The organism is Pseudomonas sp. CM25, from assembly GCF_013179705.1.
In the GTDB taxonomy this organism is placed as follows: Bacteria; Pseudomonadota; Gammaproteobacteria; order Pseudomonadales; family Pseudomonadaceae; genus Aquipseudomonas.
In genome coordinates, this window is the sequence record NZ_JABMCW010000007.1 from 1 (window position 1) to 46,602 (window position 46,602).

Sequence of the window (46,602 nt, forward strand, 5' to 3'; positions counted from 1 at the left end):
CAACGCCCAGGCGGCTGAACAGGCACTGGATGAGTTTGAAAGCGGGCCTTGGGGCACGCAATATCCAACAGTGGTGACTGCCTGGCGACGGGCGTGGGATCGAGTGATTCCGTTCTTTGCTTTCCCACCGGCCATCCGGAAGGTGATCTACACCACCAATGCCATCGAGAGTATCAACGCTCAGCTACGCAAGATCATCAAAACCCGCGGTCACTTCCCGAACGACGACGCGGCGACCAAACTGATCTGGCTGGGGCTGCGCAACATCACAGCGAACTGGGGGTCAGCGGCGCATGACTGGAAAAGTGCGATGAATCAATTTGCGATTCTGTACGGAGATCGGTTCATCAGGCCAACCTGGTGAAATCAAGGCCTGCCGGGCGGCAGGCCATTACCGGCCCGCACACAAAAAACCTGACACTCCCTGCACTAAAGCAGGGCCGGTCCTTTCGCAGCACAAGGCTGCTCCTACAGGTTACGCGCTGCATCTGTAGGAGCAGCCTAGTGCTGCGAAAGGGCCAACTACATCTATTACAGATCAGTACACATCCCGCCGATATCGCCCATCCTCGACCAGCTGCTGCACAACCGCCTCGCCAAGCAAACCGTTGAGCGCCGCATCCACTCCCGCAGCCATCCCCTGCAGGCTGCCGCAGACATACACACAGGCGCCATCTGCCACCCAGCGTTTGAATTCCTCGGCCTGCTGCAGCAGCACATCCTGCACATACACTTTCTCGGCCTGATCCCGCGAAAACGCCAAGTCCAGGCGTGCCAGGTCGCCGCTGGCCAACCAGCCTTGCAGCTCATCAGCGCACAGCAGGTCATGGGCGCGATTGCGCTCGCCGAACAGCAGCCAGTTGCGCTGCTCGCCCGCATTCACCCGCGCCCGCATCAGGCTGCGCAGGCCGGCCAGGCCAGTGCCATTGCCGATCAATATCATCGGTGCGGCACTTTCCGGCAGGTGGAAGCCGCTGTTGCGCCGCAGGCGCAGGCTTAGCGTGCCGTTCAGCGGCAGGTACTCGGTCAGCCAGCCGGAACCCAGGCCCAGGTTGCCATCGGCGTGGCGCTCCTGGCGCACGATCAGTTCCAGCACACCATCGCTGGCAATCGAGGCGATCGAATATTCGCGGCTGCCGATCGGTACCAGTGCGTCCACCAGCGCTTGCGGCTGCAAGCCGATCAGGTGATCACGTCGCGTCGGCAACTGTCGCCCGACCAAGGCCTGGGCCAGCGTTTCGCCCAGGCCATTAACCTGCACCCGGGCAGTGGCGTCCAGCGCCATGCCGTTGAGGAAAGCGTCGATCCGTGGCTGCCCATTGAGCGGCAGGATCTCCACCAGGTCTCCGGCTTCCCAGCTGGCGGGTTGCTCCGGTTGCAGGCCCAGCAGGTACACCGGCTGGCCTTGGCTACCCGGGTTGAGCAGTTCGCGGCGCACCAGCGACCAGTTGCCAAAGCTTGGCGGCTGCCAGGCGGCCACTGGCTGGGCGCCGGTCAATTGCGCCAGCTCCTGCTGCCATTGCTGCAGGGCTGCCTGGTCGGCATTGTCCACTTCCACCGGGCTGAACGCGCTGCTGGCACCGCGCTCACCCAGCCACGCTTGCAGACGGCGGGCAAAACCGCAGAAGTGCGGGTACTGGCGGTCACCCAGGGCGAGCAGGGCGTAGTTGAGGTTGTTCAGCGCCCACGGCTGGCCCAGCACCTTGCGTTCGAAGGCGCGGGCGCTGTCGGGCGCTTCGCCGTCGCCGAAGGTACTGACCACGAACAGCGCGCGGCGCGCCTGGCGCAAGTCGCTTTCCGCCAGATCGGCCAAGGCGCGTACCTGCACCGGCAGGCCGGCCGCCTGCAACTGCCCGGCGCTCTGCCAGGCGAGCTGCTCGGCAAAGCCGCTCTGGCTGGCAAAACCGATCAGCCAGCTGTCGCTGCTGCCAGTGTTGCTTGTGACATTGCCACGGGCTGCGCGGACCTGGCGCTTCTTGCGGCGGCGGTCGAGGTACAGCAGCCAACCGGTGACGAAGAACAGCGGCATGGTCAGGCTGGCGATGGTGACGATAATGCGTCCCGGCAGGCCGAAGTATTCACCGACGTGCAGGGCGTAGACGCTTTGCAGCAGCTGGGCCTTGAAGGACTTGTCGGTGTAGCGGTCGTGTTTTTTCACCTGGCCGGTGGCCGGGTCCAGTACCAGGGTGTTGAAGGCGCGTGGGTGATCGGAACTGTCCAGCAGGTAGAACAGGTTGGCCGGCTGGCCGCCAACCGGAGGCAGGCGCAGGTTGTAGGCGGCCAGGCCTGGGCCGGCGGCGTCCTTGAGGTTGGCCCAGATGGCATCGTAGTCGACGACCAGCGGCGGCGCGTTCTTGTCGACCTTTTGCGGCCCGTGGCGGCCACGGCCTTCGCCGCGCTTTTGCTGCTGGCCGGCGGCCGGCGCGTCGGCCAGCAGCTTGTTCAGGCCTTCGCGGTACCACTCGTAGGACCAGAACAGGCCGGTCAGGGCGAACAACAGGTAGAACAGCAGGCACCAGGTACCGGCTACGGCGTGCAGGTCCCAGTTGAAGGCGCGGCCTTTCTTCGCCCAGTCGAAGGTCAGCCAGGTGCGCCAGTCCAGCGCCTTGCGCGGCCAGCGCAGGTACAAGCCGGACAGGCAGAAGAACACCAGCATCAGGGTACAGGCGCCGGTGATCTGCCGGCCTGTGTCGCCGATGGCCAGGAAACGGTGCAGCTTGAGCATGAGGTTGAAGAAGCCTTGCCCGGCCACTTCACCCTTGAGTTCGCCGGTGTAGGGGTCGGCGTAGCGCAGCTCGCCGCGACGTTCGCCCGGGGCCGGCATGAAGAAGATGCGTGCGGCGTTGCCTTCGCGTACGTCCACCCACAGCATCGACACCTTGTCGTGTTGCTGGGCTTCGACGCGCTGCACCAGTTCGGCCGGTGGCAGTACGCCTTCGGCGCGGACTTCTACCTTGAGTACGTCGGCATTGAATGCGCGCAGCAGTTCTTCCTGAAACGAGTACAGGGCGCCGGTGATGCCCATCACGGCCAGCACCAGGCCAGCGGTGATGCCAAAGAACCAGTGCAATTGGAACAGCGTCTTCTTCACGACATGATCACCTTGTGTTTCTGCCGCTGCCTGCGCGGCGTGCATTATGCCTTGATACGCAAAAGCCCCGCTCACTGGAATGAACGGGGCTCGGGGTGACTTCCTTAGAAGTGGAAGTTAGCGCTCATGAGCGCAGTTCGGCCGGGCGCTACGTGCGCGTAATGCGGAGCGAACACCTGATCGAAGTAACGCTTGTCAGTCAAATTTTGCACATTCAACTGCAGGTCTACATTCTTAGTCAGACGATAGGTCGCCATGGCGTCGTAGCGCCAGTAGGAAGGCACTTCGACTGAGTTGGCTTCGTCGCCAAATCGCGAGTCAACGAAGGTGGCACCGGCACCAATAGTCAGCTGAGGAATGATGTCGTAAGTCGACCAGAAGGTGAAATTGTTTCGCGGCGTACTAGGCATGTGGTTGCCCTCGTTCGCTGCGGTCGAGGTTTTCACGATCTCGCTTTCCATATACGTGTAGCCACCGTAGACCTTCCATTTGCTTGTCAGGTTACCCGCATACGTAAGCTCCACACCCTGTACACGTTGTTCGCCATCCAGTACTTGATAGGTCGCATTGTCAGGATCGGTGACCCGTGCATTGGTTTTGTCGGTGCGGAACAAGGCAGCGGTCAGCGACAGGTTGTCGTCGAAGAAATCCCACTTCGTACCGATCTCGTAGTTGCGGTTGCGCTCCGGATCGAGGTTGCTGTTGTTGACTGCCAGTTCCAGCCCACCGTTACCGCTGGTTTCCCCCGACGGGTTGCTGGAAGTCGACCATGCAGCGTAAATGCTGCCGTTAGGCAGCGGCTTGTAGACTACGCCGACCTGATAATTCCACAAATGCGCATTGTTTTCCCGAGAGAAGTCGCCTGGGAGTGAGCCACGACCACCCGTGCTGTAGCCGCTCGATTTTGTCTGGTAATCGTCGTAACGCAAGCCAAGGTTCAGCGACCATTGATCATTGAAGGTGAGTGTGTCGAATACATAAGCAGCGCTGGTCTTGGTGTCGGTGTCAGTGAATGCAGCGCTATCAGCGATGGTTCCAGACCAGCCGTCATCGGGAGAAGGGTCATAGAGGCTCGTGCAATCGCCCGAAGCCAGCAGCGCCGGGCTGCAAACGGTACCCGTGCCAGCTGCCGAAGTAATGACATAACCGCGGTTATGGGTGTCGCTGTAACTGAACTCAAGGCCCGTTACAAGGCTATGCTGAATGAAACCAGTATCGAACTTGGCACTCAGGTCGGTTTGGTTCACCCAGCCTTTGGACGTCGAGTTGCGGTTCTTCGTAGAGCGGTAGACCGTACCATTGGCCACGTTCCCTTTGCTGTCATCCGGGTTGGTTACGATGTAGTCGAGTGTCGAACGTGACATCCGGAAGCTGTTGGACAGCGTCAGATTGTCGTTCAGGTCATGTTCTATACGGATCGTGCCGCTGTCGTTGCTGGTCTTGCGATAATCGCGACCATTCAAACCGTAGAAATTATCGCGATCAACATGTGCCGGGCCATCTACATCGTATTTGCTACGCGTGGCGCTCCGATCAAGCGGGATACCATAGTCCGGCATGTCGTCGGTTTTCAGGTGGTAGTAACCCACTGTTACCCGGGTATCGGTGCCCAAACCGAAAGCGAAGGAGGGAGCCACGCCCCAGCGGCTCACATCTACATCGTCACGACCGGCGACGTTGGCCTCGTGCTTCATCAGGTTCAGGCGGAAGGCGGAGGTGTCGGTCAGCTGTTTGTTCAGATCCAGTGTGGTGCGTTTGGTTTGGTCTGAGCCCCAGGTGAACCCACCGTTGTAGCTGTCACCCAGTTTTGCGTTCTTGGTAACGAGGTTCAGGCTACCGCCCGTTGAGCCGGCACCGGTGAATGCAGAACCAGGGCCTTTGGCCACTTCGATGGATTCAACGTTGAAGATTTCCCGGCTTTGGGAAGCAACATCGCGCATGCCATCGATAAAGACGTCGCTCTCTGCGTTGAAACCGCGAATGATTGGGCGGTCTCCAGCCGGATTGCCGCCCTCGCCGGCGCCGAAGGTGATGCCAGGTGTAGTACGCAGGGCATCTACCAAGGAGGTCGCACCTGTGTCACGGATGACTTGTTGTGGGATCACCGTAACGCTTTTAGGTGTTTCACGCAGTGGCGCGGTGTATTTCTTGGAGCTGGCGGTGTCAGCCTTGTAGCTGGTGGCATCCTGCGCCGCGTTGACACTGGTCGCATCCAGCGAAATGACGGAATCACCCAGCTGATCATCTGCGTGAGCAAACTGAGCAGTCGATACAGCAGATACCGCTACACCGATAGCGGTGACGATCAGGCGTGGCGAACTCACTGCAGATGGTACGTACTGGCGCATTGCTAAGGACCTTCCCCAAGGTGTTGTGGCGGCGGATACTAATGTAAGCAATTGTGACTAACAATTGAGATTCGTTACCATTCGTGAAGAATTTACAATCTTTACAATTTGCCTTTACGGTTTCATCAAGCTGAAACGTCTTAAGCGGCGAATGGGGCTTGTGAAGTGCAAAAGGGAATCAATATCATTGACTCCTTTGGATTTCCTGACGGTACTTCGACATGCTGCTGCACATCCCCGGCCTGTTCGAGGCTGATGAACTGGCCCGTATCCGCGAGGCGCTGGAGCAGACCGACTGGGCCGACGGCAAGATCACGGCTGGCTATCAGTCGGCCAAGGCCAAGCACAACCTGCAGTTGCCGGAGGGCCACCCGCTGGCCAAGGAGATAGGCACTGCGCTGATCGACCGTCTGTGGAAAACCCCGCGCTTCATGTCGGCGGCTTTGCCGCACAAGGTGTTCCCGCCGTTGATCAACTGCTACCGCGAAGGCGGCAACTTCGGTTTCCACATCGACAACGCCTTGCGCCAGCCCAAGGGCAGCGCCGAACGGGTGCGCACCGACCTGTCTTCCACGCTGTTCCTCAGTGACCCGGACAGCTATGACGGCGGCGAGCTGGTTATCCAGGACACCTATGGCGTGCAGCAGATCAAGCTGGCTGCCGGAGACCTGGTGCTGTACCCCGGCACCAGCCTGCACAAGGTCAACCCGGTGACCCGCGGGCAACGCTATGCTGCGTTCTTCTGGACCCAGAGCCTGGTGCGCGAGGACAGCCAGCGGGCGCTGCTGTTCGAGATGGACAACGCCATCCAGCAACTGACCGCCGATGTGCCGGATCACCCTTCGCTGCTGCAATTGACCGGCACCTACCACAACCTGCTGCGCCGCTGGGCCGAGGTCTGAACCGTGTCCTACCTGTTACGACGTGAAGAAGTGGTGGATGTGGCTGGCTTGCAGGCCATGCTCGAAGAAAGCCCCGGCAAGGCTGCCCAGGCGATCCTCGCCGCAGCCGGGCAGGGCGTGATCGAGGCGCAGTCGCTGCTGGGTCAGATCCTGCTCGACGGGCGCGGTATCGAGGCGGATGCCGGGGTCGCCCGCCGCTGGTTCGGCATTGCTGCACAGGGCGGCAGTGCCATGGCGCACAACATGCTCGGGCGTTGCCTGGAGCATGGCTGGGGCGGTGAGGTGAACCTGTCCCAGGCCGCCATTCACTATGCCCGGGCGGCAGATGCCGGCCTGGACTGGGGCCTGTACAACCTTGCCAACCTGCTGGCAACCGGGCGTGGCGTACCGGCCAACCAGGCGCAGGCGCTGATGTGTTACGAGAAGGCTGCCCAGCAGGGCCATGCCAAGTCGATGAACCTGTACGGGCGCTACCTTGAGCAAGGCATCGCCACGGCACCCAGCCCGGCGCGGGCGGTGCGCTGGTACCGGCGTTCGGCCGAGGCGGGGGATTTTCGCGGCATGTTCAGCCTGGCGCTGGTGCTGGTCGAGCGGGGTGAGCTGGCGGAAGCAGGGCAGTGGTTGGAGCGGGCGCGGGTCGAGGGGAACATGAACTTCCTGCGCGCGGCGCTGGTGACCTTGCAGGGCGCGGGGCCGGTGTTGATGGCGTTTGCCGGGCGCTATGCCGAGGAGATCGAACGGCGCGGGGAGTGAGGGTGCCTGTGCCGGCCTCTTCGCGGGTAAACCCGCTCCCACAGGTACTGCGCTGGGCCTGAAGGGAGCACCGTACCTGTGGGAGCGGGTTTACCCGCGAAAGGGCCGTAACTGAACAGCACACAAATGAAAACGGGGCGTTTCGGCCCCGTTATGCATTACAGGTAGAACGACTTCAGCGGCGGGAAGCCGTTGAATTCCACTGCGCTGTAGCTGGTGGTGTAGGCACCGGTCGACAGCCAGTACAGGCGGTCACCGATGGCCAGGTTCAGCGGCAGGCCGTACTTGTAGTTTTCGTACATGATGTCGGCGCTGTCGCAGGTCGGGCCGGCGATGACCACTTCTTCGGTTTCGCCTTTCTTCTCGGTCCAGATCGGGAACTTGATGGCTTCATCCATGGTTTCGATCAGGCCGGAGAACTTGCCCACGTCGGTGTAGATCCAGCGCTCGACGGCGGTGCGCGACTTGCGTGCAACCAACACTACTTCGCTGACCAGAATGCCGGCGTTGGCAATCAGCGAGCGGCCTGGCTCCAGAATGATTTCCGGCAGGTCGTCACCGAAATCTTCCTTCAGGAAGCGGATGATCTCTTCGGCGTAGGTTTCCAGGCTGTTGGTGCGGGTGATGTAGTTGGCCGGGAAGCCGCCACCCATGTTGATCAGCTTCAGCTCGATGCCGTCTTCTTCCTTCAGGCGCTCGAAAATCACTTTGACCTTGGCGATGGCTGCGTCCCATACGCTGATGTCGCGCTGCTGCGAACCCACATGGAAGGAAATGCCGTAAGGCACCAGGCCCAGGTCGCGGGCGAGGATCAGCAGGTCCATGGCCATGTCGGTCTGGCAGCCGAATTTACGGGACAGCGGCCAGTCGGCAGTGGTGGAACCTTCGGTCAGGATACGCACGTACACTTTCGAGCCCGGCGCGGCCTTGGCGATGTTGCGCAGGTCGGCTTCCGAGTCGGTGGAGAACAGGCGCACGCCCTTCTCGTAGAAGTAGCGGATGTCCTTGGACTTCTTGATGGTGTTGCCGTAGCTGATGCGGTCGGCGCTGACGCCGCGGTCCAGCACCTTGTCCAGCTCGTAGATCGAGGCGATGTCGAAGCTCGAACCTTTCTCTTTGAGCAGGTCGATGATTTCAACGGCCGGGTTGGCCTTGACCGCGTAGTAGACCTTGGCGAATTCGAAACCGGCGCGCAGGTCGTCGTAGGCCTGGCTGATCATCTGGGTGTCGATGACCACGAACGGGGTTTCCTGCTTGTCGGCGAACGCCTTCATTTTCTGGAAGGTGTCACGCGCGAAATAGTCTTCAACCTGGATCGACATGCTCAGGGACTCCATGGGCAAACGGTAAATTTAAGTGGCTGCAAACTGAACGTCCTCCGTATCCCCACTTTGGTTCGCCTACTCAGTACTTGAGCCGGATGGATCGTTTCCAGCATGGACGTTCGGCGCGCACTTTAGGGCGTGAAGAATGCAGAATCAACAGGCAATCCGGGCGCGATCGGCGTGGATCGACGACCCGCCATTTGAATAACCGACTCGTGTGACCGGCTGATGTTCCCCGGGATGTTTCAAGCGTAAATAATTGTGGAATGGACCGCGTTGACCCCTGCGCGGGTAAACCCGCCCCCGCAGGGTTTTCGCTATTGAAGTGGCAGCAGGTTCACCCGCCAAATGGCCACAGGTGTTCATATTTATGGCCACATTTTTTTGTACGACCGTGCATGAAATCCGTCATAAATTTTTTGTTACCGACTGGCGGAATTGCCGGTTTTTATGAGAACCATTACTATTCGCACCCTTATCTGCCTCCCTGACGGCCCTGATCGTGTCCGGACACAAAGGCTTCTTCGACCATTACCATGAGCTGATCGGCACCTGGACGCGCAAGTTGCGCAATCGCCAGCAGGCCGAAGACCTCACCCATGACGCCTTTGTCCGGGTGCTGGAAAACCCGCGTGAGCAGGTTGAGCAGCCGCGTGCCTACCTGCACCAGACGGCCCGCAACATTGCGGTGGACGGCTTTCGCCGCGAAGACCGGCGCCAGGCAGTTGAGCTGGACGCGTTCGACGCCGGCGCTGTCGGCAGTAGCGACCCGGAGGCTTACGTGCATGCACTGGAACTGGCCGACAGCGTCGAGCGGGCGCTGGCCGAGCTGCCGCTCAACTGCCGGCAGGTGTTCATCTGGCAGAAGCTCGAAGGCCTGACCCAGGCCGAGATTGCCCAGCGCATGGGGTTGAGCAAGAACATGGTCGAAAAGTATATGATCCGCACGCTCCGGCATCTGCGTGAGCACCTGGATGTGTCGGCATGATGAGTCAGGAGGCCTTTTCGATGAAACAGCCCGGTACCGGTACCGATACCGTCCGCGAGCAGGCGGCCGCATGGTTCGTTCGCGTGCAGGACGCGCCCGGTGATACCGCGCTGCAGAAGCAGTTACGTGCCTGGTTGGAGAGCGACGCGCGCCACCGCGAAGAATTCGACCATCTCAGCCGCGTCTGGCAGGCCGCCGACCTCATACCTCGTCAGCGCCTCGAGGCCCTATGCCAGCCGGACCCGGTGCAGCAGCTGCCGCGCCGGCGTTTATTGCGCCAGGCGTTGGCCGCTAGTGTGGCGGTATTGGCATTGGGGCTGGGCTGGAGCGCCTGGCACTACCAGCAACTGAATCACCAAGACACCCTGCAGACTGCCTTCAATGAGCGCCGCCAGGTCGAATTGCCGGACGGCTCGCACCTCGAACTCAACGGCAGCACGCAGTTGCAGGTCGATTTCAGCGCCGGCCAGCGGCATGTCCGGCTGAGTGCCGGCGAGGTGATGTTCACCGTCGCCCACGACAGCAGCCGGCCATTCGTGGTGGACACTGCCCAGGGCAGCGTGACCGTCACCGGTACCCGCTTTGATGTACGCCTCGACCCGGCCGCTACCCGCGTGGCAGTGGAGCAGGGCTCGGTGCGGGTGCAGGGCCAGGGCGCTTCGCTGGCGCGACTGACTGCTGGCCTGGGCTCATATATAGATGCAAAAGGCGTGGTGGCCGCACCCTATACGGTCAACACCAATGCCGTGACCGCCTGGCGCCAGGGCAAGCTGGTGTTCGACAACGCCACCCTCGCCGAGGTGGTGGCCGAAGCATCGCGCTATCGCAGCCAGCCGATATGGATCGCCCCCGGCAAAGTCGCCCAGTTGCGGCTTTCCAGCACCTTCAGCACCGACGATACCGACGCCTTGCTGCGGGCCTTGCCGAGCATCCTGCCGGTGGCCATCAAGGCCCATGAAGACGGGTCGCGAGAAATAATCGCGAAATAGATTCAGGTTTTTTTCCGCTCGTTCGTCTTCCCCGCTAGCTGCAACTGCCAAGCATTTACATTTGCATGCGGTTGGCGTTTATCCCGCATTCCAGGAAGTTTCGACGACGTGAACAATAACAAGCCCTTCCCACGCTTCCGTGCCTTGGCGCTGGCCTTGGCAGTCAGTGCCGTGGCCGTCCACAGCCAGTCCGCAGCGGCGGCCGGCACCATCCAGATCCAGGCCCAGCCATTGGCTTCGGCGCTGAACCAGCTTGGCCAGCAGACCAACCTGCAGCTGTTCTTCAGCCCCGACCTGGTTGCCGGCAAGCAGGCCCCGGCCGTGTCTGGCCGGCTGGCCCCCGAGCAGGCGCTGCAGCAGTTGCTGCAAGGCAGCGGCCTGACCTACGAGATGTCCCAGGGCACGGTGGTGGTCAAGCCGGCCCAGGCCGCTGACGCCCTCGGCGGCGGCAGCCTGGAGCTGGCGCCCACCGACATCAAGGTGGTGGGTGACTGGCTGGGTGAGGCCCAGCAGAGCGTGGTGCAGAACCACCCCGGCGCACGCACCGTGGTGCGCCGCGAGGCGATGGTGGAGAAGGGCGCGATGAATGTGCGCGACGTGTTGCGCGGCATCCCTGGCGTGCAGGTACAGGATTCCAACGGCACCGGCGGCAGCGACCTGTCGTTGAACGTCGGTGTGCGTGGCCTGACCTCGCGGTTGTCGCCGCGCTCCACGGTACTGATCGATGGCATTCCGGCGGCCTTTGCGCCTTACGGCCAGCCGCAGTTGTCGATGGCGCCGATTTCATCCGGCAACCTCGACAGCATTGATGTGGTTCGCGGCGCAGGCTCGGTGCGCTATGGCCCGCAGAACGTCGGCGGGGTGATCAACTTCGTCACCCGGGCGATCCCGGAGAAAGCCTCAGCCGAACTGTCCACCACCCTGGAAACCTCCCAACACGGCGGCTGGAAGCACACCGAGTCAGCGTTCGTCGGCGGCACTGCAGACAACGGCATGGGCGTTGCGCTGCTCTACACCGGGGTGAATGGCAACGGCTACCGCGAGAGCAACAACGGCAACGACATCGACGACGTCATCCTCAAGACCCACTGGGCGCCCACCGATGTCGACGAGTTCTGGCTCAACTTTCATTATTACGATGGCCGCGCCGACATGCCCGGCGGGCTGACCCAGGCCCAGTACGACAGCAACCCGTACCAGTCGCTGCGCGACTACGACTACTTCGCCGGCCGGCGCAAGGACGTATCGTTCAAGTGGCAGCGCCAGCTCGACGACGCTACCCAGTTCGAGGTGCTGACGTACTACACCGACAGCTTTCGCGGCAGCACCATCGCCGCGCGCGACATGAAAACCCTGTCGTCATACCCGCGCAACTACCACACCTTCGCCATCGAGCCACGCCTGTCGCGCATCTTCTTCGCCGGGCCGACCACCCAGGAAGTCAGCGTGGGCTACCGCTACCTCAAGGAAGCCATGCGCGAGCAGTCGACCCGCCTTGCGCTGATCGACAATGTGCCGACCCCCACCCCGACGTCCGATGGTCACGTGTTCCAGGACCGCAGCGGCGGCACCGAGGCCAGCGCCTACTACATCGACGACAAGATCGACGTGGGCAACTGGACGATCACCCCGGGCATCCGCTTCGAGCACATCAACACCGACTGGCGCGACCGCTCGGTGCTGGACGCCAACAACCGCCCGGTGCCGGAGAAAAACCGCAGCATCACCAGCAACGAGCCGTTGCCGGCGCTCAGCGTGATGTACCACATCTCCGATGCGTGGAAGGTGTTCGCCAACTACGAGACCTCGTTTGGCAGCCTGCAGTACTTCCAGCTGGGGCAGGGTGGTGCGGGCGACAGCACGGCCAATGGCCTGGAGCCGGAAAAAGCCAAGACGTATGAAGTGGGTACGCGCTATGACGATGGCGGGTTTGCCGGTGAACTGACAGCGTTCTACATCGACTTTGATGACGAGTTGCAATACATCAGCAATGACGTGGGCTGGACCAACCTTGGCGCCACCAGGCACCAGGGTATCGAGGCGTCAGTGCGCTATGACCTGGCCGGGCTGGACCCGCGCCTTGACGGGCTGTCGGTGAGCGGCGGTTATACCTTCACCCGCGCCACCTATGAAGGGGAGATCCCGGGCTTCAAGGGCCGTGACTTGCCGTTCTATTCACGCCAGGTGGCTACTGCCGGAGTGCGTTACGCGGTCAACCGCTGGACCTGGAACCTGGATGCCTACGCCCAGTCGAAGCAGCGCGCGCCAGGTACCGGGATCAACGCCGACGGCAGCTTCAACGGCGACTACATCACCGAGCCTGGTGCCGATGGGCAGTATGGCGATATTCCGGGGTACGTGACCTGGCATGCCCGGGGCGGGTATGAGTTCGGGCCGCAGATGTCCAACCTGAAGCTGGCGGCGGGGGTGAAGAACCTGTTCGACAAACAGTACTTCACTCGCTCCAGCGACAACAATGCCGGCATCTATGTGGGTGAGCCGCGGACCTTCTATGTGCAGGCCAGTGTAGGGTTCTGATACCGCGTCGCCTGCTTCGCGGGTGAGCCCGCTCCCACAGGTCCGGTGCAAGTCTTGGCTTCTGCACCTACCCTGTGGGAGCGGGTTTACCCGCGAAGAGGCTCTCGGATCAGGACGCGACCGCCTCGGCTGGCGAAACAATGCTGGTCTTGGCCCCACGCGAGCGCCCCGAGCTCAGGTAAGCCGCAATCGACTCCTGGGTCACTTCACCCAGGAACACCTGCTCGGCATCCAGCACCGGCAACCAGGCCCGGTTGAACTCGTACATGCGCGACAGCAGGATGCGCAGATGCTCATCATGCGAGGCCGTGGCATTGAACTGGCGCAGGAAGTCGCCACACGTACCTTGCTGGCGATGCATGTCACGCCGGCGCACGTAGCCCAGCGCCTTGTTCTGCCCATCGGTCACTACCACATAGCGGCGGTCGTGCTCGTCCAGCAGTTCCACCGCATCGCTCACCGGCGTCCCCGGGCTTACCGACGGCGCGTTGTCCGCTGCATCTTCGGCACGCACCAGCAACAGGCGCTTGAGGGTGCTGTCCTGGCCGACAAAATTGCTGACAAAGTCGTCCACCGGGTGCGCCAGCAAGGTGTCCGGGTGGTCCAGCTGCAACAGCTTGCCCGCGCGGAAGATGGCAATCTTGTCACCCAGCTTGATCGCCTCGTCGATATCGTGGCTGACCATGATCACGGTCTTGTTCAATGCCCGTTGCATCTCGAAGAACTCGTTCTGGATCATCTCGCGGTTGATCGGGTCGACCGCGCCGAACGGTTCGTCCATCAGCAGCACCGGCGCGTCCGCTGCCAGGGCGCGGATCACGCCGATACGCTGCTGCTGGCCGCCGGAAAGCTCGCGCGGGTAGCGCTGCAGGTACTGTTTGGGTTCGAGCTTGATCATGTGCATCAGCTCGCGGGCGCGGTCGTGGCACTTCTGCTTGTCCCAGCCGAGCAGGCGCGGTACCACGGTGATGTTCTCCTCGATGGTCATGTTGGGGAACAGGCCGATCTGCTGGATCACATAGCCGATATGGCGGCGCAGGGTGACCTCATCCAGCCCGGTGGTGTCCTCGCCGTTGATGAACACCTGGCCGGAGGTAGGTTTGATCAGGCGGTTGATCATTTTCAACGTGGTGCTTTTACCGCAGCCCGACGGGCCGAGAAACACACAGATTTCGCCTTCGTTGACGGTGAGGTTCACCGAGTCGACGGCTTTGACGTCCTTGCCGTTGGCGTTGAAGGTCTTGCTGAGGTTTTTCAGTTCGATCATGAGCGCAGTCCTTCTGGAGTCAGGGCACGTTGCAGGGTTTGCAGCAGCAGGTCGGCGATGATCGCCAGCAGGCTGACCAGTACGGCGCCGACCAGCAGCATCGACATGTCGCTGCGGCTGATGGAGGTGAGGATGAGCACGCCCAGGCCGCCGGCGCCGATGGTGGCGGCAATGGTCATGACGCCGATGTTCATGACCACGGCAGTGCGCACACCGGCAAGAATCACCGGCACTGCGATGGGCAGTTCGACCATGCGCAGGCGCTGGCCGAAGGTCATGCCGATGCCGCGCGCCGCTTCACGGATGCCGGGTTCGACGTTGGTCAGGGCCAGGTAGGTGTTGCGCATGATCGGCAGCAGCGAGTACAGGAACACCGCAGTGATCGCCGGCAGTGGGCCAAGGCCCTGGCCGAACTTTGAATAGAACGGCAGCAGCAGGCCGAACAGGGCGATGGACGGAATGGTCAGCAGCACCGTGGCGCTGGCCTGCAGCGGGCCGGCGACGGCCGGGAAGCGTGTCATCAGGATGCCCAGCGGCACGCCGACCAGAATCGCCAGGCTGACGGCGACGCCGACCAGCATGATGTGCTGCCAGGTCAGCTGCAGCACCTGCGCCCAGTCCAGGTGGTTGAAAGTGTCGATCAGGTTCATGGCTGGCCCTCGCTGTGCAGTGGGTGCTCTCGCAGGAAGGCGGCAGCCACGGCGGTGGGGTTCTGGTGCTCGACGTCGACCTGGGCGTTCAGCTGGCGCATGGTTTCGTCATCCAGCAGCTCGGCCAGAGGCTTGAGCAGGCCGACCAGTTGCGGGTTGGCATCGAGCACGGCTTTGCGTACCACCGGCGCGGCGGTGTAGTCGGGGAAGTAGTGCTTGTCGTCTTCCAGCAGTTTCAGGTTGAACGCGCTCAGGCGGCCGTCGGTGGTGTAGACCAGCCCGGCGAATACCTGGTTGTTGCGCATGGCGGTGTACACCAGGCCGCCGTCCATCTGGCGGATATTGCGCCGGTCCAGCGGCAGTCGGTACATCTCGCGCAGCCCGACCAGGCCGTCGGGGCGGTTGGCGAACTCGGTGTCCAGTGCCACCAGGTGGGTGCGCTCGCTTTCGTCACGCAGTACCAGGTTGAGGTCGCTGATGGTATTGATCTGCGGATAGGCTTCGGCCACTTGCTTGGGCAAACCCAGCGCGTAGGTGTTGCTGAACTTCGACGGGCTCAGCCAGATCAGGTCCTTTTTTGCATCCAGCGCCTTTACCCGGGCGAAGGTGGCTGCGGCACTGGGCATGCGCTCGTCGATATGGTTGTACGACACCAGCGACACGCCGGTGTATTCCCACATCAGGTCGAGCTGGCCGGTTTCCTGGGCCTGGCGGGCAATGTTGCTGCCAAGGCCGGTGGTGACGCGCACGTCAAAGCCATTGGCGCGCAGGTACTGCGCAGTGATTTCGGCTAGCACGGTCTGTTCGGTGAACACCCGCGCGCCGATACGGATCAGCGGTTTGTCCGCCGCCTGGGCAAATCCTGCAAACAGCAGGGCCGCGCCCAGCAGCAAGGCGATTCTCTTCTTCATACGTTCCCTATCTTTATTGGGCCAGGCCACGTTCCAGCCAGCGCTTGCTGGAGAAACTCACCGCAGCATCCAGCACCAGGGCCAGCAATGCGGTGCAGGCGGCACCCAGCAGCAGCTGTGGCTGGTTGTTCAGGCCGATGCCGGGAAAGATCAGGCTGCCCAGGCTGTTGGCCCCGATCAGGAAAGCCAGTGGCGCGGTACCCACGTTCAGCGCCAGGGCCACGCGCACCCCGCCGACAATGATCGGCACGGCGTTCGGTAGCTCCACTTGCCAGAGTTGCTGGCGCGGGGTCATGCCGATGCCGGTGGCGGCTTCCTTGAGCGAGGCGGGGACGTTTTTGAGGCCCTCGTAGGTGTTGCGCACGATGGGCAGGAGGGAGGCGAGGAACAGCGCGAAGATCGCAGGCCCGGCGCCGATGCCCAGGATACTGAGGGCGATGGCCAGAACGGCCAGAGGGGGAATGGTGTTGCCAACGTTGAAGAACTGCATGAAGCGCTCGGCTTTGTCGACCCGGTGCGGTCGACTGAGCGCAATGCCGGCGGGGATGCCCACGGCCAACGCCGCCGCCATCGAAGCCAGCACCAGTATCAGGTGCGCTTGCAGGTAGAACCCAAGATCGTCGCGATAACGCGCGATCGTGTCGATGCCGATCCAGTGGATCAGCAGGGCCAGGATGACGAGCACGGCGGCCCATCCCAACAGCCCTTTACCGTAGCGTTTAGCCACAGGCGGACTCCTTGTGTTGTCGGCGAGCACACTTCTTTGAAGCCGGCCATGGTTGGCGGCGGGTGGTGTGTTCGCGAGTAGCAGCGTGACGCAGGCCGAAGGCTGCGAATCAAGCCATGAGCCGAACCCCGTCGGGCCCGAAAATGCCAGTAAAACCAATCCCCAAGCGAAGCGGGTTGCAGGGGAGTGGACGTCTCCGTGGGCGCAAAGGTTCCCACTTGAAGCGGCATTTGGCCAGCGTTAATCACTGGGTGTGCGTAATTATGGCGAGAAAAAACAGTGGGTTAATGTGCTGCGGGCGTTGAAACAACTACCCTGTGGCCATTTGCCGTGATAAAGCAATTGCCTGGAAAATTTGTTGTGGCAGGGCCGGCCTATTCACCCACGAAAGGGCCGTACCAAGCGCCGCCTGTTCAGCAAATTTTGGTCCCCGCCCAACTTCAGGTATGATATCGCCCCTTTTAAAATCCCCCAGTCAGGCGATTTCCCATGACCAACCAGGCCGCCGAAGTCGCGAAGCGCCGCACTTTCGCAATCATTTCCCACCCCGACGCCGGTAAGACCACCATCACCGAGAAGCTGTTGCTGATGGGCAAGGCCATTGCCGTCGCCGGTACCGTGAAGTCGCGCAAGTCCGACCGCCACGCCACCTCCGACTGGATGGAAATGGAGAAGCAGCGCGGCATCTCCATCACCACCTCGGTGATGCAGTTCCCGTACCGGGAGCACATGATCAACCTGCTCGACACCCCCGGCCACGAAGACTTCTCGGAAGACACCTACCGCACCCTGACCGCGGTGGACTCGGCGCTGATGGTGCTCGACGGCGGTAAAGGTGTAGAGCCGCGGACCATCGCCCTGATGGACGTGTGCCGCCTGCGCGACACGCCCATCGTCAGCTTCATCAACAAACTCGACCGTGATATCCGCGACCCGATCGAACTGCTCGACGAAATCGAAGCCGTGCTCAAGATCAAGGCCGCGCCAATCACCTGGCCGATCGGTTGCTACCGCGACTTCAAGGGCGTGTACCACCTGCGCGGTGACTACATCATTGTCTACACCCCGGGCCACGGCCATGAGCGTACCGAGGTGAAGATCATCGAGAAGCTCGACTCCGATGAAGCCCGTGCGCACCTGGGGGACGAATATGATCGTTTCCTCGAACAGCTCGAACTGGTCCAGGGCGCCTGCCATGAGTTCGATCAGGACGAGTTCATCAACGGCCAGCTGACCCCGGTGTTCTTCGGTACCGCACTGGGCAACTTCGGCGTAGACCATGTGCTCGACGCGGTTGTCGACTGGGCGCCGCGCCCGCTGGCCCGTGTCGCCCACGAGCGCACCGTGGAGCCGGTGGAAGAGAAGTTCACCGGCTTCGTGTTCAAGATCCAGGCGAACATGGACCCGAAGCACCGCGACCGTATCGCCTTCATGCGCATTTGCTCGGGCAAGTACGAGAAGGGCATGAAGATGCGTCATGTGCGTACCGGCAAAGACTTGCGCATCGGCGATGCACTGACCTTCTTCTCCTCCGAGCGTGAGCAACTGGAAGAGGCGTTTGCCGGTGACATCATCGGCCTGCACAACCACGGCACCATCCAGATCGGCGACACCTTCACCGAAGGCGAGGCGCTGGGCTTCACCGGTATCCCGCACTTTGCCCCGGAACTGTTCCGCCGCGTACGCCTGAAGGACCCGCTGAAATCCAAGCAGTTGCGCCAGGGCCTGCAGCAGTTGGCCGAAGAGGGTGCAACGCAGGTGTTCTTCCCGGAGCGCAGCAACGACATCATCCTGGGTGCGGTGGGTGTGCTGCAGTTCGACGTGGTCGCCAGCCGCCTTAAGGAAGAGTACAAGGTGGAATGCGCCTACGAGCCGATCACCGTCTGGTCGGCGCGCTGGATCAGCTGCGACGACAAGAAGAAGCTCGAGGAATTCCAGACCAAGGCCATGGAAAACCTGGCCATCGACGGTGGCGGGCACCTGACCTACCTGGCCCCGACCCGGGTCAACCTGGCACTGATGGAAGAGCGCTGGCCGGACGTCAAGTTCCGCGCTACCCGCGAACATCACTGATAACTGAAATGGGGCCGCAACGCGGCCCCATTTCAGTTCACTTCATCAAACACTCCCTGAACTCCGCAACGAGGTCGCCACGACCCGCCTGCAGGCGGCACTGCCGGTGTGGTGGCGGGGCACTTGTAGAGCGTCGACAGCGAATTGATCCGGCGCTGAACCCCAGATCGTCAATTGACCCAAGAATGCAGAACACCTGATGCCTGAGCGCCTCTCGCGCATTTTGCACGGTTCTGAAACAGCATATTTCACTAAGTCATTGATTTTAATGATGGTCATTTTTTGTCACAAATGGCATGGCTGCTGCAATGGTTACTGCGCGAATGGATTTCTCGCTAACAACATAGGGCCAAACATCATGATCACCTCTGCCGACTACCCCGTTGTCGATACCCAAAGCCGCTCAGGGGTTTCCTGGGCGGCTATCTTCGCTGGCGCCGCTACTGCTGCAGCCTTGTCTCTCATCCTTGTGGTACTGGGTGCGGGCCTTGGCTTTGCGGCCACTTCGCCCTGGGCTGATGAGGGTGCAAGTGCCAAGGCCCTGGGCGTCTCCACCATTGTCTGGCTGCTGCTGACGCAGATCATCGCCTCAGGGCTGGGCGGCTACATTGCCGGTCGGCTGCGGGTGAAATGGGCCAACCTGCACGGTGACGAGGTATATTTCCGCGATACCGCACATGGCTTCCTGTCCTGGGCTGTAGCCACGCTGGTAGCGGCGATGCTGGTACTGGGTGCAGCTGGCAACCTGGTAGGTGCCGGTGCCAGTGCCGCGTCACAGGCCGCGACCATGTCGGTAGCAGCAGGTGGTGCAGCAGCGGCGGGTAGCAATAATGACTCGATGGGTTACTTCGTCGACAGCCTGTTCCGTGGCGATGGCCCGGCACCGGTCAGCGACGATGCCGCCAACGGTGTAGCCGCACGCATCCTGGCCAAAGGGATTGCCAGTGACCAGGCATTGTCTGCCGAAGATCGCGCCTACCTGGCGCAACTGGTGGCGCAGCGTACCCGCCTGAGCCAGGCCGAAGCAGAGGCACGTGTCGACCAGGTGATGGCCCAGGTACAGCAGCTGAAGACCGACGCCAAGCAAGCGGCCGACACCGCTGCCAAGGTTGCCGCCTGGACGGCGCTGTGGACCTTTGTCGCACTGCTGTGCGGCGCGTTCTTCGCCAGCGTCGCGGCGCTGTACGGTGGCCGTCAACGTGACCGCGTGCAGTGGCTTGAAGGTGACTACGTCGCTCACCGGACCATTCAACGTTAAGCAAGGAGAACTGCCATGCGCTCGATACTGTTGTGGATGATCGGGGTACCGATTCCCGTGATTATCCTGATTGCACTGTTCATGCACTGAATCGAGGGGCGGCTTATGCCGCCCTTTGCTTTGGCGCTCGACAAGGAGACAGGCCATGCGCTCGATATTGCTGTGGATGATCGGGGTGCCGATCCCGGTGATCATCCTGATCTGGTTGTTCATGCATTGAAATAGCCGGGGCCGCTTTGCGGCCAATCGCCGGCAAGCCAGCTCCCACCCAGACCGCATCGAATTCACGCCCTGCGCCGTACTTGTGGGAGCCTGGCTTGCCGGCGATGGGCCGCAAAGCGGCCCGCCCTTAATCAACGATCAAAGAAACTGCTCGGCATAGTGGCACGCTACCTGCCGGGTACTGACCTGTCGCAGCGCCGGCACCTCCTTGGCGCACCGCTCGGTCGCATACGGGCAGCGCTTGTGAAACGCACAGCCATCCGGCGGATTCAACGGGTTGGGCAGCTCGCCAACAATGCGTATCTTTGGTTTGAGTGGGTCCGGATGAATAGCCGGCGTGGCCGACAGCAGCGCCTGGGTATAGGGATGCAGCGGCTTCTCGTAGATATCCGCCTTGGGCCCCATCTCCGCCGGCCGCCCCAGGTACATCACCAGCACCTGGTCAGCCACATGCCGCACTACCGCCAGGTTGTGCGAGATGAACACGTAGGCGGTGTTGAACTCCTTCTGCAGGTCCATGAACAGGTTCAGCACCTGGGCCTGGATCGACACGTCCAGCGCCGAGGTCGGTTCGTCCGCCACCAGCACCTTGGGCTGCAGCATCATCGCCCTGGCCAGGGCGATACGCTGGCGCTGGCCACCGGAAAACATGTGCGGGTAGCGCTGGTAGTGCTCGGGCCGCAGGCCGACCTGTTCCATCATCTTCTGCACCTTCTCGCGCCGTTCGGCCTTGCTCAGCGAGGTGTTGATCAGCAGTGGCTCGGCTAGTTGGTCACCAATCTTCTGCCGCGGGTTGAGCGAGGCATAGGGGCTCTGGAACACCATCTGCACATCACGGCGCAGTTGCTTGCGTTCGGCCTTGCTGGCGCCCGTCACCTCGGTGCCGGCGATCTGCAACGAGCCCGAGGATGGCTCTTCGATCAGGGTCAGGGCACGCGCCAGGGTCGACTTGCCGCAGCCGGACTCGCCGACCACCGCCAGGGTCTTGCCAGCTTCCAGCTCGAACGACACGCCATTCAGCGCCTGAACCAGGGCATGGCCCTTGAACAGCCCGCGGGACACTTGGTAATGCCGGGTCAGCGCCCGGGCGGATAGAACGACGGCCATCACGCCACCTCCTGGTTCAGCGGGTAGAAGCAACGCACCAGGCTATGCGCCTTGGGGTCGAGGGACGGGCGCTGGTTTCGGCAGTTGTCCTGCACATACGGACAGCGCGGCGACAGCAGGCAACCGACCGGGCGGTCGTAGCGGCCGGGGACGATGCCGGGCAGGGTGGCCAGGCGTTCGGCGCCGATGCTGTGCTCGGGGATCGCCGCCAGCAAGGCTTCGCTGTAGGGGTGGGCGGGCACATCGAACAGCTCGGGTACCTGGCCGACTTCCACGGCCTGGCCGGCGTACATCACGCACACTCGCCTGGCCGTTTCGGCAACTACGGCGAGGTCATGGGTGATCAGGATCAGCGCCATGTTGCGTTCTTTCTGCAAGTTGACCAGCAGTTCCATGATCTGGGCCTGGATGGTCACGTCGAGCGCGGTAGTGGGCTCGTCAGCGATCAGCAGCTTGGGCTCGCCGGCAATTGCCATGGCAATGGCCACACGTTGGCTCATGCCGCCGGACAGTTGGTGCGGGTAGGCATCCAGGCGGCTTTCCGCAGCCGGGATTTCCACCTTTTTCAACAGCTCCAGGGCCCGTTGGCGCGCCGCCTTGCCTTTCAGGCCAAGGTGCTGGCGCAGCACTTCCTCGATCTGGAAGCCCACCGTATAGCTGGGGTTGAGCGCGGTCATCGGGTCCTGGAAGACCATCGCGATGTCCTTGCCCACCACTTTGCGCCGCTGCCGACCGCTGAGCTTGAGCATGTCGGTGCCGTCGAAGTTGAGGGCATCGGCGGTAATGCGCCCCGGCGCGTCGATCAGCCCCATCAGGGCCATCATGGTCACCGATTTACCCGAACCGGACTCGCCGACGATGGCCAGGATCTCGCCGGCGTCCACCACCAGGTCCAGGCCGTCGACCACCGGTACTGCGTTGGCGTCGCCGAAGCGCACGTTGAGGTTATTGATCTGCAACAGTGACATGGCGTTCTCCTCAGGCGGCGTTCTTGAGTTTCGGGTCCAGCGCATCGCGCAGGCCGTCGCCCATCAGGTTGATTGCCAGCACACTGAGCAGAATGGTGATGCCCGGCAGGCTCACCACCCACCAGGCGCGCTCGATGTAGTCACGGGCCGACGCCAGCATGGTGCCCCACTCGGGGGTTGGCGGTTGTACGCCCAGGCCCAGGAAGCCCAGGGCGGCGGCATCCAGAATCGCCGAAGAAAAGCTCAAGGTGGCCTGCACGATCAGCGGCGCCATGCAGTTGGGCAGCACGGTGACGAACATCAGCCGCGGCAGCCCGGCACCGGCCAGGCGCGCGGCGGTGACGTAGTCGCGGTTCAGTTCGCCCATCACCGCAGCGCGGGTCAGGCGCACGTAGGAGGGCAGCGAAACGATGGCGATGGCAATCACCGTGTTGATCAGGCCTGGGCCGAGGATGGCGACGATGGCTACGGCCAGCAGCAACGACGGCAGGGCCAGCATCACGTCCATCAGGCGCATGATCGACGGCCCGAGAATTTGCGGGAAAAAGCCGGCCAGCAGGCCCAGCAGGATGCCCGGGATCAGCGACATCACCACCGACGACAGGCCGATCAGCAACGACAGCCGCGCGCCCTGGATCAACCGCGAAAGCAGGTCGCGGCCCAGTTCGTCGGTACCGAGGATGAACTGCCAGGTGCCGCCTTCGAGCCACACCGGCGGGGTCAGCAGGAAGTCGCGGTATTGCTCGCTCGGGTCATGCGGGGCGACCCAGGGAGCGAACAGTGCGCAGAACACCACCAGGCACATGAAGGCCAGGCCCATTACCGCGCCCTTGTTGCGCGCGAAGGCTTGCCAGAACTCTTTGTACGGCGAAGGGTAGAGCAGGCTGTGGTCCACCGGGCTGGCCGGCGCCACAGGTTTTGCAATCGGGCTAGTCATGGCAAGGGCCTCAGCGCTGATGACGGATGCGTGGGTTGGCCAGGCCGTAGAGAATGTCCACGACGAAGTTGACCAGGATTACCAGGCAGGCGATCAACAGGATGCCGTTCTGGACCACGGGGTAGTCGCGGGCGCCGATGGCTTCGATCAGCCACTTGCCGATGCCCGGCCATGAAAAGATGGTTTCGGTCAGCACCGCCCCCGCCAGCAGCGTGCCGACCTGCAGGCCGAATACGGTCAGAACCGGGATCAGCGCGTTGCGCAGGCCGTGCACGAACACCACGCGGGCTGGCGACAGACCCTTGGCGCGGGCGGTGCGGATATAGTCCTCGCGCAGCACTTCGAGCATCGACGAGCGGGTCATGCGGGCGATCACCGCCAGCGGGATGGTACCGAGCACGATGGCCGGCAGGATCAGGTGCATCACCGCGTCCTTGAACGCGCCTTCTTCGTCGCTGAGCAGGGTGTCGATGAGCATGAAGCCGGTCTTCGGCTCGATGTCGTAGAGCAGGTCGATGCGCCCGGACACCGGGGTCCAGCCCAGGCTGACCGAGAAGAACATGATCAGGATCAGGCCCCACCAGAAGATCGGCATCGAGTAGCCGGCCAGCGATATGCCCATCACCCCATGGTCGAACAGCGAGCCACGCTTGAGCGCGGCGATCACCCCGGCCAGCAGGCCGACGACGCCGGCGAACAGCAGGGCGGCCAGGGCCAGTTCGAGGGTAGCGGGGAACAGGGTGAGGAACTCGGTCCATACGCTTTCGCGGGTGCGCAGCGATTCACCCAGGTCACCGTGGGCCAGCTTGCCGACGTAGTCCAGGTACTGGACCGGCAGCGGCTTGTTCAGGCCCAGGCGCTCCATGGCCTGGGCATGCATTTCGGGGTCGACCCTGCGCTCGCCCATCATCACTTCCACCGGGTCGCCGGGGATCAGGCGTATAAGCGCGAAGGTGAGCAAGGTGATGCCGAAAAAGGTCGGTATCAGCAGGCCAAGGCGCCGGGCAATAAAACTCAACATTGTCGGGGTTACCTCATCAGGCCGTGCGGCCAACAGCGCGCGACGGCAGTGCCGCCGGTCCCCGTGAGGGTTGCCGGCGGTCGTTGTTGTTCTACTTCACCTTGGTGGTGGCGAAGTTGTTGTTGGTCAGAGGGCTGATCACGTAGCCCTCCACGTTGTCACGCATGGCCGTGAACACCTTCGGGTGGGCCATGCTGATCCAGGGTTGGTCGTCATCGTACACTTTCAATGCCTCGCTATAGAGCCTTGCGCGTTCGTCGTTGTCGATCACCTCGCGGGCCTGGGTAATCAGGTCCTGGAATTTCGAGTTGCACCAGCGCGCGTAGTTCTCGCCGTTTTTTGCCGCTTCGCAGCTCAGCAGCGGGGTAAGAAAGTTGTCCGGGTCGGCGTTGTCACCTGCCCAGCCGGTGGACACCAGGTCGGCTTCGCCCTTTTTCGCCCGGCGCAGCATTTCGGCCCACTCCATCACGCGAATGTCCAGCTTCAGGCCGATCTGTTTCAGGTCGGCCTGCAGCATTTCGGCGGACAGGCGCGGGTTGGGGTTGGTCATGCCGCCGCCGTTACGGGTGAACAACGTGATCACTGCGCCTTCCGGTACGCCAGCTTCCTTGAGCAAGGCACGCGCCTTGTCGAGGTCGCGGGGAGGGTTCTGGTTGCTGGTGTTGTAGCCGATCATGGTCGGCGGGTACGGGTTCACGCCCACTAGCGCGTTGCCTTTGCCAAACAGCTGGTCAACATGGCTCTGCCGGTCGAAGGCCATGTTGATGGCTTTACGCACGCGCACGTCGCTGAGGTACTTGTGCTGGGTATTCATGGCGATATAGCCGGTGACCAGCGCTTCGGTCTCGGCCACCTTGAGCCTGGGGTCGGCCTTGATCGACGGCACGTCCTCCGGTTTGGGGTACACGGCGACCTGGCATTCGTTGGCGCGCAGCTTCTGCAAGCGCACGTTGCTGTCGGTACTGATGGCGAATACCAGGCTCTCGGCTGGCGGCTTGCCGCGGAAGTAGTCGGGGTTGGCCTTGAAGCGGACCTGGGCGTCCTTGTTGTAGCGCTGGAAGATGAACGGGCCGGTGCCGATCGGCTTGCTGTTCAATTGGGCGGTGTTACCGGCCTTGAGCAACTGGTCGCCGTATTCGGCGGAGTAGATCGAGGTAAAGGCCATTGCCATGTCACGCAGGAACGGCGATTCGGGGCGGGCCAGGGTGATCACCACGGTGTGCTCGTCGATCTTTTCCACCGACTTGAGCAGGCGGCTGAAGGACATGCTTTCGAAGTACGGGTAGCCGACACTGGTCTTGCCATGCCACGGGTGGGCCGGGTCGAGCTGGCGCCGCAAGCTCCACAGCACGTCGTCGGCGTTGAAGTCCCGGGTGGGGGTGAAGTAGTCAGTGGTGTGGAACTTCACGCCCTGGCGCAGGTGGAAGGTGTAGGTCAGGCCATCTGCCGAAATGTCCCAGCGTTCGGCCAGGGCTGGCTGCACGTCAGTGGTACCGGGCTTGAAGTCGACCAGGCGGTTGAACAGCGTTTCTGCGGTGGCATCGAAGGTGACCCCAGTGGTGTACTGGACCACGTCGAACCCTTCCGGGCTGGCTTCGGTGCATACCACCAGCGGCTTGGCCGCCAGCTGCGTGGCACTGCCCAGGACCAGTGCGGCCAGGGCAAGGCGCAGCGGTAGCGATTTCATGAAAGCTTTCTGCATGGGTTGAGTTCTCCCTGCTTGCATGGGTTCCAGCGTAGCCGCCACGGCCCGCCGTGAAGCGGACCGTGGCGTCAACGGTCAGAGAATGTTGAACGGAATGGTGGTCACCACGCGGAACTCGTCCAGGCTGCCATCGCCCTGGGCCTTGCTGGCGCGGTGGGTGGTGTAGGTGGCGCGGATGCTGGTGTCTTTCAGCGGCCCGCTCTGCACCGCGTAGCTGCTGCCGATGCCCCACTCGTAGTGGGTTTCGCCATCCAGGCCTTTCACGTCATAGGCCGTGCCGCGGTAGTGCGTGCCATCGATGCCCCAGCCGCGGGCGTTGTACAGGTTGAACTTCAGGCCCGGCACGCCATAGGGCGCCATGTTCAGCACGTAGGAAATCTGCAGCGACTTCTCGTTGGGGCCGTTGAAGTCCGACAGCAGCGAGTTGGCCAGGAAGATGCCGTTGGTTTCGTGCAGGTAGTCGAAGTACTCGTTGCCGTTCACCTGCTGCCACGAAGCGCTGAGGGTGTGCGCCTGATGGGTCAGTCCGAGCGACAGGCTGTAGGTGTCGTTGTCGATCTTGCCCATCTTCTGGCTGCCGGCGTCGACAGTCTTGTAGTAGTTCAGGCCGGTGTTCAGGCTGAGCACCGCGCTGTCGCCGAGCACGTGGTTGGCGCCGAAGTAGTACTGGTTCCAGAAGTCGTCGACCTTGGTGGCGTACAGGCTGGTGCTGAGGCTTCTGAACGGCTGGTAGTTGATGCCGGCGGTGCTGGCGCGGTCGGTTTCAACGCCGGCGGCGCCGTACTCGCTGCGGAACTTGCTCAGGCTCTGCTCGGTACGTGGCGAGACGCGGTCGAAGGTGCCCAGGTCGATGCTGAGGTTGTCGAACTCGGCGCTGTGCAGGAACGCGCCCTGGAAGCTTGAGGGCAGGGCACGGTTGCCGATGTAGGCGAGCATCGGCGTATCCACCGACTGGCGGCCCAGGGTCAGGGTGGTGTTGGACACGCGCGCCTTGATGTTGCCCAGGCCCAGTTTGCTCCACTGGCCGATGGGATCGCCGTCGCTGTGGGTCAGTGTGCGGTTATTGGGCCCGGCAATGGCCTGGCGGCTCTGCTGCAGGGCGATGGCGTTGAAGCCGGCGGCCTCGACGGCAAAGCCCACAGTGCCCTCGGTGAAGCCCGAGCTGTAGTTGAGGATGGTGCCCTGTAGCCAGTTTTCGCGGCTGTGGGTGTCGTGGCGGGTGCCGTCATTCTTGTAGTACTTCCACAGCGGGGCGCGTGCGGCGCGTTCGCGGGCGTACCAGTTGCGGGTGCTACCGGACAGGCTCTGGCCGTCGATGAAACCGCTGGCCTGGGCCTGCTCGCTGCTGTCCTTCAAGGTGATGGGGATGAAAGCCTGGCTTTGCGGGTCGGCCTGGGCCATGGTGGTCAAGGCACCGATGGATAACGCCAGTGCGGTCAAGGTGAATGCTTTCAAGGTTGAAGCTCCTTTTCTTTTCTAGTTATTGCCGGCCTTGTGAGCCGGGGTGCTTGTAGCGGTGTTGCCAGGGGTGCCACGGGATCGCCGGGCTGAATTTGGGAGATGTGTTGCCTGTGCCGGCCTTTTCGCGGGTAAACCCGCTCCCACAGGTAGGGCGCTAATGCCGAACCTGTTGTAAACCTGTGGGAGCGGGTTCACCCGCGAAGAGGCCGGCCCTGGCTAATGCCTAGTCAACACTCACACCGGAAAAATCATTGCGTCCGAACGGGCTGACCTTGAACCCGGAAACCTTGATGCCAAGTGGCTGGTTGACCGTGGAATGCGCCACCGGGGTAATCGGGACCTGCTGCTTTAGCCGCTGCTGGGCTTGCTGGTACAGCGCGCTGCGCTGCGCGCGATCGGTTACCTGCTTGGCCTGTTTGACCAGGCTGTCGTACTGCGGATCGCACCACAGCGAGTAGTTGTTGCTGCCGATGGCATCGCAGCTATAGAGGGTGCCCAGCCAGTTGTCCGGGTCGCCGTTGTCACCGGTCCAGCCGATCAGGGCGATGTCGTGTTCGCCGCTTTTCATGCGCTTGAGGTACTCGCCCCATTCGTAGCTGACGATGCGCACCTTGAAGCCGAGCTTGGTCCAGTCGGCCTGGAGCATTTCGGCCATCAGCTTGGCGTTGGGGTTATACGGGCGCTGCACCGGCATGGCCCAGAGGGTGACCTCGGTGCCCGGCTTGACCCCCGCCTGCTGCAAGAGCTGCCTGGCCTTTTCCGGGTCGTAGGGTGCGTCCTTCAGGCTTTTGTCGTAGGACCATTGGGTTGGCGGCATGGCGTTGACTGCCCGTTGGCCGGAGTCTTGGTACACCGCCTGGAGAATCGCTTGCTTGTTGACTGCCATGTCCATCGCCTGGCGCACTTCCAGGCGGTCGAACGGGGGGTGCTGGGTGTTGTAGGCGATGTAGCCAAGGTTGAAGCCCGGTTGCTGCAACACCTGCAACTTGCTGTCGGCCTTGAGCGCCGGCAGGTCGGCCGGGCGTGGGTGCAGGGTGACCTGGCACTCGTTGCGCCGTAGCTTCTGGATGCGCACCGAAGGGTCGATGTTGATCGAGAACACCAGGTTGTCGAGCTTGACCTGCTCCGGTGCCCAGTAGTCCTTGTTGCCCTTGTAGCGGATCTGCGAGTCCTTCTGGTAACGCTGGAACACAAACGCCCCGGTGCCGATCGGTTGCTGGTTGATGTCGCTGGGGCGACCGCTGGCCAGCAGTTGCTCGGCGTATTCGGCAGACAGTATCGAGGCGAAGCTCATGGCCAGGTTCTGGATGAACGCGGCGTCGACCGTATTCAGGGTGAACACCACGGTCAGCGGGTCGACCTTGTCGACACCGGCGATGTTCTTGTCCAGGCCCATGCTGATGAAATAGGGGAACTCGGTAGGGTACGCCTTGCGGAACGGGTGGTCCTTGTCGAGCATGCGATTGAAGGTGAACAGCACATCGTCGGCATTGAAGTCGCGGCTCGGGGTAAAGGCCTTGTTGCTGTGGAACTTGACCCTCTCGCGCAGGTGGAAGGTATAGCGCAGGCCATCGTCGGAGACTTCCCAGCGGGTCGCCAAAGCAGGGTGCACGGCTGTGCCGCCGCGTTCGAACTCGACCAGGCGGTTGTAGATCGGCTCGGCGGCGTCGTTGTCGGTGGCGCTGGTGTACTGGGCGGTGTCGAAGCCTGCGGGGCTGCCTTCGGAACAGAACACCAGGTTGTTGGCCAGCAAGGCCGGTGACTGGCTCATCAGGCCCAGGGCCAGCAGGGTCGAAAGGCGGGTAGCGTGGCGCATGGCAAGTCCTTTTTCGTCTGTTTGCGCCGTCTCGGGGTACGAATGACGGCAACAGTTCGCCGACCCCGCAGCGGATAGCCGCAGGACGACATGCAAAAGTTGCTGGAGGAAGGGGCGCCCGCGGCTCGGCGGGCGCCGGCGTTACCCTATTTGTCCACGCTGACGCCGTAGAAGGAGTTCAGCGCAAACGGGCTGATCTTGAAGTCCTTCACTTTGGCGCTCATGGGCTGGTACACGGTGGAGTGGGCGATCGGGGTGATCGGCACCTGCTCCTTGAGGATGTGCTGCGCCTGCTGGTACAGCGCGGTGCGTCTGGCCTGGTCGGAGGTGGCCTTGGCCTGCTTGATCAGGTCGTCGTAGGGCTTGTAGCACCATTTGGAGAAGTTGTTGCCGTCCACGGCATCGCAACCGTAAAGCGTGCCCAGCCAGTTGTCCGGGTCACCGTTGTCACCGCTCCAGCCAATCAGCATGGCGCCCTGTTCGCCGCCCTTGGAGCGCTTGATGTACTCGCCCCATTCATAGCTGACGATCTTCGCCTTGATGCCGATCTTGGCCCAGTCGGACTGTAGCATTTCGGCCATCAGCTTGGCATTGGGGTTGTATGGCCGTTGCACGGGCATGGCCCACAGGCTGATCTCGGTACCGTCCTTGATGCCGGCTTCCTTGAGCAGCTGCCTGGCTTTTTCGGGGTCGAACGGGGCGTCCTTGATACTGTCGTCATAGGACCACTGGGTCGGCGGCATGGCGTTGACTGCCAGCTGGCCCGCGCCCTGATACACCGATTCGATGATCTTCTTCTTGTCCACGGCCATGTCCAGTGCCTGGCGCACCTTCAGCTGGGCCATGGGGTTGGGCTCGTTGCTGCCCTTGATCTTGTCCATCACGTTGTAGGCGATGTAGCCCAGGTTGAAGCCGGCCTGCTGCGGCATCTGCAGGTTCTTGTCGGCCTTCAGCGGCTCGATATCGGCCGGGCGCGGGAACAGGGTGACCTGGCACTCGTTCTTCTTCAGCTTCTGCATGCGCACCGAGGCGTCGGTAGTGATGGCGAAGATCAGGTTGTCGATCTTCACGTCCTCGGGCTTCCAGTAGTCCTTGTTGCCCTTGAAGCGGATCTGCGCGTCCTTCTGGTACTTGCTGAACACGAACGGGCCGGTGCCGATCGGCTTCTGGTTGATGTCGGCGGGCTTGCCGCCCTTGAGCAGCTGGTCGGCGTATTCGGCGGACTGAATGGAGGCGAAGCTCATGGCCAGGTTCTGGATGAACGCTGCGTCCACTTCGTTCAGGGTGAACTTCACCGTGTGCTCGTCGAGCTTCTCGAGCTTGGCGATGTTCTTGTCCATGCCCATGTCGGTGAAGTACGGGAACTCGGTGGGGTAGACCTTGCGGAACGGGTGGTCCTTGTCGAGCATGCGGTTGAAGGTGAACAGCACGTCGTCGGCGTTGAAGGGGCGGCTGGGCTTGAAGTAGTCGGTGGTGTGGAACTTGACCCCTTCGCGCAGGTGGAAGGTGTAGGTCTTGCCGTCGTCGGACACTTCCCATTTGGTCGCCAGCCCCGGGATGACTGCAGTGCCGCCGCGTTCGAACTGGGTGAGGCGGTTGAACACGGTCTCGGCCGAGGCATCGAAGTCTGTGCCGGTGGTGTACTGCCCTGGGTCGAAGCCTGCCGGGCTGCCTTCGGAGCAGAACACCAGGTTGGACGCGGCAAGTGCCGACGGAGCACCGGTGAGCAGACCTGCGCCTAGCAGGAACGGAATGACTGCGTGTTTGAGCATGGTGGCCTCATTGTTGTCATTTTTCGATTGAGGTGGCCTCGTGAGCCGACCTGCGGATACTTATGCAGGGGGTGATCCCAATGCAACAGGCATAAGGATAGTTGGCGTCAGAAAAGTAGTACGAACGTACATGGATGTCGCATCGGTATAACTTTCGGCGAAGTTAAACGTTTGCGCAGGCAAAATGATGGCATTTTGCTGGATGTTGCGGGGAGGAAGGGGATGTAGGAAAGCACCTTGATAGTGCGTAGGAAAGGTCTGAAAACACTTGATTTGGCGTTGACGCGGTCCCTGTGGGAGCGGGCGTGCCCGCGAACACCGGCGGAGCCGGTGCCATCCACCGCGTTGGATTCTTCGCGGGCACGCCCGCTCCCACAGGGACTATGTGGCCTTACGGCATCTGCACTTCGATCAAACCATCAGCATTCATGCTCACTTCACTGGTCCCGGCTTCGATATCCGGCGCCGGCGCCGCTTCATCCGCGCCCATGGCCTTCATCGCCATTGGTGCACTGCGCATGTACGGGCGTGGGTAGCCGCTGCTGTTGAGGTTCAAGCTGACCACTTTGTAGCCCTTGCCGCCCAACGCCTCGGTGGCCAGTTGCGCGCGCGCCTTGAAGGCATCGACCGCATCTTTGAGCAGGGCGTCTTCGCTGGTCTTGCGCGTGGCCGGGGCGATGGAGAAGTCCATGCCGCCCATCTTCAATTCCTGCAGCAGGTCGGCGGTGAGCTGGGACAGGGCCGGGAAGTCGGCGCTTTCCAGTCGCAGTTCGGCGCGTTCGCGCCAGCCGGTGATCTTCTGGCCCTTGCTGTCATAGACCGGGTAGCTGTTGCGGCTGCCCTGACTGATCTTCACGTCCTTGACCTGGCGCGACTGCTGCACCGCCTTGTTCATGGTTTCGGTGATCTGCTTGGCGAGCTTGCCCGGGTCGGTGTTCTGCGCTTCGCTGTACAGGGTCACGACCATCAGGTCGCGCGGCACTTCCTTGCTGACTTCGGCGCGCAGCGAAACCTGGTTGTAACGCGGTTCATCGGCGGCCAGCGCCGGCAGGCTGGCGAGCAGGCCGCAGGACAGGATCAGGGCGGTGCCGCGACGTGGGATTTGCATGGGGTACTCCTTGGCAATAAAAGGCGTGGGGTGTGGCCATCCATTCCACGCATGGCCAATCAGACCGGCAACAGTGTAGTGGGTTCAAAAGTGCCATCATGAAGCTGTGACAAAGTGTGGCGCTTTGCCGCAGCGCTGCAGCGAGGCCCCCGGCTTCGGTATACTCCAGCCGATTTTCTGGAGCACTCATCAGGAGAGCTCATGCTCGCTGCCGTACAACCGCTGTCCGCTACCCGCCAGAACCTCTGGCGCCTGACTGTCATTCGCGTACTGGTCCTGGCTGCCCAGGCCGGCTCCGTGGGTGTCGCCTACTGGACCGAACTGCTGCCGTTGCCCTGGCTGTCGCTGGCGGGCACATTGGCCCTGTCGTCGCTGTTGTGTGCCTTCACGGCCCTGCGCCTGCGCCTTTCATTGCCCGTCACCGAAATGGAGTACGCCCTGCAGCTGGCCTGCGACCTGCTGATCCACAGCGCCTTGCTGTATTACTCCGGCGGGTCCACCAACCCGTTCGTCTCGTACTACCTGGTGCCGCTGGCGATTGCCGCAGTGACATTGCCCTGGCTGTACTCGCTGATTCTTTCCGGTATCGCCCTGACCGCCTACAGCATGCTGCTGGTGCAGTTCTACCCGCTCGAAGGCCTGCCCATGGCGCGCGACAAGATGCAGGTCTACGGCATGTGGCTGAGCATCGCCCTGGCCGCGGCAGTGATCACGTTCTTTGCGGCACGCATGGCCGAAGAGCTGCGCCGCCAGGAGCAGCTGCGTTCCGAGCGGCGTGAAGAAAGCCTGCGTGACGAGCAACTGCTGGCCGTGGCCACACAGGCTGCGGGTGCCGCGCACGAGCTGGGCACGCCCCTGGCGACCATGAGCGTACTGATCAACGAGATGCGCCAGGACCACACCGACCCTGTGCTGCAGGAGGACCTGCAGATCCTCCAGGACCAGGTCAAGTTGTGCAAGGAAACCCTGCAGCAACTGGTGCGTGCCGCCGAAGCCAACCGCCGCCTGGCGGTGCAGGAGCAGGATGTGACCGCCTGGCTGGACGAGGCGCTGAACCGCTGGCACCTGATGCGCCCGGAGGCCAGCTACCGCTTCCAGCGCCTGCGTGACGGCCAGGTGCCGCGCCTGACCCCGCCGCCGGACCTGACCCAGGCGCTGTTGAACCTGTTGAACAATGCCGCAGATGCCTGCCCCGATGACCTGCAGGTGCACCTGGACTGGGACGCCCAGGACATCGTCATCAGCATCCGCGACCATGGCCCCGGCGTGCCGCCGGCCATTGCCGAAGCTATCGGCAAACCCTTCATTACCACCAAAGGCAAAGGCTTCGGCCTCGGCCTGTTCTTGAGCAAGGCCAGCGTGACCCGTGCGGGCGGTTCGGTGAAACTCTATAGTCATGAACAGGGTGGCACCCTGACCGAACTGCGCCTGCCTCATGGCAAGCGAGGAGATGAATGATGAGCGAAGAAAACCAGGTCGAAAGCGAAGAGCTGCCGCACCTGCTGCTGGTGGATGACGATGCCACCTTTACCCGGGTCATGGCACGTGCCATGAGCCGCCGCGGTTTCCGTGTAAGCACTGCCAGCTCTGCCGAAGAGGGGTTGATCCTGGCCCAGCAGGACCTGCCGGACTACGCCACGCTGGACCTGAAGATGGAAGGCGACTCTGGCCTGGTGCTGCTGCCCAAGCTGCTGGAGCTGGACCCGGAAATGCGCGTGGTGATCCTGACCGGTTACTCGAGCATTGCCACTGCGGTGGAAGCGGTCAAGCGCGGCGCCTGCAACTACCTGTGCAAACCGGCCGACGCCGACGATGTGCTGGCGGCGTTGCTGTCGGAGCATACCGACCTGGATACCCTGGTGCCGGAAAACCCGATGTCGGTAGACCGCCTGCAATGGGAGCACATCCAGCGCGTGCTGGGCGAGCACGAGGGCAATATCTCGGCCACCGCGCGCGCGCTGGGCATGCACCGGCGGACCTTGCAGCGCAAACTGCAGAAGCGCCCGGTCCGGCGCTGATTCATTTCGCCTGTACCGGCCTCATCGCCGGCAAGCCAGCTCCCACAGGGACGCCACTGGTTCCGAAACCTGTGCAGCACCTGTGGGAGCTGGCTTGCCGGCGATAGGGCCGGTACAGACAGAAATTTCTCTATAACACCCCGCGATCCCCGCAAATCCCGGCCGTTGGCGTATCATTGGCCACCTGACGGCAACCCCTCCAGGATCGCTTGCGCATGCTCGCCCTTCTTATCCAGACGCTGAACATCACGGCACCAGTCTTCGCCATGCTGTTCATGGGCGTACTGCTCAAACGCATCCACCTGATCGACGACAATTTCAACCGCGTCGCCTCGCAGCTGGTGTTCAACGTGTGCATGCCGGCACTGCTGTTCCTTGGTATCTACCACGCCGACCTGGCCTCGGCAGTCAAACCGGGGGTCATCCTCTATTTCATCGTCGCCACTCTGGTCGGCTTTGCCATCGCCTGGGGCATGGCCATCTGGCGCAGCCCGCTGGCCGATCGCGGCATTTATACCCAGGGCGCGTTCCGTGGCAACAACGGTGTGATCGGCCTGGCCCTGGCCGCCAGCCTGTATGGCGACTACGGCATCTCCCTGGGGGCGGTGCTCGCCGGCCTGGTCATCCTCATGTACAACTCGCTGTCGGCGGTGGTGCTGGCGGTATACAGCCCGGACCTCAAGTCCGACCCGTGGAGCATCTGCAAGAGCATTTTCAGCAACCCGCTGATCATCAGCGTGCTGGTGGCCGCGCCGATGGCTTACGGCCAGGTGCCGCTGCCCAACTGGCTGCTGACCTCGGGCGACTACCTGGCGCAGATGACCCTGCCGCTGGCACTGATCTGCATTGGCGGCACGCTGTCGCTGGCGGCGCTTCGCGACAGCGGGAGGCTGGCCGTGGATGCCAGCCTGGTGAAGATGGCCTGGCTGCCCCTGCTTGGCACACTGGGTGCGTGGTTGTGCGGCTTCCGCGGGGCGGAACTTGGCATCCTGTTCCTGTACATCGGCAGCCCGACCGCAGCGGCAAGCTACGTGATGGCGCGGGCGGCCAATGGCAATCATGAACTGGCGGCGTCGATCATCGTCATTACAACGCTAATGGCGGCGATCACCACCAACGTTGGTATTTTCATCTTGCAGTGGGGCGGATGGATCTAGATCCTTGACTGCAAATAACAGCAACAACACTGCCTCACTGAGCTAAAGGACACTTCATGCAAGACCAGAGCACGCCCGAGCGGTTACAGCGCGGGCTGAAGAATCGCCATATCCAGTTGATCGCGCTGGGCGGGGCCATTGGTACCGGTTTGTTCCTGGGCATCGCCCAGACCATCCAGCTGGCTGGCCCCTCCGTACTGCTGGGCTATGCCGTCGCCGGCCTGATGGCCTTCCTGATCATGCGCCAGTTGGGCGAGATGGTGGTCGAAGAGCCGGTAGCCGGCAGCTTCAGTCACTTCGCCCACCAGTACTGGAGCGAGTTCGCCGGCTTCGTCTCGGGGTGGAACTACTGGGTGGTGTATGTGCTGGTCGGCATGGCCGAGCTGACGGCGGTGGGCATCTACGTGCAGTACTGGTGGCCCGACTTCCCCACCTGGGCCACGGCAGCAATCTTCTTCGTGGCAATCAACCTCATCAACCTGACCCAGGTAAAGGTCTATGGCGAGATGGAGTTCTGGTTCGCCCTGGTCAAGGTGGTAGCCATCGTCAGCATGATCGGCTTTGGCGCCTGGCTGCTGACCAGCGGCCATGGCGGCCCGGATGCCAGCGTAGCCAACCTGTGGCAGTACGGCGGCTTCTTCCCTAACGGCGTCAGCGGCCTGGTCATGGCCCTGGCGGTGATCATGTTCTCGTTCGGTGGCCTGGAGCTGGTGGGCATTACCGCCGCCGAGGCCGACAACCCGCGCCAGAGCATCCCCAAGGCCACCAACCAGGTGGTCTACCGCATCCTGATCTTCTACATCGGTGCCCTGGCCGTATTGCTGTCGTTGTACCCGTGGCAGAAGGTGGTGCAGGGCGGCAGCCCGTTCGTGATGATTTTCCACGAGCTGGACAGCGATCTGGTAGCAACCATCCTCAACATCGTGGTGCTGACCGCCGCGCTGTCGGTGTACAACAGCTGCGTATACGCCAACAGCCGCATGCTGTTCGGTCTGGCCAGCCAGGGCGATGCGCCGCGCCAGTTGCTGAAAGTAAGCCGTAGCGGTGTACCGCTGACTGCGCTGGGCGTGTCCGCCTTCGCCACCGGCCTGTGCGTGCTGATCAACTACCTGATGCCGGGGGAGGCGTTTGGCTTGCTGATGGCGCTGGCAGTGTCGGCACTGGTGATCAACTGGGCGAGCATCAGCATCACCCACCTGAAGTTCCGCAAGGCCAAGCTGGCAGCGGGGATAACCCCGTTCTACAAGAGCCTGGGGCATCCGCTGACCAACTACCTGTGTCTGGCGTTCATCGTGCTGATCCTGGTGGTGATGTACCTGACCCCGCCGATCCGGATTTCGGTGATGCTGATTCCGGGGTGGATTGCCGTGCTGTGGGTGGCTTTCAAGTTGAAGAAGGGTCGGCAGGTTCGGCGGTAGATCTTTAGCGCCTGTGATATCGAGCGCCGCCCGCGCGGCGCTCGATATCACGGGCGATGCAACGCTAAAGGCATGCGCATTGTGGCCCTGACGCAACTCAATGCTGCCGCCGCCATGCCCGCACGGTCGTGTACAACAACACAAACGCCAGCACCGGCAGCACATAAAACAGCATCAGCTTTTCCAGGCGGCCCGCCAGCGGCATGCCCATGGTAAAGGCTGCCACGTGCAGGCCATAAGCCAGGTACAGGCAGAGAAACACCAGGCCTTCGGCGCGGGTGATCCGGTAGCCGGAATAGAACACCGGCAGGCTCAGTACCGCCACGCCGAGCATCACCGGCAGGTCGAAGGCCAGGGCGTTGGGCGAGATCGACAGTGGCTCTGGGGTAACCAGCGCGGTCAGCCCCAGCACCGCCAGCAGGTTGAACAGGTTGCTGCCGATCACCGTACCTACGGCGATTTCCCGCTCACCCCGCAGGGCGGCAACCAGCGCTGCGGCCAGTTCCGGCAGGGAGGTGCAGATGGCGACGACCGTCAGGCCGATGATGCGCTCGGACAGGCCCAGATCGGTAGCCACCTCCACCGCGGCATCCAGCAACAGGTGGCCTGCCAGGCTCAGCAGCCCCAGGCCGGCCAGCACCAGCAGCAACGTCCCTGACCAGAAGCGCCGGGCGCTTGCCTTGACGGTGTCCGGGGCGGGATAGGTGCGCGCGTAGTGGCGGGACTGGTGCCAGAGCATTACCAGATAGCCGGCCAGGCCCAGCAGTAGCAGTCCGCCTTCGACCCGACCCAGATGGCCGTTGGCAGACAGCCCGTACACCAGCGCACTGGCGATGATCATCAGCGGGATATCCAGGCGCACCAGCTGGCGCGAAACTCGCAGCGGGATGATCAACGCTGCCAGGCCGAGAATGACCAGCACGTTGAAGATATTGCTGCCGATAACGCTGCCTACCGCCACGTCGGGCGCGCCCTGGTAGGCGGCCTGCAGGCTCACGGTCAGCTGTGGTGCGGTACTGCCGAAGGCCACCAGGCTGAGGCCGATGATCAGCGGGCGTACATGAAGGCGCTGTGCCAGGCGCAGCGCGGCGCGCACCAGCAGTTCGGCGCCGCCTACCAGCAACAGCAGGGCAATGCCCAGTTGCAGCAGGCTGAAAGTGGGAAGGGTGGCGAGGTCGAAAATGGTCGGACTCCTGTCGCGTCAGTCGCTAAGCCCTTGTACCCGTACGCGCGCCGTTCCGCTACGGAGCATGCCGATTTTTTCTGCTGCGGCACGTGACAGGTCGATCAGGCGGCCACGCGTATGCGGGCCACGGTCATTGATGCGCACCACCACACTGCGCTGGTTGGCGGTATTGGTGACCAGCACGCGGCTACCGAATGGCAGGCTGCGGTGGGCGGCGGTGAGGCCATGCTGGTTGAACGGTTCGCCGCTGGCAGTGCGTTTGCCATGGTGGCGTGAGCCGTAATAGGAAGCGGTGCCGGTCTTGTCGTAACCGCGTGGGTCGATGTCATGGCTGGCGCAGCCGGCCAGGAAGGAAAACAGGGCGAGGGTGCCGAGGGATCGTTTCAACAAGTTCTTGCTCCGATGCTGCGGTTGGGGCCGCTGTGCGGCCCATCGCCGGCAAGCCAGCTCCCACAGTTACAGCGCTGCCCTCTAGGGCGATCCTGTACCTGTGGGAGCTGGCTTGCCGGCGATCGAGGGCAAAGCCCTCGCCGCTTTTTCAGCTCACCCTTCGAGCTTGGCCTTGAGCAATTGGTTCACCTGCCCCGGGTTGGCCTTGCCTTTGGACGCTTTCATCGCCTGGCCGACGAAGAAGCCGAACATCTTGCCCCGCTTGGCCTCGTCGGCTGCGCGGTACTGTTCGACCTGCTCGGCGTTGGCTGCCAGCATTTCGTCGAGCATCTTGTCGATCGCACCGGTATCGGTGACCTGTTTCAGGCCTTTGCTCTCGATGATGCTGTCGGCATCGCCTTCACCGGCAGCCATGGCCTCGAACACGGTCTTGGCGATCTTGCCGCTGATGGTGTTGTCGCGGATACGCAGCAGCATGCCGCCCAGCTGTGCGGCGCTGACCGGCGCCTGGTCGATTTCCACGCCCAGCTTGTTCAGCAGGCTGCCCAGCTCGACCATGACCCAGTTGGCAGCCAGCTTGGCGTCGCCGCCGATCTTCACCACTTCTTCGAAGTAGTCCGCCTGTTCGCGGCTGGAGGCCAGCACGTTGGCGTCGTAGGCCGACAGGCCGTACTGGCCCTGGAAGCGCTCGACCTTTTGTGGCGGCAGCTCCGGCAGGCCGGCGCGAATGGAAGCGAGGAAGCTGTCCTCGATCACCACCGGCAGCAGGTCCGGGTCGGGGAAGTAACGGTAGTCGTTGGCTTCCTCCTTGCTGCGCATCGAGCGGGTCTCGTCCTTGTTCGGGTCGTACAGGCGGGTTTCCTGCACCACCTTGCCGCCGTCCTCGATCAGGTCGATCTGGCGCTGGATCTCGGTGTTGATCGCACGCTCGATGAAGCGGAACGAGTTGACGTTCTTGATTTCGCAGCGGGTACCGAACTCCACCTGGCCCTTCGGGCGGATCGACACGTTGCAGTCGCAACGCAGCGAGCCTTCGGCCATGTTGCCATCGCAGATGCCCAGGTAGCGCACCAGTGCGTGGATCGCCTTGACGTAGGCCACCGCTTCCTTGGCGCTGCGCATGTCAGGCTCGGAGACGATTTCCAGCAGCGGGGTGCCGGCGCGGTTCAGGTCGATGCCGGTGGAGCCGCTGAAGTCTTCGTGCAGGCTCTTGCCGGCGTCTTCTTCCAGGTGCGCGCGGGTTACCCCGATGCGCTTGATGGTGCCGTCTTCGAGGGCGATGTCCAGGTGGCCCTTGCCGACGATCGGCAGGTCCATCTGGCTGATCTGGTAGCCCTTGGGCAGGTCAGGGTAGAAGTAGTTCTTGCGCGCGAATACGTTGCGCTTGCCGATTTCGGCATCAATCGCCAGGCCGAACATGCACGCCATGCGCACGGCTTCCTGGTTCAGTACCGGCAGTACGCCGGGCATGCCCAGGTCTACCAGGCTGGCCTGGGTGTTCGGCTCGGAGCCAAAGGTGGTGGCGCTGCCGGAGAAGATCTTCGACTGGGTGGCGAGCTGAGTGTGGATTTCCAGCCCGATCACAACTTCCCATTGCATGTGTGAACTCCTCAGAAGCCGTTGGGGGCGCGGGTGTGCCAGTCGGTCACTTGCTGGTAGCGGTGCGCGACGTTGAGCAGGCGGCCTTCCTGGAAGTACGGCGCCAGCAGCTGTACGCCGACCGGCAGGCCGTCGACGAAGCCGGCTGGCATCGACAGGCCCGGCAGGCCCGCCAGGTTGGCAGTGATGGTGTAGACGTCCTCGAGGTAGGCGGCGACCGGGTCGCTGCTCTTGGCGCCGAGCTTCCAGGCCGGGTTTGGCGTGGTCGGGCCGAGGATCAGGTCGACGTCGTCAAAGGCGGCCATGAAGTCGTTCTTGATCAGGCGGCGGATCTGCTGGGCCTTCACGTAGTAGGCATCGTAGTAGCCGGCCGACAGGGCGTAGGTGCCCACCATGATGCGGCGCTGTACTTCCACGCCAAAGCCTTCGCCACGGGACCGCTTGTACAGGTCGGTGAGGTCCTTGGGTTCCTCGCAGCGGTAGCCGAAACGCACGCCGTCGAAACGCGACAGGTTGGAGGACGCCTCGGCCGGGGCGATCACGTAATAAGCCGGAATGGCATGCTGCATGTTCGGCAGGCTGATTTCCTTGACCACTGCACCGAGCTTTTCCAGCTCCTTTACGCTGGCCTGGACCAGATCGGCGATGCGCGGGTCGAGGCCTGCGCCGAAGTACTCCTTCGGCAGGCCGATGCGCAGGCCCTGCAGCGAGGCATTGAGGTTGGCGCTGTAGTCCGGCACCGGCTCTTCGATGCTGGTGGAGTCCTTGGCGTCGAAACCGGCCATGCCTTGCAGCAGCAGGGCGCAGTCTTCGGCAGTGCGGGCCAGCGGGCCACCTTGGTCGAGGCTGGAGGCATAGGCGATCATGCCCCAGCGCGAAACACGACCGTACGTCGGTTTCAGGCCGGTGAGGTTGGTCAGTGCCGCCGGCTGGCGGATCGAGCCACCGGTGTCGGTGCCGGTGGTGGCCGGCAGCAGGCGCGCGGCCACTGCCGCCGCCGAGCCACCGGACGAGCCGCCCGGGACGTGCTCGAGGTTCCACGGGTTCTTCACCGCGCCGTAGTGGCTGGATTCGTTGGCCGAACCCATGGCGAACTCGTCCATGTTGGTCTTGCCCAGGGTGACCATGCCGGCTTCGGCCAGCTTGGCGACCACGGTGGCGTCGTAGGGCGCCTTGAAGTTGTCGAGCATCTTCGAGCCGCAGCTGGTGCGTACGCCGTTGGTGCAGAACAGGTCCTTGTGGGCGATTGGCGCACCCAGCAGCGCACCGCTTTCGCCTGCGGCACGACGGGCGTCGGCGGCACGCGCCTGGCCCAGGGCCAGGTCTTCGGTGACGCTGATGAAGCTGTTGATTTGCGGGTCGAGCTGCTTGATGCGCGCCAGCAGGGCGCCGGTCAGCTCTTCGGATGAAAACGACGTGTCGGCGAGTCCGCGGGCGATCTCGGCCAGGGTCAATTGATGCATGGCAGGCTCTATCCCTTACTCGATGACTTTGGGAACCAGGTACAGACCGTTTTCGGTCGATGGCGCGATCGCCTGGTAGGTGTCGCGCTGGTTGCTTTCGGTGACCTGGTCGGGACGCAGGCGCTGGCTGGCCTCCAGGGGGTGGGCCAAGGGCTCGATGCCGGTGGTGTCGACCGCTTGCATCTGGTCGACGAGCCCGAGAATGCTGTTCAGGGCATCGGTAATGCGTGGCAGTTCGCCATCATTCAGGCCCAGTCGGGCCAGATGGGCGATCTTTTCCACGTCGCAGCGTTCAAGCGCCATGGTGATCTCCAGGGGAAACAAAGAACGGAATGATGTCCGTGGTGAGGAACATGTCAGCTTTCTGGCGGTCTAACGGCCGCGATCATCTGCTGGCGTGCTCGGAAAAACAGCCAATTTAACATATTGGCTCCTTGCCCAAAATCCCTGCCATTGTTAGAGTTTGCCGCACTTTTTTACCCACGCTTTCCCCAGGGTCACTTTCCCATGTTCAAGAAACTGCGTGGCATGTTTTCCAGCGATCTTTCCATCGACCTGGGTACTGCCAACACCCTTATTTACGTGCGTGAGCGCGGTATCGTCCTGAATGAGCCCTCGGTTGTTGCCATCCGTACCCATGGCAACCAGAAAAGCGTCGTCGCCGTCGGTACCGAAGCCAAACGCATGCTGGGCCGTACGCCTGGCAATATTGCTGCCATTCGTCCGATGAAGGACGGCGTCATCGCCGACTTCAGCGTTTGCGAAAAAATGTTGCAGTATTTTATCAACAAGGTCCACGAGAACAGCTTCCTGCAGCCAAGCCCGCGCGTGCTGATCTGTGTGCCGTGCAAGTCCACCCAGGTAGAGCGCCGCGCCATTCGCGAGTCGGCGCTGGGTGCCGGTGCGCGTGAAGTGTTCCTGATCGAAGAACCCATGGCGGCGGCGATCGGTGCCGGCCTGCCGGTTGAAGAAGCCCGTGGTTCGATGGTCGTGGATATCGGTGGCGGTACCACTGAAATCGCCCTGATCTCGCTGAACGGTGTGGTCTATGCCGAGTCCGTCCGCGTTGGCGGCGACCGCTTCGACGAAGCCATCGTCACCTACGTGCGCCGCAACTACGGCAGCCTGATCGGCGAATCCACCGCCGAGCGCATCAAGCAGGAAATCGGTACGGCCTACCCGGGCGGCGAAGTGCGTGAAGTCGACGTACGCGGCCGCAACCTGGCCGAAGGCGTGCCGCGTGCCTTCACCCTGAACTCCAACGAAGTGCTCGAAGCACTGCAGGAATCGCTGGCGACCATCGTCCAGGCGGTCAAGAGCGCGCTGGAGCAATCGCCGCCGGAGCTGGCCTCCGACATCGCCGAGCGCGGCCTGGTGCTGACCGGTGGTGGCGCGCTGCTGCGTGACCTCGACAAGCTGCTGGCCCAGGAAACCGGCCTGCCGGTGATCGTCGCCGAGGACCCGCTGACCTGCGTCGCCCGTGGCGGTGGTCGTGCCCTGGAGATGATGGACAAGCACGCGATGGACCTGCTCTCCAGCGAGTGATCCCGCTCGCTGTTCATGAGCATCCGGTTTACAGGTAGTACGCACAGTGCTACCTGTATGTGCCGTGCTGGCGCCCGTTGGGGCGCCGTATCCATCAATCCGCAACCAGGCTGGTGCGTTGTCCCATGTCCAATGACCTCCTGAGTCGTCCACGAGGAACGGCCCATTAAACCGCTTTTCTCCAAGGGCCCTTCGCTGGGCGTTCGCCTGCTCGTTCTGGTGGTGATGTCGGTCGCGTTGATGGTTGTCGACGCGCGCTTCGACGTGCTCAAGCCGGTGCGCAGCCAGATGGGCCTGGTGCTGATGGAATCGTACTGGATCACCGACTTGCCGCAGCGTGCCTGGCAAGGCGTGGCCGGCCAGTTCGGCAGCCGCACCGAACTCATCGCCGAAAACGAGAAGCTCAAGACCGAAGCCCTGCTGCTGCAGGGGCGCCTGCAAAAGCTGGCGGCTCTGACCGAGCAGAACGTGCGCCTGCGCGAGTTGCTCAATTCCTCGGCGCTGGTCAACGAAAAGGTCGAAGTGGCCGAGCTGATCGGGGTCGACCCCAACCCGTTCACCCACCGCATCCTGATCAACAAAGGGGAGCGTGACGGTGTGTTCCTGGGGCAGCCGGTACTCGATGCCCGCGGCTTGATGGGCCAGGTGGTCGAACTGATGCCTTACACCTCGCGGGTGCTGCTGCTCACCGACACCACCCACAGCATCCCCGTGCAGGTCAACCGCAATGGCCTGCGCGCCATCGCCAGCGGCACCGGCAACCCGGAGCGCCTGGAGCTGCGCCATGTGGCCGATACTGCCGACATCAAGGAAGGCGACCTGCTGGTCAGTTCCGGCATGGGCCAGCGTTTCCCTGCCGGCTACCCGGTGGCCACGGTCAACGAAGTGATCCACGATTCCGGCCAGCCGTTCGCCATTGTGCGTGCCATTCCCACGGCCGCGCTCAACCGCAGCCGCTACATGTTGCTGGTGTTCAGCGACCGACGTAGCCCGGAACAGCGTGCCACCGACGCAGCCCTTGCCCAGGAAGAGGCCGACCGCAAGGGCTTGGCCGCCCCTGGCCAGCCGGCTGCCACACCTGCTGCGCCAGCCACCCCTGCAGCGCCGGCCACGCCGGCCGCGCAGCCTGCAGTCCCGGCTGTCGCGCCTGCCGCCGCGCCGGCCGCACCCGCTCAACCCCGGAGGCAATGATGGCTGCATCACGCCGCAACAACGGCTGGGTCATCTGGCTGACTTTCGCCATCGGCCTGTTGCTCAGCGTCTCGCCCATGCCGCAGTTCATGGAAGTGTTCCGGCCCATGTGGCTGGCCATGCTGGTGTCGTTCTGGACGCTCGCCGTGCCCGGCAAGGTCGGCATGACCACGGCGTTCGTGCTGGGCCTGGCCGAGGACGTACTGTACGGCACCCTGCTGGGGCAGAACGCGCTGGTGCTGACCCTGATCACCTTCCTGGTGTTGTCCTTGCAGCAGCGCTTGCGGATGTTCCCCATGTGGCAACAAAGCCTGGTCATCCTGGTGATCTTCGGCATCGCCCAGCTGATCCAGCTGTGGCTCAGCGCGCTGACCGGCAACCGCCTGCCCACCCTGGCACTGGTCTGGTCGGCAGTGATCAGCGCCTTGCTCTGGCCGTGGATCAGTTTCGCCCTGCGCGACCTGCGCCGCCGCTTGCGTATCAACTGACGGCGACGCCGCCGCCGACAGGGAGATGTCTGCATGAATACGCTTTACCTGGCCTCTGGCTCGCCCCGTCGTCGTGAACTGCTGACCCAGATCGGCGTGCCGTTCAGCGTCGTCAGCGCCCCCATCGATGAAACCCCGCTTGCCGACGAAAGTGCCCCGGCCTATGTCGAACGCCTGGCCCGGGCCAAGGCCGCCGCGGGCCTTGCCTGCGTTACCGGGCCGGCTGTAGTGCTGGGCGCCGACACCGCCGTGGTGCTCGATGGTCGTATTCTCGGCAAACCGGAAAACCGCGAACATGCGCTGGCCATGCTGGCCGACCTGTCAGGCCGCGAGCACCAGGTACTGACCGCAGTCGCCCTAAGCGACGGCCAGCGGGTGGGCAGCCTGTGTGTCACCAGCACGGTGTGTTTTCGCCCGATCTGCGACGCTGAAGCGCAGCGCTACTGGGCCAGCGGCGAACCGGTCGACAAAGCCGGCGGCTATGCCATCCAGGGCCTGGGCGCGGTGTTCGTGACCGGCCTTGCGGGCAGCTACTCGGCGGTGGTCGGCTTGCCGCTGTGTGAAACAGCCGAATTGCTCGGCCAGTTTGGCATCGCCTGCTGGCAATTGCCTGCGCATGCCCCAGCGGGAGCGAACCGGTAGTAGCCAGCACGTCATACGCCATCCATCATTACAAAAGACCTTAGACGAGAGCCGGCCATGAGTGAAGAGATCCTGATCAACATCACCCCGATGGAGTCACGCGTGGCGGTGGTGGAAAACGGGGTACTGCAGGAAGTGCACGTCGAGCGCACCCAGCGCCGTGGCATCGTCGGCAATATCTACAAGGGCAAGGTGGTGCGGGTGCTTCCGGGCATGCAGGCGGCCTTCGTCGACATCGGCCTGGAGCGCGCGGCGTTCATCCATGCGTCGGAAATTTCCCAGCGCGAAGGCTCGGCAGTAGAGAACATCACCGCCCTGGTGCACGAGGGCCAGGCACTGGTGGTGCAGGTGACCAAGGACCCGATCGGCACCAAGGGCGCGCGCCTGACCACCCAGCTGTCGATTCCGTCGCGCTACCTGGTGTACATGCCGCGCAGCAGCCATGTCGGTATTTCGCTGAAGATCGAGGACGAAGCCGAGCGGGACCGCCTCAAGCAGGTGGTCAGCAACTGCATGGACAGCGAGAACATCAAGGATGCCGGCGGTTTCATCCTGCGTACTGCCGCCGAAGGCGCGCGTGCCGAGGAGATCCTGCAGGACATCCGCTATCTGCGCCGCCTGTGGGAGCAGATCGGCACCCAGATCCAGACCTGCGGTGCGCCCACGGTCATCTACGAAGACCTCGGCCTGGCCCTGCGCACCCTGCGTGACCTGGTCAACCCGAAGATCGAGAAAATACGCATCGACTCGCGGGAAACCTTCCAGAAGACCACGCAGTTCGTCGGCGAACTGATGCCGGAAATTGCCGATCGCCTCGAACACTACCCTGGCGAGCGGCCGATCTTCGATCTGTACGGCGTCGAAGACGAGATCCAGCGTGCCCTGGAACGCAAGGTGCCGCTGAAGTCCGGTGGTTACCTGGTGGTCGACCCGGCCGAAGCGATGACCACCATCGACGTCAACACCGGTGCATTCGTCGGCCATCGCAACCTTGAGGAGACCATCTTCAAGACCAACCTCGAGGCTGCCACCGCCATTGCCCGGCAGCTGCGCCTGCGCAACATCGGCGGCATCATCATCATCGACTTTATCGACATGGAAGATGAAGAGCACCAGCGTCAGGTGCTGCGCACCCTGGAAAAGCAGCTGGAACGCGACCACGCCAAGACCAACATCATCGGTATTACCGAACTGGGCCTGGTGCAGATGACCCGCAAGCGCACGCGTGAAAGCCTTGAGCAGGTGCTGTGCGAGCCGTGCCCGGGCTGCCAGGGCCGCGGCAAGCTGAAAACCCCCGAGACCATCTGTTACGAAATTTTCCGCGAGATCCTTCGTGAGGCCCGTGCCTACCAGGCCGAAGGTTACCGTGTGCTGGCCAACCAGAAGGTGGTCGACCGCCTGCTGGATGAAGAATCCGGCAACGTGGCAGAGCTGGAAACCTTCATCGGGCGAACCATTCGCTTCCAGGTCGAGTCGATGTATTCGCAGGAACAATATGACGTGGTGCTGCTCTGAGGCTTCCTGACCTGCGCTGCGGCGGGTTCGGGCTGGCAAAACCGGCACCGCGG

At 62.7% G+C, this 46,602-nt stretch carries 38 protein-coding genes; 17 read left to right on the plus strand and 21 right to left on the minus strand.

Going from position 1 to position 46,602, the window contains the following annotated elements; translation table 11 throughout:
• On the plus strand, window positions 1–364 hold a 364-nt coding region (locus tag HP546_RS01515; RefSeq protein ID WP_172218947.1), incomplete at its 5' end, for a transposase.
• A 174-nt stretch (window positions 365–538) separates the two neighbouring features.
• On the opposite strand, the gene HP546_RS01520 is transcribed toward HP546_RS01515, so the two are convergent.
• Window positions 539–3,136 (minus strand): sulfite reductase flavoprotein subunit alpha, encoded by a 2,598-nt coding sequence (locus HP546_RS01520; protein ID WP_172218949.1) that lies wholly within the window; start codon window positions 3,134–3,136, stop codon window positions 539–541.
• Between the two features lie 59 nt (window positions 3,137–3,195).
• A complete protein-coding gene (locus HP546_RS01525; RefSeq protein WP_172218951.1) occupies window positions 3,196–5,439 on the minus strand; it encodes a TonB-dependent siderophore receptor in 2,244 nt (747 codons plus the stop codon).
• A 221-nt stretch (window positions 5,440–5,660) separates the two neighbouring features.
• Between HP546_RS01525 and HP546_RS01530 the strand changes: the two genes are divergently transcribed.
• Together HP546_RS01530 and HP546_RS01535 are read left to right on the plus strand one after the other, a co-directional pair.
• Complete coding sequence (locus HP546_RS01530; protein ID WP_172218953.1) at window positions 5,661–6,341, plus strand: Fe2+-dependent dioxygenase; 681 nt, start codon at window positions 5,661–5,663, stop codon at window positions 6,339–6,341.
• Between the two features lie 3 nt (window positions 6,342–6,344).
• The gene (locus HP546_RS01535) at window positions 6,345–7,094 is read left to right on the plus strand and encodes a tetratricopeptide repeat protein (protein ID WP_172218955.1); all 750 of its coding nucleotides are present in this window, start codon (window positions 6,345–6,347) and stop codon (window positions 7,092–7,094) included.
• A gap of 158 nt (window positions 7,095–7,252) precedes the next feature.
• Here the strand turns inward: HP546_RS01535 and HP546_RS01540 are convergent, their stop codons facing one another.
• Window positions 7,253–8,416 carry a type III PLP-dependent enzyme gene (locus HP546_RS01540; protein ID WP_172218957.1) on the minus strand — a complete coding sequence of 388 codons (1,164 nt, stop codon included), beginning with the start codon at window positions 8,414–8,416 and terminating at the stop codon, window positions 7,253–7,255.
• A gap of 505 nt (window positions 8,417–8,921) precedes the next feature.
• Between HP546_RS01540 and HP546_RS01545 the strand changes: the two genes are divergently transcribed.
• The 3 genes from HP546_RS01545 to HP546_RS01555 all read left to right on the plus strand — a co-directional run bounded on the left by HP546_RS01545 (window position 8,922) and on the right by HP546_RS01555 (window position 12,934).
• On the plus strand, window positions 8,922–9,407 hold the full coding sequence (locus HP546_RS01545) for a sigma-70 family RNA polymerase sigma factor (protein WP_172218959.1): 486 nt from the start codon (window positions 8,922–8,924) through the stop codon (window positions 9,405–9,407).
• A 20-nt stretch (window positions 9,408–9,427) separates the two neighbouring features.
• A complete protein-coding gene (locus HP546_RS01550; protein WP_172218962.1) occupies window positions 9,428–10,396 on the plus strand; it encodes a FecR family protein in 969 nt (322 codons plus the stop codon).
• A gap of 108 nt (window positions 10,397–10,504) precedes the next feature.
• Window positions 10,505–12,934 carry a TonB-dependent siderophore receptor gene (locus HP546_RS01555; RefSeq protein ID WP_172218964.1) on the plus strand — a complete coding sequence of 810 codons (2,430 nt, stop codon included), beginning with the start codon at window positions 10,505–10,507 and terminating at the stop codon, window positions 12,932–12,934.
• A gap of 109 nt (window positions 12,935–13,043) precedes the next feature.
• Here HP546_RS01555 and HP546_RS01560 read toward each other — a convergent pair whose 3' ends face one another.
• From HP546_RS01560 to HP546_RS01575, 4 genes are read right to left on the minus strand one after another with little or no spacing between them, the layout of a single operon-like run.
• The gene (locus HP546_RS01560; protein ID WP_172218965.1) at window positions 13,044–14,201 is read right to left on the minus strand and encodes a betaine/proline/choline family ABC transporter ATP-binding protein; all 1,158 of its coding nucleotides are present in this window, start codon (window positions 14,199–14,201) and stop codon (window positions 13,044–13,046) included.
• Window positions 14,198–14,851 (minus strand): ABC transporter permease, encoded by a 654-nt coding sequence (locus HP546_RS01565; protein ID WP_172218967.1) that lies wholly within the window; start codon window positions 14,849–14,851, stop codon window positions 14,198–14,200. Before HP546_RS01565 ends, HP546_RS01560 begins: the two co-directional genes overlap by 4 nt.
• The gene (locus tag HP546_RS01570; RefSeq protein ID WP_172218969.1) at window positions 14,848–15,762 is read right to left on the minus strand and encodes a glycine betaine ABC transporter substrate-binding protein; all 915 of its coding nucleotides are present in this window, start codon (window positions 15,760–15,762) and stop codon (window positions 14,848–14,850) included. The genes HP546_RS01565 and HP546_RS01570 overlap by 4 nt, the downstream gene beginning before the upstream one ends.
• Window positions 15,763–15,775: 13 nt before the next feature.
• Window positions 15,776–16,489 (minus strand): ABC transporter permease, encoded by a 714-nt coding sequence (locus tag HP546_RS01575; protein WP_172218971.1) that lies wholly within the window; start codon window positions 16,487–16,489, stop codon window positions 15,776–15,778.
• Window positions 16,490–16,978: 489 nt separating this feature from the next.
• On the opposite strand from HP546_RS01575, the gene HP546_RS01580 reads away from it, so the two are divergent.
• The gene (locus HP546_RS01580) at window positions 16,979–18,562 is read left to right on the plus strand and encodes a peptide chain release factor 3 (protein WP_172218973.1); all 1,584 of its coding nucleotides are present in this window, start codon (window positions 16,979–16,981) and stop codon (window positions 18,560–18,562) included.
• A gap of 358 nt (window positions 18,563–18,920) precedes the next feature.
• Window positions 18,921–19,820, plus strand: coding sequence for a hypothetical protein (locus HP546_RS01585; RefSeq protein ID WP_172218975.1), 900 nt, complete (start codon window positions 18,921–18,923; stop codon window positions 19,818–19,820).
• Between the two features lie 360 nt (window positions 19,821–20,180).
• Here HP546_RS01585 and HP546_RS01590 read toward each other — a convergent pair whose 3' ends face one another.
• The 9 genes from HP546_RS01590 to HP546_RS01630 form a co-directional block, all read right to left on the minus strand.
• Window positions 20,181–21,149 carry a peptide ABC transporter ATP-binding protein gene (locus HP546_RS01590; protein WP_172218977.1) on the minus strand — a complete coding sequence of 323 codons (969 nt, stop codon included), beginning with the start codon at window positions 21,147–21,149 and terminating at the stop codon, window positions 20,181–20,183.
• Window positions 21,149–22,117 (minus strand): ABC transporter ATP-binding protein, encoded by a 969-nt coding sequence (locus HP546_RS01595; protein WP_172218979.1) that lies wholly within the window; start codon window positions 22,115–22,117, stop codon window positions 21,149–21,151. The genes HP546_RS01590 and HP546_RS01595 overlap by 1 nt, the downstream gene beginning before the upstream one ends.
• 10 nt (window positions 22,118–22,127) lie before the next feature.
• A complete protein-coding gene (locus HP546_RS01600; protein WP_172218981.1) occupies window positions 22,128–23,054 on the minus strand; it encodes an ABC transporter permease subunit in 927 nt (308 codons plus the stop codon).
• 10 nt (window positions 23,055–23,064) lie between these two features.
• Entirely contained in the window at window positions 23,065–24,075 is a 1,011-nt protein-coding gene (locus HP546_RS01605) for an ABC transporter permease subunit (RefSeq protein ID WP_027920247.1), read from the minus strand.
• A 91-nt stretch (window positions 24,076–24,166) separates the two neighbouring features.
• On the minus strand, window positions 24,167–25,777 hold the full coding sequence (locus HP546_RS01610; RefSeq protein WP_172218983.1) for an ABC transporter substrate-binding protein: 1,611 nt from the start codon (window positions 25,775–25,777) through the stop codon (window positions 24,167–24,169).
• A gap of 78 nt (window positions 25,778–25,855) precedes the next feature.
• Complete coding sequence (locus tag HP546_RS01615; protein ID WP_172218985.1) at window positions 25,856–27,235, minus strand: OprD family porin; 1,380 nt, start codon at window positions 27,233–27,235, stop codon at window positions 25,856–25,858.
• A 229-nt stretch (window positions 27,236–27,464) separates the two neighbouring features.
• Window positions 27,465–29,057: an ABC transporter substrate-binding protein gene (locus HP546_RS01620; RefSeq protein ID WP_172218987.1), complete on the minus strand. Its 1,593-nt coding sequence runs from the start codon at window positions 29,055–29,057 to the stop codon at window positions 27,465–27,467.
• A 146-nt stretch (window positions 29,058–29,203) separates the two neighbouring features.
• On the minus strand, window positions 29,204–30,829 hold the full coding sequence (locus HP546_RS01625; RefSeq protein ID WP_172218989.1) for an ABC transporter substrate-binding protein: 1,626 nt from the start codon (window positions 30,827–30,829) through the stop codon (window positions 29,204–29,206).
• 391 nt (window positions 30,830–31,220) lie between these two features.
• Window positions 31,221–31,937: an SIMPL domain-containing protein gene (locus tag HP546_RS01630; protein ID WP_172218991.1), complete on the minus strand. Its 717-nt coding sequence runs from the start codon at window positions 31,935–31,937 to the stop codon at window positions 31,221–31,223.
• Between the two features lie 201 nt (window positions 31,938–32,138).
• On the opposite strand from HP546_RS01630, the gene HP546_RS01635 reads away from it, so the two are divergent.
• From HP546_RS01635 to HP546_RS01650, 4 genes are all read left to right on the plus strand, one after another.
• The gene (locus tag HP546_RS01635; RefSeq protein ID WP_172218993.1) at window positions 32,139–33,395 is read left to right on the plus strand and encodes an ATP-binding protein; all 1,257 of its coding nucleotides are present in this window, start codon (window positions 32,139–32,141) and stop codon (window positions 33,393–33,395) included.
• Entirely contained in the window at window positions 33,395–33,955 is a 561-nt protein-coding gene (locus tag HP546_RS01640; RefSeq protein ID WP_172218995.1) for a response regulator transcription factor, read from the plus strand. The genes HP546_RS01635 and HP546_RS01640 overlap by 1 nt, the downstream gene beginning before the upstream one ends.
• Window positions 33,956–34,170: 215 nt before the next feature.
• Window positions 34,171–35,112 carry an AEC family transporter gene (locus HP546_RS01645; RefSeq protein ID WP_172218997.1) on the plus strand — a complete coding sequence of 314 codons (942 nt, stop codon included), beginning with the start codon at window positions 34,171–34,173 and terminating at the stop codon, window positions 35,110–35,112.
• A gap of 56 nt (window positions 35,113–35,168) precedes the next feature.
• Entirely contained in the window at window positions 35,169–36,530 is a 1,362-nt protein-coding gene (locus HP546_RS01650; RefSeq protein ID WP_172218999.1) for an amino acid permease, read from the plus strand.
• A gap of 97 nt (window positions 36,531–36,627) precedes the next feature.
• Here the strand turns inward: HP546_RS01650 and HP546_RS01655 are convergent, their stop codons facing one another.
• The 5 genes from HP546_RS01655 to gatC form a co-directional block, all read right to left on the minus strand.
• Window positions 36,628–37,671: a calcium/sodium antiporter gene (locus HP546_RS01655; RefSeq protein ID WP_172219015.1), complete on the minus strand. Its 1,044-nt coding sequence runs from the start codon at window positions 37,669–37,671 to the stop codon at window positions 36,628–36,630.
• A gap of 60 nt (window positions 37,672–37,731) precedes the next feature.
• Window positions 37,732–38,106 (minus strand): septal ring lytic transglycosylase RlpA family protein, encoded by a 375-nt coding sequence (locus HP546_RS01660; protein ID WP_172219001.1) that lies wholly within the window; start codon window positions 38,104–38,106, stop codon window positions 37,732–37,734.
• 153 nt (window positions 38,107–38,259) lie between these two features.
• Window positions 38,260–39,705 carry an Asp-tRNA(Asn)/Glu-tRNA(Gln) amidotransferase subunit GatB gene (gatB, locus tag HP546_RS01665; protein WP_172219003.1) on the minus strand — a complete coding sequence of 482 codons (1,446 nt, stop codon included), beginning with the start codon at window positions 39,703–39,705 and terminating at the stop codon, window positions 38,260–38,262.
• Window positions 39,706–39,716: 11 nt separating this feature from the next.
• Window positions 39,717–41,168: an Asp-tRNA(Asn)/Glu-tRNA(Gln) amidotransferase subunit GatA gene (gene gatA / locus HP546_RS01670; RefSeq protein WP_172219005.1), complete on the minus strand. Its 1,452-nt coding sequence runs from the start codon at window positions 41,166–41,168 to the stop codon at window positions 39,717–39,719.
• A 15-nt stretch (window positions 41,169–41,183) separates the two neighbouring features.
• The gene (gene gatC, locus HP546_RS01675) at window positions 41,184–41,471 is read right to left on the minus strand and encodes an Asp-tRNA(Asn)/Glu-tRNA(Gln) amidotransferase subunit GatC (RefSeq protein ID WP_172219007.1); all 288 of its coding nucleotides are present in this window, start codon (window positions 41,469–41,471) and stop codon (window positions 41,184–41,186) included.
• A gap of 204 nt (window positions 41,472–41,675) precedes the next feature.
• On the opposite strand from gatC, the gene mreB reads away from it, so the two are divergent.
• The 5 genes from mreB to rng all read left to right on the plus strand — a co-directional run bounded on the left by mreB (window position 41,676) and on the right by rng (window position 46,549).
• Window positions 41,676–42,713 carry a rod shape-determining protein MreB gene (gene mreB, locus HP546_RS01680; RefSeq protein ID WP_003255163.1) on the plus strand — a complete coding sequence of 346 codons (1,038 nt, stop codon included), beginning with the start codon at window positions 41,676–41,678 and terminating at the stop codon, window positions 42,711–42,713.
• A 165-nt stretch (window positions 42,714–42,878) separates the two neighbouring features.
• Window positions 42,879–43,904: a rod shape-determining protein MreC gene (gene mreC / locus HP546_RS01685; RefSeq protein ID WP_172219017.1), complete on the plus strand. Its 1,026-nt coding sequence runs from the start codon at window positions 42,879–42,881 to the stop codon at window positions 43,902–43,904.
• Window positions 43,904–44,392 carry a rod shape-determining protein MreD gene (gene mreD, locus HP546_RS01690; RefSeq protein ID WP_172219009.1) on the plus strand — a complete coding sequence of 163 codons (489 nt, stop codon included), beginning with the start codon at window positions 43,904–43,906 and terminating at the stop codon, window positions 44,390–44,392. Before mreC ends, mreD begins: the two co-directional genes overlap by 1 nt.
• Before the next feature lie 33 nt (window positions 44,393–44,425).
• Window positions 44,426–45,034, plus strand: a complete 609-nt coding sequence (locus tag HP546_RS01695; protein WP_172219011.1) for a nucleoside triphosphate pyrophosphatase — start codon at window positions 44,426–44,428, stop codon at window positions 45,032–45,034.
• A gap of 57 nt (window positions 45,035–45,091) precedes the next feature.
• The gene (rng, locus tag HP546_RS01700) at window positions 45,092–46,549 is read left to right on the plus strand and encodes a ribonuclease G (RefSeq protein WP_172219013.1); all 1,458 of its coding nucleotides are present in this window, start codon (window positions 45,092–45,094) and stop codon (window positions 46,547–46,549) included.
• Window positions 46,550–46,602: the final 53 nt, after the last annotated feature.

Bases quoted from the DNA above. Each gene is read 5' to 3' on its own strand.
- HP546_RS01565 (WP_172218967.1), bottom strand. From the start codon at position 14,851: ATGAACCTGATCGACACTTTCAACCACCTGGACTGGGCGCAGGTGCTG.
- HP546_RS01600 (WP_172218981.1), bottom strand. From the start codon at position 23,054: ATGACTAGCCCGATTGCAAAACCTGTGGCGCCGGCCAGCCCGGTGGAC.
- HP546_RS01610 (WP_172218983.1), bottom strand. From the start codon at position 25,777: ATGCAGAAAGCTTTCATGAAATCGCTACCGCTGCGCCTTGCCCTGGCC.
- HP546_RS01645 (WP_172218997.1), top strand. From the start codon at position 34,171: ATGCTCGCCCTTCTTATCCAGACGCTGAACATCACGGCACCAGTCTTC.
- mreB (WP_003255163.1), top strand. From the start codon at position 41,676: ATGTTCAAGAAACTGCGTGGCATGTTTTCCAGCGATCTTTCCATCGAC.
- rng (WP_172219013.1), top strand. From the start codon at position 45,092: ATGAGTGAAGAGATCCTGATCAACATCACCCCGATGGAGTCACGCGTG.
- HP546_RS01520 (WP_172218949.1), bottom strand. From the start codon at position 3,136: ATGCACGCCGCGCAGGCAGCGGCAGAAACACAAGGTGATCATGTCGTG.
- HP546_RS01650 (WP_172218999.1), top strand. From the start codon at position 35,169: ATGCAAGACCAGAGCACGCCCGAGCGGTTACAGCGCGGGCTGAAGAAT.
- HP546_RS01630 (WP_172218991.1), bottom strand. From the start codon at position 31,937: ATGCAAATCCCACGTCGCGGCACCGCCCTGATCCTGTCCTGCGGCCTG.
- HP546_RS01595 (WP_172218979.1), bottom strand. From the start codon at position 22,117: ATGTCACTGTTGCAGATCAATAACCTCAACGTGCGCTTCGGCGACGCC.
- HP546_RS01635 (WP_172218993.1), top strand. From the start codon at position 32,139: ATGCTCGCTGCCGTACAACCGCTGTCCGCTACCCGCCAGAACCTCTGG.
- HP546_RS01570 (WP_172218969.1), bottom strand. From the start codon at position 15,762: ATGAAGAAGAGAATCGCCTTGCTGCTGGGCGCGGCCCTGCTGTTTGCA.
- HP546_RS01525 (WP_172218951.1), bottom strand. From the start codon at position 5,439: ATGCGCCAGTACGTACCATCTGCAGTGAGTTCGCCACGCCTGATCGTC.
- HP546_RS01620 (WP_172218987.1), bottom strand. From the start codon at position 29,057: ATGCGCCACGCTACCCGCCTTTCGACCCTGCTGGCCCTGGGCCTGATG.
- HP546_RS01585 (WP_172218975.1), top strand. From the start codon at position 18,921: ATGATCACCTCTGCCGACTACCCCGTTGTCGATACCCAAAGCCGCTCA.
- HP546_RS01580 (WP_172218973.1), top strand. From the start codon at position 16,979: ATGACCAACCAGGCCGCCGAAGTCGCGAAGCGCCGCACTTTCGCAATC.
- HP546_RS01590 (WP_172218977.1), bottom strand. From the start codon at position 21,149: ATGGCCGTCGTTCTATCCGCCCGGGCGCTGACCCGGCATTACCAAGTG.
- gatC (WP_172219007.1), bottom strand. From the start codon at position 41,471: ATGGCGCTTGAACGCTGCGACGTGGAAAAGATCGCCCATCTGGCCCGA.
- HP546_RS01540 (WP_172218957.1), bottom strand. From the start codon at position 8,416: ATGTCGATCCAGGTTGAAGACTATTTCGCGCGTGACACCTTCCAGAAA.
- HP546_RS01605 (WP_027920247.1), bottom strand. From the start codon at position 24,075: ATGTTGAGTTTTATTGCCCGGCGCCTTGGCCTGCTGATACCGACCTTT.
- gatA (WP_172219005.1), bottom strand. From the start codon at position 41,168: ATGCATCAATTGACCCTGGCCGAGATCGCCCGCGGACTCGCCGACACG.
- HP546_RS01640 (WP_172218995.1), top strand. From the start codon at position 33,395: ATGAGCGAAGAAAACCAGGTCGAAAGCGAAGAGCTGCCGCACCTGCTG.
- gatB (WP_172219003.1), bottom strand. From the start codon at position 39,705: ATGCAATGGGAAGTTGTGATCGGGCTGGAAATCCACACTCAGCTCGCC.
- HP546_RS01530 (WP_172218953.1), top strand. From the start codon at position 5,661: ATGCTGCTGCACATCCCCGGCCTGTTCGAGGCTGATGAACTGGCCCGT.
- HP546_RS01560 (WP_172218965.1), bottom strand. From the start codon at position 14,201: ATGATCGAACTGAAAAACCTCAGCAAGACCTTCAACGCCAACGGCAAG.
- mreD (WP_172219009.1), top strand. From the start codon at position 43,904: ATGGCTGCATCACGCCGCAACAACGGCTGGGTCATCTGGCTGACTTTC.
- HP546_RS01550 (WP_172218962.1), top strand. From the start codon at position 9,428: ATGAAACAGCCCGGTACCGGTACCGATACCGTCCGCGAGCAGGCGGCC.
- HP546_RS01695 (WP_172219011.1), top strand. From the start codon at position 44,426: ATGAATACGCTTTACCTGGCCTCTGGCTCGCCCCGTCGTCGTGAACTG.
- HP546_RS01625 (WP_172218989.1), bottom strand. From the start codon at position 30,829: ATGCTCAAACACGCAGTCATTCCGTTCCTGCTAGGCGCAGGTCTGCTC.